Here is a 57356-nt window from a genome sequence, read left to right on the forward strand (position 1 = left end):
TGCAGCTGCTCCGTCAAGGAGAAGGGGATCACCTTCGCCTGCAGGCCGCCATGCTCAGCAAGCTGGCGGCAAGCCGAATCATCCCAGTTCAGGATAGCAATATCCTCTTCCGTCTGATTCGCGAACAGCTTCGCCTTGGAAGCGACGTAATCATCCATATCTCCATGATAATCAAGATGTGTCTCTGCTAGATTGAGCAGCAAGGCAATGCGCGGCCGGAAGGCCGTCGTCCCCTTCAGCTGGAAGGAGCTCAGCTCGGCGACAATCCAGTTGTCTGCCGAAGCCTCTGCAGCTGCTTCGCATAGTGGACGGCCGATGTTGCCTGCCACTATAGGGTTCATCCCTGCAGCCTCCAGCATCTCCCCGATCCAGGTCGTCGTCGTCGTCTTGCCGTTGGAACCGGTAATGCCAATCATCGGAGCAGGAGACAGCCAATAAGCGACTTCAACCTCCGTAATCACTTCAACGCTGAGCTCCAAGGCGCGCTGAATCGGGTCTATGGAATAAGGAATCCCGGGATTCTTCACCAGCAAGGCAGTATCCGATGTGATGAGGTCCTCCGGATGATACCCGCATATCACAGAAATGCCCAAAGCGGTCAATTCGTCCGCTTCGGGGCAGGATTCACGTTCTTTGCGATCATTAACGACGACGTCAGCGCCTAGCCCGTGGAACACACGGGCGACGCTGACTCCGCTCTTGGCAAGTCCTAGTACAACAACTCGGCGATCCTTGTAAGAGGCCGGATGATTCATAGCTGACAACTCCTTAGTGTAATTAGAACACGTCTCGACTTCCCTACATTCCAAGTAAGAGGCCGAGCGCGGCCAGCACAAGGCCCACCGACCAGAATACGGTGACGACCTTCCATTCCGACCAGCCGGACAATTCGAAGTGATGATGGATGGGACTCATCTTGAATATGCGCTTCCCGCGCAGCTTGAAGGAACCGACTTGGAGGATGACCGACAGCATCTCTAGGACGAATACGCCACCAATGACAACGAGCAGCAGCTCGGTCTTCGTCAAAATCGCAACCGCCGCCAGCCCCCCGCCGATTCCAAGCGAGCCGGTGTCTCCCATGAATACCTTGGCAGGATGCGCATTGAAGATCAGGAATCCGAGAACCGCACCAATCATCGCTGCGGAGAAGATCGCAGACTCATATTCCATCGCTTGCATCGCTAGAATCGTGAACGCTCCGAAGGCAATCGCGCTAGTGCCGGACAGCAATCCATCTAGTCCATCCGTGAAGTTCACCGAGTTGGAAGTACCGAATAGAATGATAACGACTAACGGGTAGTAGAACCAGCCCAGCTCGAAGCCCCATCCTGTTCCAGGAATGGTGAGCTCCGTACTATGGTTCATCTGATAGAGCAGCGCGCACACGATAACGGAGAACAGCAGCTGACCGAACAGCTTCTGCCTGGCGGTTAGACCGAGTGAGCGCTTGAATACAATCTTGATATAATCATCCAGGAAGCCCACGAGCCCGAAGCCAACTGAAGCCGTCAGCAGCACCCAGAATTCCGGCGTCTTGTCAGAGAACTTGAGGAAGGCTACGAGCAGGGCGAGCATAATAATAATGCCGCCCATCGTAGGTGTTCCCTGCTTCTTCAGATGGCTCTGCGGTCCCTCTTCCCGAATCTGCTGTCCGAACTTCATACGTCTGAGCAGCGGAATGAGGAGCGGCCCGAGTATAACCGAGAGCAGGAACGAAGCGCCTAGTGTAATGAAGATAACGATCATGTCCATATCCTATACCCCCTGCCCCTGCTCCATAGCTTGGACAACCTGTTCCATCCGCATCCCTCTGGAGCCCTTCACCAGGACGAGATCCTCTGGCGCAACCTCTGCGAGCAGCGCTTCTATTAGCTTGCTCTTATCCGTGAAGTACCGGACCCCTAGCGCGGATTCCGATACAACGCCGTCCCCCGAGTAATTCGCCTTCGCCCCTGCTGCGGTATGCTCGGAGAGCTGGCCATACAGCAATAGCGCATCCGCCTTCGACGGATCTACATATGCCCCAATCTCCCGGTGAAGCTCCGCTTCCTCCGGACCAAGCTCCAGCATATCAGCGAGTACAAGCCACTTGCGGCGGAAGCCGGACAGCTGCTCAAGCAGATCAATGGCAGCTCTGACTGCCGTCGGATTCGCATTATAGGCATCATTCAAGAGCATCGCACCGTTATAGGCGCGGCGCGGCTCAATACGCATACCTGTCAGCAGCAGCTCGGACAGACCTTGGCGAATGGCTGCATCCTCAACGCCGAATCGCCTGCCTATTGCAATGGCCGCTAAGGCATTGCTCACGTTATGGCGTCCTGGTACCGGCAGAGCGATTCCAGTAAGATTACCCTTCACTCCGTCCTCAGATACATCGAAGGAGGAGGAAGTGGCGTCAACCGCAATGCTCGAGGCCAGCCAGTAATTAGCGTCCTTCTCCTCTATTCCGAAGGACTGAAGCTGTGCTCCTGCCGGCAGCTGCAGCCCCTTCACTCCTTCAACAAGAAGCGGCTCATCTCCGTTGTATACGAACAGCCCGTCTTCTCTCAGTCCAGCTGCAATCTCCAGCTTCGCTCTGGCAATGCCGGCTCTGGAGCCAAGCTGCAGCAGATGGGCATCGCCTATATTCGTAATAATGGCTGCATCCGGCTGAGCGATTCGAGTGAGGAGCTCGATCTCGCCGAAGCCGCTCATCCCCATCTCCAGCACAGCGGCTTCCGTATCCTCAGCGAGCTGAAGTACGGTGAGCGGAAGGCCAATATGATTGTTCAAGTTGCCGAACGTCTTGTGAACCTTGAAGGTGGTACCCAGTATAGCAGCGACCATATCCTTCGTCGTCGTCTTGCCGTTGCTGCCGGTGATGCCGACAACGCGGACAGGAAGCTCCAGCCGATAGGCCGATGCAAGCTCCTGAAGGGCGGCCAGTGTATCCTCTACGAGCACGAGAGGCGCGTCCCTCAGTTCAGCTGGAACGGGATGGTCAGTCTGCCACATCGCTGCAGCTGCTCCACCCTCCAGCGCTCCCGCGACATAGTGATGTCCGTCGAAGTTATCGCCTTGCAGTGGAATGAACAGCTGTCCCCTCTCCACTTTTCTTGAATCCGTGCTTACCCCTGCAATAGTAACCGTTCCATTGCCGGAACCTTGAATGTGTCCGCCGCTCATCTTAGCGACCTGCTCTAGCTTGCGTATAATCAAGTCCGTAATCCCCTTATCGCTTCTTCGGCCACCAGCCGGTCATCGAAGTCATGTGTCACTTTACCGATGATTTGGTACGTCTCGTGACCTTTCCCCGCAATCAATACTACATCGCCGGAGCTTGCCATTTCAACCGCTTTTTGAATCGCTTGACGGCGATCCACTAGACATTCATAGGAAGAGGAAGGAATGCCGAGCTCGATCAGTCCCGCCTCCACATCCTTCAGGATGAGAGCAGGATCCTCCGTCCGCGGATTATCCGAAGTTACGAAGATATAGTCCGAGTACTTCGCAGCAATCTGCGCCATGATAGGACGCTTCGTCCGGTCACGGTCGCCGCCGCACCCGAAGACGCACAAGATTCGCTCAGGTGCGAATTCGGATACCGCAGCAAGCACGTTCTCGAGTCCATCGGGCGTATGCGCATAGTCAACGATGACGGCGAAGTCCTGCCCCGCATTGACCGACTCTACCCGGCCGGGAACTCCAGCGATGGCCTCCAAGGAAGCCTTCACCTGCTCGAGCGTCAATCCTTCAATGAGTGCCGCCGCCATCGCGCCGAGCGCATTATACACATTGAACTTGCCGACCATCTGCAGCGTAATATCTATATCCCCTAAGTACGTATGAACGTGAAAAGAAGTGCCCTTCGCGGTTATCCGGATATCCGATGCCCGGAGGTCCGCTTCATGATCAATGCCGTATGTGATCACTTCTGCAGCTGTCAGCTTCGCGAAGAGCGCCGAAGCCTCATCATCCGCATTCAGCACCGCATAGGAGCGTTCCTGCTCACTTGCCGCATAGCTGTTGCCGAGGCGGGAGAACAGCAGCCCCTTGGCAGCAGCATAGCTCTCCATCGTCTTATGGTAGTCGAGGTGGTCCTGCGTCAGGTTCGTGAACACCGCGGTCCGGAACCGGGTACCCTTCACCCTGCCTTGCTCCAGCGCATGCGAGGACACTTCCATGGCGCAGTAGGATACACCCGCTTCCTTCATATCGGCCAAGCTGCGCTGAAGCTCCAACGCTTCAGGCGTCGTTCCCGACATAGGGAAGGTTCTGCCTGCATAACGCATCTCGATCGTGCCGATGACCCCGGTGCTATGGCCGTGGTCGGATAACATCCGCTCAATAAGATAGGTCGTCGTCGTCTTCCCGTTCGTTCCCGTCACGCCAATCGTCTTCACGGATTGGCTCGGATGCCTGAAGAAGGCGTCCGCAAGGACAGCCATGGCATGACGGCTGTCCTTCACAATGATCTGAGGAGCATCACCCAAGCCCTCCAGCTCACGCTCCACGACAAAAGCAGCCGCTCCGCGAGAGGCTGCAGCTGCTGCATAGTCATGTCCGTCCACCGTATGGCCGGGCAGACAGATGAACAGATCGCCAGGCTTCACCTTGCGCGAATCGGTCTGTACATCTGTAATCTCCGTCTCGCCGTCGCCTATGAGGCGCGCGGTCCGCAGCAGCTCGGTTAGATTTATTATTTTCATCATTAATCGTCTCCCTTCACATCACGTCATACTGTTCTATCAACCATTATAGTCAATGGTTATGAGAACTATCATCCAGGTCGCTCTCGTCTCCCAAATATATTCGGATCGTAGAGCCCTTGTCTACACGGGTTCCCGCCGCAGGCGCCTGCTTGATAACAGTCTTGCCTGAGCCGGCCGAGCTGAGATTGAAGTTCTGATTCATATCCTCATAGATATCGGACACCGTCTTGCCTATGAGGTTAGGCACGGTCACGAGCGGAATCTCTCCGTACAGGTACTTGCGAGGAATCTGCTTGTCACGCGGGGGAACCCCGAGATATTGCAGCGTATCCTCCATAATGCGGCCGACGATCGGCGCTGCAACGACTCCTCCGAACTGAATGCCCTGCGGATTATCCACGGCTACATAGATGACCACCTTAGGATCATCAGCCGGTGCGAAGCCTACGAAGGAGACGATATGCTCATTCGGCGAATACCTTCCATTAATGACCTTCTGCGCCGTTCCTGTCTTCCCGCCTACGCGATACCCGTCAATGAACGCATTCTTCCCTGTCCCTTGGGCAACAACACTCTCCAGCGCTTCCCGCACCTGCCTGGAAGTATCTTCGGAGATGACCCTGCGAACCGCCTCCGGCTCCACAGACTCGACGGTATCGCCTGTCTCCGGATTCACCCAAGCCTTCACCACATGAGGCTTGTAGAGCGTTCCGCCGTTAATGGCTGCGGCAACCGCTGTAATCTGCTGTATCGGCGTGACGGACACGCCTTGGCCGAAGGCTGTCGTCGCCAGCTCTACAGGACCAACCTGGCTCATCTTGAACAGAATGCCGTTCTCTTCGCCTGCCAGATCGATGCCGGTCTTCGTACCGAACCCGAAGTTCTTAATATAACTGAACAGCTTCTCCTTGCCAAGTCTCTGGCCTAGCGTAACGAAGCCGGGGTTGCAGGAATTCTGCACCACTTCAAGGAAGGATTGGCTGCCATGGCCGCCCTTCTTCCAGCAGCGCAGCCTCGCACCGCCGACTTCAATAGCGCCAGGATCGAAGAATCGCTCGTTCTTCAGGTCAACCTTCTTCTCCTCCAGAGCAGCCGCCATGGTAATAATCTTGAAGGTAGAGCCTGGCTCATAGGTCATCCAGATCGGAAGATTGCGATTATATACTTCCGTAGCCACCTCCCGGTACTTATCCGGCTCATAGGTCGGCCTGCTGGACATGCCAAGAATCTCCCCATTATTCGGATCCATCGCGATTGCAATGATGTTGTCGGCCTTGTAGGCCGTCATTGCCTGGTCCAGCTCACGCTCGATGGAGGTCTGAATCCGCTTGTCGATGGTCAGCTTCATGTTGAGGCCATCCTTAGGATCCTTATAGGCATCCGATGACCCGGGAATCGTCCTGCCGCCAGCGTCCGCGAGGAAGGACACATTGCCCTCGAAGCCAGTCAGCAGCTCATCATACTTCGCTTCAACTCCGGTCAGCCCTTGGTTGTCGATTCCCGTGAAGCCTAGCACATGCGCAGCGAAGCTGCCGTAAGGATAATACCGCTTATTATCTTCCGCAATAACTATACCCGGAAGATTGAGGTCTCGAATCTCCTGCGCCCTCTCGAGCGTAATCTTCCTGCCGCCAGGCTGCAGCTTCACGATTAATGCCCGCTTCTTCACGAGCTGAAGCAGCTTCTCCTCGGTCATGCCGAGGATGGGAGCGAGGGCCGATGCGGTCCTCTGCTTATCCTTAACCTGCGCGGGAATCGCCATTACAGTAGGCGAAGAGACGTTATAGGCAATTCGCTCGCCGTTGCGGTCCCAGATCTCTCCGCGCTTAGCCGTATAAGGGATCTCGCGCCTCCAGGAATTCTCCGCGCGGGCGGCGAGCTCCTCCCCCTTCATGAGCTGGACATAGCCTAGCCGCAGGACGAGCGCAGAGAAGGCCACAATAGCTAGCACTAGGACGCCGAACAAGCGGCGCCGAACGGTTACATTGGATACTTGCATACACTTAATCCCCCCAAGCCGTATCATTCGGCAGAGCCTCATTGTCAGCCTATTCGGGACAAGGGGGGGATAGAACAAGCTATAGCGGCCGCGACTGGCAGGCGCGGCCGCTCATGACATTCGATCTGCAGCTAAGGCAGCTTGGCTTGCTGAGCAGGGGCTGCACCCGTCGGAGGCTGCAGCTTCACCTTCAAGATGCGCTCCTCGCTTGTCTTCTCTTCCTTCTGCGAGACGACATAGCCTTCGCCTTCCGAGACGAGGCGAATGCCTAGCAGGGAAGATACCTCCATAGCGTCTCTAAGGGATAGTCCCTTCATATTCGGCACAGTCAGCTTCTCCCGCTTCTCCGTGATGAGATAGATCTTCTGCGTCGGATGGACCGAAGTGCCAGCGGACGGAATCTGCTGCAGCACCTTGCTCCCCTTGCCGACAAGCTCGTAAGGTAAGGCTCTGGCCTTCATCTCCGACTTCGCTTGCGCTACGTCCCTCCCCGTCAGCTCAGGCACATTGATCGCAACTTCCTTCTGAGCTGCTTCGGCCTCTGTCCCCTTCCAGTTCGGAGCGACGCCCATATGGCGCAGGCTCTTGAGCACGATCTCCTTGAATACCGGGGCGGCAACAGCTCCGCCGCCGGCAGTTGGATCGTTAGGTTCGTCAACGACGATATAGACGACAATCTTCGGATTGTCTACCGGGGCGAAGCCAATAAAGGAAACAACATATTTTTCTTTAGAATAATCTTTGTTGCCGCTAACAACCTTCTGTGCCGTACCCGTCTTCCCAGCTACCCGGTAGCCTTCAATGTATGCATTCCGTCCTGTTCCGATCTCTCGGTCGGACACGACATGCTCCAGATACTCTCCAACCTTCGTCGCCGTATCCTTAGAGATGACGTTCCGAACGACCTTAGGCTCTATCTTCTGCACCTTCTGAGCGACTGGATCCTCAATGGACTTAATAAGCTGAGGCTGCAGCAGCTTGCCGCCGTTCGCAACCGCGGCCACAGCCGCTACTTGCTGGATTGGAGATACAAGTACTGGCCCTTGACCGAACGAGGCAGTAGCTACCTCGATTGGCTTGTCGAAGTCAAAGTTTATGAGCCCAGCTGTCTCGCTTCCCAGAGCTATTCCTGTTTTCACACCGAATCCGAAGTTCTTAATATACTTGTCCAGCTTCTCCGCTCCAAGCCGTTCATAACCGAGCTTAACGAATTCCACGTTGCTGGACAGCTTAAGTCCATCCAGGAAGGAGATTGTCCCCCAGCCTTGAACCCGATGGTCCCGAATGGGCTTCCCTCGGCCAACCTGAATGCTGCCTGACTTGTACATCTCATTCGGATTGAACATATTCTCCTGAACCGCAGCTGCGAGAGTTACGATCTTGAACGTCGAGCCCGGCTCGTAGAGCGACTTGATGGCATGGTTGAAAAAATTCGCCTGCGGGTACTTCCAATACTCGTTCGGATTATATTCCGGCATATTCGCAATGGCGAGTATCTCCATCGTATTCGGATCAGCCGCGATTGCAGTGACGCTCTTAGGCTGGTATTCCTTGACGACTTCCCTAATGGCCTGCTCCACATAATGCTGAATCTCATTGTCGATCGTCAGCGTAATGTTGCTTCCGTCGCGGGCAGGCTTGTAATCCACGTCTCTTCCAGCCAGCTGTACCTTCTTGCCGTCCTTCTCATACTTCAGGTAGCCGGCTTCTCCCTTCAGCTGCTCGTTATAGAAGGCTTCTATGCCTGTCTTCGCTTCGCCTTCCTTCGTAATATAGCCGATGAGATGGGACGCGAGTGAGCTGCGCGGATAATACCTTCCCTGCTCCTCTAGCAGGTAGATGCCGACATCCTTCTCGTCAACCTTCTTCTTCAATTCGTCCCGGAAGGCAGCCACCTTGTCAGCTAGAGGCTTATCAATCTTCCAGCCTTCCTTGTGAATCTCGCGCTGCACATAATAATCACCGTTATCCTTCTTCGCCGTCAGAATCTGACGGAGATCGCTCTCAGACTTCCCTAGCAGGCTATGTAGCTTCTGAGCGGTCTCATCCACGAGTCCGAGAGAGTTAATGAGCTTAGGATTAACCGCTACCGTATACGCGGTAACGTCCATCGCCAGCACATTGCCGTCCCGATCAGTTATCGTACCCCGCGTCGGAGGGAGCTTCTCCTGTGTCGCCCACTTCGACTTGGCCCGATCATACCACTCGTCACCCTTCACGACCTGTACCCAATAGACTCGGCTCATCAGAACGACAAAAAGGAGGGTCATAATCCCTCCAAATAATAGCGTACGCCATTTAATTCTCTTGCTCATCTCGATCACCTACTCGCTCATTGCAGACTGTGTCGATTGATCTCCAGTCCTCACGGTTATTCCCCGGCTGTCCGTGCTAGCCATTCCCTGCTTCTCAGCAAGCTTACGGATTCGCTCAGGATCGCTTAGCGCTTCAACCTGCTTCTTCATTTCCTTCATCTCTACGGCCATTGCCCGCTGCTCCGTCGTCATCTGCTTAATCTGCCAATCCATCTGATAGATCTGCGCATATCGGAATATGATAACCCCGGCCACAATGACACACAGCAGCACGGTGAAAATATAAAGCAGCTTCTCTTGAACCGGTATAGACTTCCGCTTCACGACGACTCTCTTCGTCTCGCGAATGACCGTCCGCTGCTCGGGACGGCGCTTCGGTTGAAGCGCCAGATTCCCGTTGGAATACGCCATCGACTTCCCCTCCATTGCTCTCTAATTAGACGCTCTGTTGACTAGAGCTTCTCAGCTACTCGAAGCTTAGCGGATCTCGACCGCTTATTGTTCTCGAGCTCCTCTTCACTTGGAACGATCGGCTTACGATTAATGAGCTTAATCGTTCCCTTGCCTCCGCACACACACATTGGAAAGTCCGTCGGACACGTACACTTCTCCAAGTAACTCGCGAAGATCTGCTTGCATATACGATCCTCGAGCGAGTGGAAGGTAATGACCGCTGCACGACCTCCTGGAGCCAAGCAGCGAATCGTCTGCTCGAGTGCTTCCTCTTCGGCGCCAAGCTCATCATTAACCGCAATACGCAGCGCTTGAAACGTCCTCTTCGCCGGATGCGGTCCGGTACGTCTAGCCGCAGCCGGAATACCTGCCTTAATTAGCTCCACGAGCTCTCCTGTCGTCTCAATCGGCCCCTTGCCTCTTGCTTCCACAATCTTGCGTGCGATGCTCCGTGCGAACTTCTCTTCGGCATAGTTATGAAGAATACGAGAGATGTCTCGCTCTTCCCACTCGTTCACAATCTCCTGAGCGGTCAATCCAGTATCACGATCCATACGCATATCAAGCGGCGCATCATGATTGTAGCTGAAGCCTCGGTCAGCTTCGTCGAGCTGCGGGCTCGATACGCCAAGGTCGAACAGAATGCCGTCAACCTGAGGCACGCCATCCTTCATAGGCACATCGCATTCACGCAGCCTGCTCTCTAGATATCGGAAGTTGCTCTTCACAAGTGTAACCTTATCCATATAAGGAGCGAGGCGTATACGAGCATTGTCCAGGGCCAGGTCATCTTGGTCGAAGGCGATCAAGCGGCCTCCCTCGCCTAAGCGGGAAGCGATGCGCTCGCTATGGCCGGCTCCTCCAAGCGTACAATCGACGTAGATTCCGTTAGGCTTAATGGCAAGCCCGTCGACTGCTTCCTCCATTAGCACTGTAATATGCTGGAACACGTAATATCCTCCCATTCTTGTTGTGTGCTCTTAGAAGTTAATATCGAAGTCTACAAGCTTCTCTGCGATCTCGTTGAAGGTCTGCTCGGATTGCTCATAGTAGCCTTCCCATGTCTGCTTGCTCCAGATCTCTACCCGGCTGGACACGCCAAGCACCATGCAGTCCTTGTCCAGCTTCGCGTATTCCCGAAGATGAGACGGTAAGTTTACCCTTCCCTGTTTGTCCAGCTCACATTCGGTGGCGCCGGAGAAGAAGAAGCGGGTGAACGCGCGGGCATCCGACTTCATGAGGGGCAATGACTTGAGCTTCTGCTCCAGCACGCTCCATTCACTCATCGGGTAGACGAACAGACAGTTATCTAATCCGCGTGTAGCGACGAAGGAGGAGCCTAAGGAATCACGGAACTTGGATGGAATAATAATTCGGCCTTTCTCATCGATGCTGTGTTGATATTCACCCATAAACATCCGGCCGCTCCACCCCTTCCCCCGTATCCCCCACTTTACTCCACTTTTCCCCACTAAGGTAGACTAATTCGCCACCTAAAATAAAAATCCTGCTCCATGAGCAGGATTTTATATTTTTAATTTATGGGATTAATGATTAAGCATCTGGAGGACTTGGCGTTGAGGGCGGAGTAGGTGACGGCGTTGAAGGCGGTGTAGACCGCTTGCTCCGCTCCGCTTGCCATCTTCGGTAGAGCCATATCGCTGGAAGGCCCAGGATGGCTAGGAAGATCAGCACCGGGAGGGCTCCAGAGACGAACACCAGCAGCGCCTGCAGCACTTGAAGCAGCACATGCGTACTGTCCTTCAGCGCTTCGCCCATCCGAGCCAGCATGCCTTGCTCACTCTTGCTTGATGACAGGAAGGCATCGGACGGCTGATAGAGCCTCAGCTCAATGGTGGAGAACGCCACATTCTGATCCAGATAGCGAATCCTTCCCTTAAGCTGCTCAATCTCCTCTTGAATCGTGCCCAGCTGATTGGAGAACTTCAGCAGATCATCAGCCTTCTGAGCCTTGTCCATGAACGCCAGCAGCCTTCCTTCCACCACCTGCTTAGCCTTCAGCCTGGACTCCAGATCGACGTACTCCTCTGATACATCCGTTCCCTGCAGGCTCTGCTCGAACCTCGTGTGCTTAATCTTGGCTAACCGGTCCAGGAATGGCATGAAGCCATCCGCCGGCACCTTGATCGTATAGGTAGAGCCTCTCTCTTCCCCGCTGCGGCTGTCTTGGAACTGGAGAATATAGCCGCCCCCCTGATGAATGGCATTGCGAAGCTCCGTTGAAGCGGTATCGAAGCTCTCAACCTCCATGGTCAGATTCGCCTTGTAGATAAGCTTCCGATCGAATGCACCGACATCTTGGGCCATTCCCGCTCCATTACCCGCAGGAGTTGAGCCGCCTTCGGCCCCTTCCACACTGGGCATGGTCTTCATTGCATCTGCTTGGGTGTCCAGTGACTCAAGGGATTCACCCTTCTGATTGGACATCTCAGCCATCTCGCCGCCGGCCGCTCCAGCGGACTCATTGCTGCTTGCCATGCTGCTTGACCGATTCGAGTCCGCGCTAGAGCAAGCCGCCAGCAGACTGAATACAAGCACGAGCATCGCAGCCGCCGCAAGCCACCTCACCTTGCTGCTCTTGTTCATTGCCACCACAATTCCCCCTATATAATCATGTCTTAACCTAATAACGTCGCATCTCTGCAAAAGGTTACCAACTCTACCCACATTCCTTAAGCTGCGGCTGGAGAACAAAAAAGAGGGCTGCCCCTCAGGTCTGAGCGACCCGTGGAACAACCCCCTATATCCGCATTCTCTTATGGTTAATGCTCCGTCCAGCTGTCCAGATAAGCCTTCTGCTCTTCGGTCAACGAATCGATGCCGATGCCGAGCGACTCCAGCTTCGTCCTGGCGACGAGCTCATCAAGCTCGTAAGGGACGTTAACGACCTTGCTGCCGATGGACTTGTATTCATCATTGACGTACTTCAGCGCAATTGCCTGCAGCGCGAACGTCATGTCCATAATCTCAGCTGGATGCCCGTCGCCTGCTGCCAGGTTAACGAGGCGGCCTTCGGCCAGCACGTAGATGCTGCGTCCGTCCTTCAGCTTGTACTCCTCGATATTGCGGCGAACCGTGCGGATGCCGCTTGACAACGCAGCAAGCTCAGGCTTGTTGAACTCGACATCGAAGTGGCCGGCATTGGACAGGATAGCACCATTCTTCATCACTTCATAATGCTCGCCGCGAATAACGTCCTTGTTCCCCGTCACAGTGATGAACAGCTCGCCCAGCTTCGCTGCTTCACTCATCGGCATGACCGTGAACCCGTCCATGTAGGCTTCAACTGCCTTGATCGCGTCGATCTCGGTCACGATTACGTTCGCCCCGAGCCCCTTGGCCCGCATCGCCACACCCTTGCCGCACCAGCCGTAGCCGACGACGACAACAGTCTTGCCCGCCACGACTAGATTCGTCGTACGATTAATGCCGTCGAATACCGATTGCCCTGTTCCATAACGATTGTCGAACAGATACTTACAGTATGCATCATTCACCGCAACCATCGGGAACTTCAGTGAACCGTCCTTCTCCATAGCCTTGAGGCGAAGGATACCGGTCGTCGTCTCTTCCGCACCGCCGCGAATGCCTTCCTGCAAGTCAGGCCGCTCAGCATGAAGAATGCTGACCAAGTCTCCTCCATCATCAATGATGAGATCCGGCTTCGTCTCCAGCGCCTTCACCAGCAGAGCCTTGTACTCAGCTGGCTCTGGATTGTACTTCGCGAATACGGTAATGCCGTCTTCCACGAGCGCTGCGCAGACATCATCCTGTGTGGATAGAGGGTTGGATCCCGTAATCGTCACGTCTGCTCCGCCGGCCTGGACGACCTTCGCCAGATAAGCCGTCTTCGCCTCCAAGTGAAGGGAGATGGTTACCTTCAGCCCCTTGAACGGCTGCTCCTGCTCGAACTGGGCACGAATCTGATTCAGTACCGGCATATGGGCGCTTGCCCAATCAATCTTCAGATGGCCTTCGGGTGCTAATGCGATATCGGTAATGATACTGTTATTCACTGAGCTTGTTGTCATGTTGGTGTTGCCTCCTAATTATAGATAGATTAGTCGATGTCCCCCGGCTGGATCATACGGCGCTTCCAGCAGCCGGTCTAACCAGCCGTATGGACCATAACGGTTCCAGTAAGCCGTCATGTTGGCCACCCTCTCCTGCGGCTTCCCTAGCGGCCGCAGGGACGAACCGATCCGGTCCAGCTGCCGAATGGACGCGTCGAACTGCTTCGTATAGGCATCCTTCGTCCTTGCTTCCAGGAATTCAATCTGCTCCACGATCTTCTGCCTGTTCGTCTCTCCCAGCTTGACGAGCCCGGCCTGAACCTTCCCTGCCAGCTCTACTATTGGCGTATACAGCTGCAGGAAGCTGCTCTTCACCTCGGAGAATCTAGCATCCAGTGACAGCTGATCCTGCTCCTCCAGCCAGGCGCGCTTCCGGTCCTCGAACCGCTCCGCAACGTCCTCGAAGGAGAGCTCATACTTCGTCATATGCTTGGCTACGGTACCTTCAATTAGCGTGAATGACATCCGCGGGATGACGATTGGCATCTGCATGCCAAGTGTCCGGAACGCCTCCCCAGTAATGGACCAATAGGCAATCTCTCCGGGGCCAAGCACCGTGCCCAGCACTGGCAGCAGGTAATCCTGCATGAGCGGTCTGGTTAATACATTGTTGCTTAGCTGCTCCGGAGCCTCTGCAGCAATGTGGAGCAGCTGCTCTTGGGTTAGAGAGAGAGTGCCTCGGCGGTCAACATAGTGCCCCTCCCGCTTGTGAAGCAGCGTACGCTCATCCCCCTGCTCCGAGTTGAAGTAGAACAGATTAGAGCTGCCCTCCGTGACGTCAGCCTGCAGCTGGTAGCCGTAGCTCGTCACTGTACGCGCACGATTCGTATAAGCCTGCTCCAGCTCGTCGTTCTGCTCGATCAGCCGATTGAACATCGGCGACTCGAGCTTGCGCAGCCTCGTATCATCCGCATCCAGCAGGATAAGCCCTGACCGGCCGAACAGCTCCATCATGACACCTGCGAACAGATCAGATAGAGATACCGAACGCCTCACCGCCATGCCGAGCCTCTCCAGCAAGTCCGCCTTGAACTCGGAATGAGGCAGGGTCTGCTCCAGCTCAGACAGCAGTTCGTCCCATTGCTCTTGTGACAGCGAAGTCCGGCTCACAGACGTTCGCGGCCCCTCTGGCCTGGCAGCGGACAGCTTGCGCTGCTCCTGCTCTGCTGACATTACGTACGTGTGATTCGCTTCCTCCCAGTCATGATCCTCGCCAGCAATCCAGAATACAGGAACGACAGGAGCGCCTAATGCAGCACTCGCATGCTTAGCAGCTCCGATAATGGTAACAGCCTTATGTATAACTAAGAGCGGTCCTGTCCACAGACCGGCTTGCTGCCCTCCGACAACAACCGGGGCTCCGCCGGCTAGAGCCTCAATCGAAGCCAGCACCTCGCTGCTCGCGCCGAACCGCTCATTGTAGCTCTTCAGCACACTGGCTACTTGGCGTGCATCCGCTCTTAGGTGCCCGTTCTCCTTCAACACCTTCAGCCGCTTCCCCCAAGCCGAAGCATCGGTCGGATGATAGCCGAACAGCTCGTCCATACGCTGATCTGTGCGGTGAATATAGGCTTCCGCCAGTGGACTTGCGCTGCGCAATTCATAAGATTCTATCGTCATGGCTAAGCCTATTGCCTCCTGTCCAACTTACCTGTCCAACTTATCCTCCTGATTGTACACAATGGACAAGCGGCTAGCAAGGTGAAGAGGCTCTCCCCGACTATGCATCCTATGAACTCTGATTAGTAACCTGTCTGCCGTGTCCCTATCATGCAGATGGCCCCCCATCGCGGGAGGCCACAGCGTCTTATTAAGCTACGTCATGAATAAGGATTGTCCAATGCCGATGCACATCAGGAGCAGGTACAGCACACTCATGGCAAAAAAACCAAGCCGCCACACCGCCCGTAATATCCGCTTCACATCGACGCTGCCCTTCCTCCGAAACTGTGCGTTACCGAGCAATCCTCCGCCAATCAGCATGACTAGCAGAATGCCGTACAGGCCGAAGCCGCTGCCCGACATCTTGTCGAACAACACCGCCACGCAGCCAATCAGCAGCGCTGTCGTCACATCCATCGCCATGCGGAAGGCTCTCTTGCGATCCTTCACATAGGCACCGTAACCGAAGTAGATGAGTGCGAACGGAATGAGCGGCACTACAGCAAGGTATGCATACAGATGCTTCACACTCTCCAATAGATAATTCACGAAGGCTGTTCCCCCTCTTCCGCAGGTAGCAAGGACTTAATCATATATATAGCCGCTTCATTCAGGGGTGTCTCTTGGCCAACTTCGGCTCCAAGCGCAGCCACTCCCCCATTAATCCAATCAATCTCGGTGAGACGGCCGGCGCGCACATCGCCCAGCATGGAGGACGTGTTGGCTGACGTATTCTCACAGACTTGCAGAATTCGGCTCCAGCTCTCTCCAGAGTCCTTCCAGCCGGCAGCGGCCAGCACTCCAGCAGACTCCAGGTATAACGCATGCATGAGTCTGAGCCGAGTGCTGCTCTTAGGCAGCTCCCCGTTCGTTACATCGAACAAGGCGGTTAATGGATTAATGACAGCGTTGATCAACAACTTCTGATACAGCTTGTCCTTGATTTCTTTCGACAGATTGCTGGTAATTCCTGCTTGATTCAGCAGCTCAGCCAATCGAATGGGATGAGCATCGCGTCCGCCGCCCGGTACCTGAGGATAGTAAGAGCCATACGTCAGCTCCCCACTCCCCGTATAGGCAACAGTGCAGGAGTCGATGCGCCGGGCCCCTTCCGTCGTCACCGAAGCATAGAGCTGTTCCGAGGGCACATATGCACTCAGCTTCTCCATATGGCCGATCCCATTCTGCAGACAGAGAACTCCGTTCGTTCCGATAGACAGCTGCCCGACTTGCTCTAGCAGACTGCCGTCAATCTGCGGCTGCTTGACCGTCAGCCAGATCCAGCTCTCTTCCTCAGCACGGCCGAGCTCCTGCTCATGAATAGAGCAAGTCCCCACCTGCAGCCATCGGGCCGTCACGGCCGCTTGCCGTCTGCGGCCATCCAGATCAATTAAGGTTATACCATGCCTAGCCAGCTCCTCTGCCTGCTCCTCTGTGCGAGTCCATACCGTAACCGGATAGCCTGCTAATGCTAATCTTGAGGCATAGAGAAGCCCGATGGATCCTCCTCCGATGAATTCGAACCTCATACTTGCTGCCGCACCGCCTGTTAGTTGGAATTTTTTGCAACCGAATACTATAACCATATAGCATCCTTAGGCAAAAGAAAAGAAGCTTCTGCACGGTAACCGTACGAAGCTTCTCACTTGACTATCTTATTCAATTCTCTCCAGGTTGCCGTTCGCATCCATCTTGAACCGCGGCTTCGCTTCCTCTTCGCTCGTAAGCACAGTCAGTCGGCGGGCCCGATCCATAATCTGGATCAATGTCTTGTAATCATCGTTCACCGTGCGGTAATCCGTCTGTACATTGTTCACTTCCTTGGACAATCTCTCATTGTCCCCGCGAAGAGAGTACAGCTCCTCTTCCTTCTCCTTCAGGTCCTTCTCCAGCACCTTGATCTGTCTGGTCAAGTCCTGATAGGTTGACTTCCAGCCTCGCAAAAATCGAATAACTGCATCGATCGACATGCCTTCTTCGGTTACGGAGTCGTTCTTGTAAGCTCTCTCTTCCGTGTCATATACGGATAAGGATGAGACATGCGGAGCAGCAACGAGCGTCTGCTTCTTCAAGTAATTACGCTTCTGGCGTTGTTGCTTGGCAATTCCAATTGCATCTTCGTACCTCTTGCGAACGCAGCTGTTCCAGCGGAATCCGCATGCTGCGGAAGTCCGGCCGATTCTCTCTCCTACTTCCTCGAACGCCGCAAGCTGTGTGCTGCCGTCTCTAATGTGTCGCAGCGTGACTTCGGCCAATATGAGATCATCATCTGGACTCCACGCATCTTGTCTAACTGCTGTCATGCAACGAAAACCTCCTAACGTAAAGGCGCTTACTTTATCTCTATGCCCTTGGTAGAGTTCATAGAATCTATCGGATACTAAATTGTATATCCAATTTTCATCACACTCATACATGAACTTGTTCAGCCCGGTGCAAACTAATGTCAGAGGGTTATCGAATAGGCTTACAAAAGTTTGCGATTTCGTCACGACTTCAGGTTTACTCTTTTTTGCCAAAACGTTATAATGGTCAGTAGAAATTGGGTCGAAACGAAGGGGGGCTGGCTTCATGGCACGTATGTATCGGGTACTTGGATTATGGGCTCTTGTCATCGGATTGATGGCATTCGCAGGTGATATGACTGAGTTTGCACTATTGTTCTTCGCTCAAACCGTGGCCTTCGTCCTGTTGGGATATCTGAAATTCTCCGAGAGAACTTACATAATTATGTTCTGGGGATATATGATCCTGTCGTTCGTAGGATTCACGTATTGGACCGTCTTCGAGATGGGCAATCCATTCTAACGATTGGGACGAGCGTAGCAGATCGCGCAACACGAAGAGACCGGAGGCAGATGCCTCCGGTTTTTTTTGCTCATCTATAATCTAGAACCATCACCTTGAACGCTTCACTCATTCCGTCGCTGAGGAGCACCTGTCGAATCGCTCGATTCCGTCTGGCTGACGGACTGAAGGGATCAACACCATCGGTAGGCTGAAGCAGCTCCAGCAAGCCGTGCTGCGTCAGGAACTGCTGCTGAGTGCCATAGTAGGCAGTTGTCCACCCCATCGCCTCGGCCTCTCTACGCAGTGCTGTATAGGGAACGTGAGCCGTCAGATCCTGCTCGCCAAGGCGGACATAAGGATTCGTATGCGCCGTATGCTTGCTGTAGCACATGAGAGTACCCAGCATCCGGTGCTCCGCTGTATATTCCTCCGCTTCATGCCCATAATCCAGTATAATTAGCCTTGCGGGGCCGTGCAGCTTCCGTGTAATCTGCTGCAGCCAGCGGCCGGCTTCAAGGTTCACTTCCGTCTGCTGGCCTTCTCGCAGCCGAATGTAATCAGCGCTTAGTGAGCTCGCAATCGCGGGTGAGGATAGCGGCATACAGACTTCATGAAGCTGGCCATTCGTACATGCTACACCCAGCTCCCATAGCTGGCCATTGTCCATGACGACCCGATGAACCGGCATGGCGTCAAGCAGCTCATTCGCCAAGATTAGAACTGGAGAGGGGGACCACTCTTCCGTCAGCGCCTCCTCGGCAGACATCACCTGCATCTTGACTCTACCCGGCTTGTTCAGAGGCGCTTCCTCAGCTGCCAGACGATGGGCAGGATGAACGTCAACGATACGGAGGCTCGAGATCACGCCGCCTCCCTCCGCATCCTTGCTCCAAGCGTCCATGAGCTGCAAGGACAGTCTGCCCGTCCCTCCTCCCCATTCCATGACGTTCATCTCACCGCCGAGCTCAGAGGAATGATGTGTCATGTAACGTGCCAGAACATCCGCTACTACATGGCCGACATATGGACTCGTATAGAAGTCTCCTTCACGTCCCACTCGAACGTCCCCTGAACGATAGTAGCCTTCCTGCTCATCGTAGAGGCATAGTCTCATATAGTCATGGAAGGTGAGGCAGCGAATATTCGATAGGGTTGCCCCCTTATGGCGAAGCCAGCCTAGCGGCTCTTGCTCCTGAATCATTCGTACGACACGTTCGGTCAGCGTTCGCTTCAACATAGCTCGTTCTTCCTTCACTCCATTCAGATATAATAGACTCCATCAGCGCATACAATGAATGCAATGACGACTGTCCGGACAACCTTCCAGCCTGGCTGGACCAGAGAAGGGGTGCATATCACCATGATTCCGATTGTACTTGTACGGCATAGCAGAGTATGGGCCTCGCGAGTGTGGGCGGCGGCGATCGTCCTTATGCTCCTGATGATACAGCCAGCAGTCCTCGCTGAGTCGTCTGAACCAGGGTCCACCGCCGATACGAGCGAGATACAGTCTCTGCTGGAGCAGAGCTTGTCCATCGTGGAGCTGGATAAGGAGATTGCACGGACACAGGCTCGCCAGACCGAGGTCCAGGCAGAGATGACGCAATCTGAAGCGAAGCTGGCACAGCAGCAGGTTCAGATCAAGGATAAGAAGAGGAAGGCCGGAAGCGTACTCCGCGCTTACTATATGGGCGAGCGAGATGTCATTCTCTATGCCCTGCTGTCGATGCGCTCCATCTCCGATGTCATGACATCGCTAGATTATCTCGACCTCATCATGGAGCAGGATCGCCAGACATTGGACGCCTATACGAACGAATATGCGCATATCCGCCGAGGGCTGCAGAAGCTCACCGATGAACAGAAGGAGCTGAGCCGATTGGAGGTGCGTCTGCAGACTGCGCGCACTCGTGTGACCTCGCTTGAGGAGCAGCTGGAGGGCAAGCTTAACGGACGATCCGACGAAGAGCGGATTCGACTCCTCATCCAAGAGCTGCAAGCCTCCTGGGAGACGGATGGCATAGCCGAGGTGAAGCAGTACTTCCGAGCGATGTCACGAGCGATGCAGAAGCTGCCTGGCTGGGTGCAGGAGAACAAGGAATACATGGAGATTAACGGTCTAAGATATACCCTTCATGTTCCCGAGGAGGAATTGAACCAGTTCCTGCGAGACCAAGACCCTCTCTTCGATAACTTCGCCTTCGTATTCGGCGATGGAATCATTACGGCTGAAGGCGAGCGTGACGGCATGGCTGTATCCGTGTCCGGCCGTTATACGGTGGAGGATAAGCCGAAGAATGGCATCTACTTCCACATCGACAAGCTTCTATTCAACGGCTTCGCCCTGCCAGATACGACAAGACTGGCTCTGCAAGAGGAATTCGACCTAGGCTTCTATCCGAGCAAGATTCTCTCATTCGTGAAGGCTGAGAAGGTGACGATTGCAGACGGTGAATTGATTGTCGAGCTCAGCTTGAAGCTCTAGTCCGCGTCTTCCGCCTTCTCATCTAGCAAGGCATTCGTGAATGCTGTGAAGTCCCAGCTCTCCACGCTGTAGGCTCTATACTGTACTTCTCGCTTCATCCAAGCATCCGCCCAGCCGGGACCAGGAACTTCCGGCTTCGCAGCTCTCCCCTTAAGCACATTGACCCACCAGGTCGGCGGCAGCTGTGCCTCTTCAATGCCCGAGCCAGCTACGGGCTGATAGGCTGACAGTCGGGCGGGCAACATGCGGTTCACTTGATAAGCTTGCTGCTGCTTCAGCGTATCTGTCATCTCCTGAACCCAGAGCAGAGCCTCCTCCACCGCAACGGACCGGCTAGATATGGCATAGCTTCTTCCACTGTGCCGATAGGGCTCGATTCGGCTCAGGTCGAGCTGCACAAGTTCATCGAGCTGGGTTGTCCAACTACTGTAATTCGACCACGGAACGAAGGCCGAGAGCAGCTCCCCCTCCTGCAGTGCACTAAGCAGCTGCATAGGTGCATCTAATCGGCTAATTCGCTGACTAATGCTTGCGAGGTATAGAAGCTTGTCCTGCGTCTCTGAGTGCAGCAAGCCGAGGCCATCAGCTGGCCCATACGAACGTGTGGTCTTCGTCTCCGCCTCGTATTGTCTCAGCCACAGCATAAGCTCCTCTAATCGCCCAGGAGTCAGTTGTAGCAGGTTAATCGTCTTGTGGCGCGCAGCCGTCTCCTCTAGAAGCTGGGTATATTGCTCCCAGCTACCAGGCAATTGCCCTCCGGACTCTAGCGCTAGCAGCTTCTTGTTCCATATCGGAACATAGGGATCAAGGTCCATCGGCATCGCCCACAAGTATCCGTTCCAGCGCAGTACATCCAAGAGCGATTCAGATAGGTCTCCTGGCACATCGCCAGTCGTCAAGCTGTCAACAGGAGATAGATACCCCAGAGCAGCGAACTCCCTCACCCAGCTGTTGTCCATTAGCATAATATCCTGGCTTATCCCGAGCTCTGCTTCCCGCTTCCATAGGGAATAGACTTCTGGACTATTCGACTGTTCGGCCTCATTCGATAGATGTACCTGTACAGCCGGATACTTCATCATGAACAGCCGGTTCGCTTCTTCCAGCGAACGGTATTCCGCTTCCTTCATGTGAACGGTTACACGAAGCTGCTTCGATTCGGAGGAAGACCGCTGACCATCTGCCGGATATACGGTTGCTCTGCCATCTGGCTCGCCAGGAGCAGGCATTCTCGGCATGCGGACCAGCTCTGCAAGCAAGAGAGCCGACATGACAAGGATACCGAGCACAAGCATCATATAAGCTCTGCGAGTCAAGCTGCACCTCCTCTCCCCGAAGCATCCAGCCTCTACCAGTCATTACGTTCATCATAGCAAGGAACCTGAAGCTTGTCCAAGCATACTCCTGCTCTTAACCTAACATACGGCCAATGCACAATGCATTGGCCGTATACTCTCCCTTGCCTGCTACAGTAAGTCCGCCGCGAGCTGGGCAAGCTTGGAGCGCTCACCCTTCTCCAGCGTCATATGTCCGCTCAGCCCTTCCTCCTTGAATCGCTCCACGATGTGGGTGAGCCCGTTGCTGATTGAATCCAGATAAGGATGATCAATCTGCTCGGGATCGCCCATGAGGACGATCTTACTGCCTTCGCCAACCCGCGACACGATCGTCTTCACTTCATGCTTCGTCAAGTTCTGGGCCTCATCAATAATGATGAACTGTCCGGGTATAGAGCGGCCCCTTATATACGTTAAGGCCTCGACCTGGATGCTTCCCAGACCCATTAGAATCTTGTCGATGTCCCCTGACTTCTTCGTATCGAACAAGTACTCCAGATTATCATAGATGGGCTGCATCCACGGTCGGAGCTTCTCTTCCTTCTCCCCCGGCAGATAGCCGATATCCTTGCCCATCGGAACGACAGGCCTTGCGATCAGCAGCTTCTTATACTTATGCTCATCTTCGACCTTCAGCAGCCCAGCGGCTAACGCGAGCAAGGTTTTTCCCGTACCTGCCTTGCCTGTCAGAGTGACCAGGGGAACCTCGTCATTAAGCAGCAGCTCCAGCGCCATTCTCTGCTGAGCGTTGCGCGCCGTAATGCCCCATACCGGGTCATTGCTGAGGAACAGCGGCTCCAGCTTCGCACCGTCCTGGCTTACCTTAAGCAGAGCTGACTTGGAGGTGCCCATCTCATCGCGGAGGATGACGAATTCGTTCGGATGAAGCCTTGCGCCAAGCTGCAAGTTCTTAAGCGTCAAAAACCGGTACGTGTAGAATTCATCAATGACAGCGGGATGGACATAGAGCGTCACATAGCCTGCATAGAAGTCCGAAGGGGCTTCAATGTTCCGGTCTGACAAGTAATCCTGCGCCATTAACCCGAGCACATCGGCCTTGATACGGACTAGCACATCCTTACTGACGAGCACCACGCTGCTCTGCTGCATATTTTCCAGCTGCTCCAGATGATAATTCAAGGCAACAGCAAGTATTCGATTGTCATTCGACATATCTCCGAACATCTCTTGAACTCGCACGAAGCTGCGATGATTAAGCTCTACCTTAAGCAGCCCGCCGCTTCTAAGCGGAATACCTTCATGGAGATGTCCTGTCGCTCTCATATTGTCGAGGAGGCGGGATACTTGACGAGCGTTCCTGCCCAGCTCATCCGCTAGTCTCTTCTTGGAATCAATCTCTTCAAGCACCACCGCTGGTATGATGACCTCATTGTCATCGAAGGCGAATATCGCTTGCGGATCATGCAGCAACACATTCGTATCCAATACGAAGATCTTCTTCATCTTATGAGCCCTCCTGCCGTCTTGAATATCAGTTCGATCAAGGGATACATAGCCATAGTCCGTTAAGGGTAAGCTAGTCGGGGTAGACCCACGTCAGTTAAGTCCAAGATAAGATAAGGTTAGGTGATCGCGTGAAAAAGTGGCTCGCATTGGCTATGATTATGGTCACTATGACGACAGGCTGCAGCACCGTCGCAAGGAATGAAACATCACCCTCTCCTCAGAATAATAACGGGGTTCGAGCTCAGCAATCTGCCCCACAGCCGATGGAGATTAGCTCCTCTAGAGATGTGGAGGTTCATCTAGAAAAGCTGGCAACGGGAATTGCAGGTGTAAAAAGCGCACATTGTGTTCTCATCGGCAATACTGCGGTAGTCGGTATTAATGTGGATAGCAAGCTGGACCGGTCCCGAGTGGGAACCATCAAATATTCAGTAGCAGAAGCCTTCCGCAAGGACCCGTATGGTGTCGATGCGCTTGTGACCGCAGACATGGACCTTAATCAGCGAGTGAATGAGATCGGCGAAGACATTCGTGCCGGCCGGCCAATAAGAGGCATTGCGGAAGAGCTGTCCGATCTCATTGGCCGGATTGTACCTCAGCTGCCGCGGGACATTACGCCTGCTGATCCAGAGGAACAAGAGGCGCCACAGACGGATAAGAATCTGTAGACGGCCGCTCAGAGAACACAAAAAGCCTAGTGGCGTTCCACTAGGCTTCTTGTATGTTCTCTATAGTCACGACTTCCATGGACAAGCTTGCCCCGCAAGACACATGAACGCGCTCCGACAACAGCACCTTGACAGCTATCCCGGCTGGAACGTATTCCAGCTCATGGACAAGCCTCTGAGCTGTTGCTTCAGTGGCATCAGCCGCTATCAGATTCACTGCATATCCAGCTGGAGAGAGTGCTGTGACGGGTTCGGTCATCTGCATGAGCTCCTTCTTGACTCTTGGAATCATATTCAGGTGCAGGTCCCATAGTTTCATTATATCGGCTAATCTAAGAAGCGTCTATGGTTATTGAGCCATTTGTGCTTGCAGTGAAGCTCTCGCTTCCTCCAGCTTGCCGGTGTCCAGGTAGACGTAGGGACTGTTCCATTCCCCAGCAAGCGGGATGAACGTAATGTTCGCCCGATCGATGCCGAAGTACTTCGTTATCATATGCTGAATCTCGGATGAAGGCATGTTAATCTTCATATTGTCCCCTACAGCTCCGATAACGGCCCCTGCCTTAGCCACACCGGACAAGGACTTCATCTTGTCAGTAATAGCTCCAAGAACTTCGCTCTGCCTCTGGTTGCGTTCGAAGTCGTTCGACATGTTGGATCCGTCATTCGACTTCCGGTAACGGACGAAGTCCAGCGCCTGGTCGCCATCCAGCACCTGTTCACCCTTCTCTAAGTCTATGACGGTATCGTCCGCACTATCCTCATAATGCATATCCATGTCAACATTAACTTTCACTCCGCCAAGCGCATTCACCACTGCTGAGAATCCAGTGAAGTCGATAATGCCCGTGTAGGACACGGGAATGCCGAAGTACTTCGTCATCATCCGCTGCATCGCTTCCTTCGCTTCAGCCTCGGCCGCAGCTTGCTCCATATCCTGACGAGCCTGTCTGTAGAACGCGCTGTAATAGCTGTTGGCCTTCCGCTGCTTGTACCCGTCCAACATCATTAGGGAGTCTCTCGGGATAGTAACGACGGTAGCCGTCTGGCGGTCTGGGTTGAACGCAGCGACCATCATCACATCCGTATTCATCGTGCCGCCCTTCACCGGACGTGTATCCATTCCCATCATGAGCATGGCCACCGGCTTATTCTTGACGGAATCCTCTGCCGGTACGACCTCATCCGTGCCTATCTGCTTCAGAGCATCATTACCCTGCTTCACGAGGTATCCAAGGTATACAGCTGCGAGCAGCAACAGTCCAAGGGTGAGAAATAAAAAAACCCTCAGCGCCGAGCGTGTCCGCTTCGGAGGCTTGGGTTGCCCAGCCTGTCTTGGCTGTTGCTGCTTCGCAGCTCTTGCTCTTGGAGGTTGAGATGTATAGTCATCACGCATCATTATCACCTTCAAGTCAATTGTATTTGGGATTGGCCTTAATATCAGAGAGCAGCTGCTCCCCGGCTTCCCGGGGAACGAGCTGCAGCCTGGTACGTCCTTCATGTTCGTATCGAATATGAATCATCGTGTCGTCCAGCTTCTCAATGGAGATGCTGGTAACCCCGTGATCCTCCGTTAAGATCTCCAGGAAGAAGTCCCGCGTCTCCGACGCTGCCCCATCATCGGGACGAGCGTCGGCTACAATCTGAATCTGAAGCCAATTGAACAGCGCATCTTCGAATCGCATTGTCGGCACTTCCTCCCAGCATTGAATGAATCTTAAGGATTGCCTGCATCGGCTCCTGTACGAGTATCCCCTGCAGCTCTTCCAGCCTTCCACTTATCGTAGAGCTGCCGTCCTCTAAGCATCATCATCATCCCTACCGCAATGGCCATACATTGGATGATTGGAAGCTTATCAATCTGCAGAATCATGAGTACGAAGGCGCCGACTACCATGACGACATGTACCATAATATTCTTCAGTAGAGGCAGCTTCTGCTGGACGCGGAATACCTTGTTGAAGATATACAACGTGAAGCCAAGAATCAGGAGATAGGATACAAGCGGATGTTCACTTAGCCATTGCTGCATGGTGACAGCCTCCTATATGACGTGACTATACTTGTTGAGCGGACTTGCGCTGCTTCTCTGCGCGCTCACGTTCGCTCTTCACAAGAATCTTCTTCCGGAGACGAATCGTCTTCGGTGTGATCTCACAATATTCATCATCATTCAAGTATTCCAGAGCTTGCTCCAAGGAATAGAGACGAGGAGTCTTCAGCTTCACCGTATCGTCCTTACCAGCGGAACGAACGTTGGACAGCTGCTTCTCCTTACAGATGTTCACGATGATGTCATTGTCACGAGTATGCTCGCCGACGATCATTCCTTCATAAACTTCGATACCCGGCTCCAAGAACATAATGCCGCGGTCCTCAACACCCAGCATGCCGTAGAACGTTGATGTGCCGTTCTCACTTGCCACGAGGACGCCTTGATGACGGCCGCCAACATTGGAAGCCACATACGGGCCGTAGCTGTCGAACGCATGGTTCATGACACCATATCCGCGTGTAAGGGTAAGGAATTGTGTACGGTAACCAATCAATCCACGTGCAGGGATAATGAATTCCAGACGCACTTGGCCGTTGCCGTTGTTAATCATATTAACCATCTCGGCCTTACGAGTTCCGAGACTCTCCATGACAGCTCCTGTGCTCTCTTCAGGAACATCGATAATTAGGCGCTCATACGGCTCAGAACGAACACCGTCAATATCCTTGACGATAACTTCCGGCTTGGATACTTGCAGCTCGAAGCCTTCACGACGCATATTCTCAATCAGGATGCCCAAGTGAAGCTCGCCGCGTCCAGATACGATGAAGGCATCCGGGCTGTCGGTCTCTTCCACGCGAAGGGCTACGTCCGTCTCCAACTCCTTGAATAGACGATCGCGAAGCTTACGGGATGTGACCCACTTGCCTTCACGGCCTGCGAATGGCGAGTTGTTCACGAGGAACGTCATCTGCAGCGTAGGCTCGTCAATCTTAAGAACGGGAAGAGCTTCAGGACGAGCAGGATCAGCAATCGTCTCGCCAATGTTGATCTCACGAATACCAGCAATCGCTACGATATCGCCGGCAGCCGCTTCTTCAATCTCGATACGCTTGAGCCCTTGGAAGCCGAATAGCTTCTCAATACGTGCTTGCTTCGTTGCGCCTTCACGAGTCATGACCGCTACCGCTTGACCTTGACGAATCACTCCGCGGTTAACGCGGCCGATTGCGATACGTCCAAGATACTCATTGTAATCCAGCAGGGTAACGAGGAATTGAAGCGGATCCTCTACATTCTCAGTTGGAGATGGAATATGCTCAACGATGGTCTCATATAGAGCTTGCATGTTCTCATCCTGCTTCTCTACGTTCATGCTTGATGTTCCCATTAGTGCGGAAGCATAGACGACAGGGAAGTCCAGCTGCTCATCGTTCGCACCCAGCTCGATGAACAGATCAAGCACTTCGTCGACGACTTCTTGAGGGCTTGCATTAGGACGGTCAATCTTATTCAATACGACAATCGGTGTCAGCTGGCTCTCAAGCGCCTTGCGCAGTACGAACTTCGTCTGCGGCATGCAGCCTTCGAAGGCATCAACGACAAGCAGAACGCCGTCTACCATCTTCATAATACGTTCAACCTCGCCGCCGAAGTCCGCATGGCCCGGTGTGTCGACGATGTTGATCAAGTAATCCTTGTACGTAATTGCAGTGTTCTTAGCGAGGATTGTAATCCCGCGCTCGCGTTCCAGATCATTCGAATCCATCGCGCGTTCCTGAACTGCTTCATGGTCTCTGTACGTTCCGGATTGTTGAAGAAGCTTGTCAACCAGTGTAGTCTTGCCATGGTCAACGTGGGCAATAATCGCAATATTGCGAAGGTTCTCTCTTGCTTGCATAACGAATAATCCACTCCAATTTCTCTAATATAATTCTTCTTACCAACGTGCCCGTCTTCCGAACGTCATCAGCGTGCCGGCTGCAATGAGCAGAACCGCAATAAGGTAGATTCCCCAGCTCCACAAGAGGCTGAGGAGCAATAGTACCGCGGACGAAGCAGCAAGCGCGATGGACACCGTTAACAGCATACGGGTTCGGGAGGAACCGAACACATAATATTCGTACAAGCCGGTTGCGATCCCGAATAGGAACAACGGCCACAAATACTTGATCGTATCCCAGCCCAGAATGTTGCAAAACACGAACAGCAGTGCATAAACAATAAGCATACCGCCGGGTACGAGGACGACAGCCGGCAGCAATCTGCCAAAATACAGCACATGCAGCAGAATGCCGGGAATGAGGACCAGCAGCGGCCAGAACAGCGCGCCGAGAATACCGAACACTCCTAGCTTACCCAGTAAAATTACGACCCCAGCCAGCAGCATAATGATTCCAGCGGAATATTTATTATTAGGCATTGGCGTTCCGCTCCTTACAAAGACAACAGTTTTTATCTTTACTAGTTTATAGGAATCCCGTACAAAAAACCAGTGGAAACCGTTGAACACGACAAAAAAACCGATCATCTGCGAAGAATGAGCGGTTTTTGACGCATTTTTTGCTACAATACACCTATCAGTTCCTTCGCTTCAGCAATCCGGCAATGATGACAAAAGGAATGCCCAGCAGAGGAATGGCATCGAACCAAGGCTCCCAGCCGTGAAGAATGAGTCTGTGAAGACCTGGGTCGCTGACCAGCATCTCTCCAGCCGCATAGCCGAGCAATCCAGCTCCTATATAGATGAAGAAAGGAAATCGGCCAAGCAATACCCCAAGCATCTGGCTCCCCCAAATAATCATCGGTATGCTGAGTCCGATTCCGAGCAGAATAAGAACGGGTTCCCCCTCCGCAACCGCCGCAATAGCCAAAACATTGTCAAGGCTCATAATAAAATCAGCAGCAATAATCGTGCGTACAGCATGCGACAGCGATCTTGGCTTCCCCACAATATGACTGCTGTCCCCCACTCCCGCATCAGCCAGCAGCTTGACGGCAATGTAGAGCAGCAAGACCGCACCTACTGCCTGCAGGTAGGGGACCTGGAGCAACGAGATGGCAGCGAGTGTAAGCAGACACCGAAGTCCGACAGCTGCTGCTGCCCCCCACCATACTGCACGCTTGCGCTGCTCTGGCGGAAGCTGCTGACTGGCCATTGCGATGACGATGGCATTATCACCGCTTAGCAGTACGTTGATTAGAAGGATCTGAAGAAACAATAATAAGTTGTCCAATAGGTTATCCCCCTCCCTCTTAACAGCTGTATGCTTGTACGGCCAGCAATATGTCCAGAGGTTGTCCAGAGCAGACAAGTTTACAAAGTAATTGAATCCTTCTATAATGGCAAACGTAAGCAAAGGACGATAGGGTTCTCACGAGCCCTTGAATGGGGAGGACACACAACATCATGGAATTATTCTCAATGGACTGGCTAATTGCCCTCTCAACGATCGTATTCATAGACTTAATCCTTGCTGGTGACAACGCCATCGTCATTGGTCTAGCCGCACGCCGGCTGCCTGCTGACCAGCAGAAGAAAGCCATACTATACGGATCAATGGGTGCAGTCGGTATCCGAATCATCGCAACCTTAGGTGTAGTCTACCTGCTTAATCTTCCTGGTCTTCAGCTGATTGGAGGAGTATTGCTGCTATGGATTGCGTACAAGCTGCTCGTTCAGGAGAATGAGCATGACAACATAACCGCCGGCAACACACTAGGACAATCCGTGCGCACCATCATTATTGCGGATGCAGCAATGGGTATCGATAATGTCATTGCAGTTGCAGGGGCAGCGAATCATAACCTGCTGCTCGTTGTATTAGGACTTCTTATCTCCGTACCTATCATCGTGTGGGGCAGTACGCTATTCATCAAGCTGATCAACCGGTTCCCATGGATCGTATATGTTGGGTCTGCCGTACTTGCTTATACCGCAGCGAAGATGATCACTCATGATCATTGGTTGGAGCCATTATTCAAGGAGAGCTCGCTATTCTCTTGGTCCTTCATGATCTTAATGATTATCGTCATTATCTCGGCAGGTCTGCTCACGAACAAGAAGAAGCAAGCGAACGTAACAAGAAGAAGCAGCGAATCCCACTAAGGGGATTCCTGCTTCTTCTTGTTATGCAACGATATGTGGTCTCATTAGTATGTCTTACTCAGAACCAGCTGTCCTCTTGTTCAGTGGCCCGCTTCCCTTCACCTGGGTCTGGAGAGAGAACTAGCTGCTCTGTACCTGCTATCGCCTCTGCGATCATCCGATCATATTCAGGAATGAACTCCTCAACCTTCTGGACGACCCTCAGATTAGGATTCGTGCTCGGCGACTTAGGCAGGAACAAGGAACAACAGTCTTCATAGGGAAGAATAGAAGTCGTGTAGGTACCAATATCCTTAGCAAGCTGTATAATCTGTTCCTTGTCCATGGTAATGAGTGGTCGCAAGAGCGGCAAGTCCGTTGCCCTGCCGATTACGTTCATGGAAGACAAGGTCTGACTGGCTACCTGCCCCAAGCTGTCTCCGGTTACGATGCCAAGCGCTCCCTGCGCTTCGGCTAGACTCTCCGTAATACGCAGCATCGATCTGCGCATTAGCGTAATAATAAGCGGATCCTGCTTCATCTGAGTGAGAGCAGTCTGAATGTCCGTGAAGGGCACCAGATGCAGCTTCAGAGGAACCCCGCTATAATAGGCCAGCTTCTTCGCCAGCTCAATGACCTTGTCCTTCGCCTTGTCACTCGTGAACGGATAACTGTGGAAGTGCACAGCCTCAAGCTCCAGACCACGACGCAATGCCATCCAGCCCGCTGCCGGGCTGTCAATCCCTCCAGACAAGAGCAGCATCGCCTTGCCGTTGGATCCATAGGGGTATCCTCCTGCGCCTTGGACGACCTCACAGTATATATAGGTTCCCTCTGCCTGGATGTCTACCCTCAGCTCCAATTCCGGCTGACGAACGTCTACCTTAAGCTCTGGCGTAGCCCGAAGAATATGTGAGCCAACCAAGTGATTCATCTCTTGAGAAGGATAAGGGAATTCCTTCCACCCCCGCTTCACTGACACCTTGAAGGTACTGGCACTATCCCTGCGAGCGTGTACTAGCTCCAAGGCAGCCTTGCGGATGACCTCAAGCTCAGAATCAACCCTCATGACCGGACTGAAGCTTACAATGCCGAACACTTGGCTGAGACGTTCCGCAACGGGCTGGTAAGCTTCGCCATTCAGCTTCACGAATATCCGACCGAACGTACGGAGATAAGTCAGTCGCTCATAGGGCTTCATAGCCCCCTTCACTTGAGCCATCATCGACTTCTCGAACTTGCTTCTGTTCCTGCCCTTCACATAGATCTCTCCGAATCTGAGCAGTATCATATCGTAATTCATTCGTACTTAACTTCTCCTCTCAAGCGGCCGCAGCTTCTCCACGACCAGCTGCAGCGCCTTGCTCAGCTTATCCATATCCACCGCATCATGCTCATCGCCCAAGCTTACACGAATTCCACCTGAAGCGCGAGCTCGATCTGCCCCCATCGCGAGCAGGACCCGGCTAGGCTTGTCCTCCTTGGAGGAGCAAGCCGACTTCGTAGAGGCAAGGATATCGTTCTCTTCCAACATATGAACCATAACCTCGGGCTTCATACCTGGGTAGGAGAAGTTGATAATATGAGGGGCCATGACCGGCCAGCCTGATCTAGATCCGTTCACTCGAAGTTCAGGTATCGCATCCAGCCCTGCAAGGAGCTGCTCGCGCAGCTCATACATCTTATTCCTGCGCTGATCTGCGGATTGAACAGCCAGCCGCACAGCCTTCGCCGCTGCAACGATGCCAGGAACATTAGCCGTGCCCGGCTTCGGACCGCTGCCTCCTCCTGACAATAGGGGATACAGCTGCACTCCTTCTCTGACGTACAGGAAGCCTACCCCCTTCGGTCCTCTCAGCTTGTGAGCGGAAGCCGTCAGAGCATCTACCCCCCACTTGTCGAGCTCAATCGGCAGCTTCCCGATACTCTGAACTGCATCAACATGCAGATAGGTTCTCTTCCTGAGTGCAAGCAGTCTGCCAATCTCTTCAAGAGGCTGAACAGCCCCCATCTCATTGTTCACATGCATAATGCTGACGAGAGTAGTCTCATCTGTGAGTGCTTGACGAAGGTCCTCCAGCCTGACTTGCCCATTGCCGTCCACCGGCAGATAGGTGACGTGGAAGCCTTCCCTCTCTAGCTGTCTGAAGGACTCGTATACGGAAGCATGCTCAATCTGTGTAGTAATGAGATGCTTGCCTCTCGTCTCATACTGCCTGGCAATTCCCTTAATGGCAAGATTATTGCTCTCGGTCCCTCCCGAGGTCATCGTCCATTCTTCTGTCCTTCCTCCTAGCATCGCAGCCAGCACCGACTTGGCACGCTGGATTAACTTCTCAGCATCTGCGCCTGCCTGGTGAATAGAAGCTGGATTGGCATAATGAGTCCGGGTCACTTCCAGCAGAGTCTGAATGACTTCCTCATGCGGCGGAGTAGATGCGCAATGGTCGAAGTACAACATGAACAACACCTCGCTCTCTTATAAAAAATAAAAGACCAACGACGGAAGCTGCCTCGCGGCCATTCTTCCATCGTGATCTGCATCGTAATTCTGCCTCGTTACTCTTACCCCTTAGCTTGCAGTACCTTGCTTACATAGTTCTGTGTCTCTTGTGGCAGAGAATCCAGCTTCGCTAACAAGTCTTCAGTGGTTGCAATGCCAAGTCGATCAACCCGTCCAGGCCCAGCATTGTAAGCAGCAAGCGCTACTCCTTCATGCCCGTTGTACTTCCTCAGGAGATAGCCTAGATACTTCGTGCCGCCTTCTACATTCTGACGAGGGTCGAATGAATCCTGCACGCCCAGTCCGCGAGCCGTTCCGTCCATTAGCTGCATGAGGCCCTTAGCTCCAGCCGAGGATACCGCATTCGGCTCGAAGCCTGATTCCGTATGTATAACCGCGCGGATTAGGGAAGGATCCACTCCGTACTTCGCAGCCGCTTCCTGTATGATCCCATCATAGCTGGAATCAGTATGGTCAGGTGATGAAGCAGGCGCACTTGCATCTATGAGAGACATAGGAATAATTCCATCAGATGTATATGGCTTATAGATCGGCTCTCCTGCTGATGTCGCGGAAGCTCCCATGACCTGCGATAGCAGCTCATCGAACAGCCGGCTGTCGCCATTATTGGCGTTCAGTGGTGAAGATTGGAATTGATTATTCAAGCTTGGCGTTAGTTGAAGCTGAAGAAGTGCCTTGATTGTGCGGGGATCTATGCTCATAAGTCCTCCTGTTGATGAGAATACCTTCAACTACACTATCGGTATCTATTGTACAGGTTATTAGAGGTTAGTTCCAGTACTCGATGATGCGGCACTTCATAATGCTGCCCCTAAAAAAAACCGAGAAAGCTGAATGGCTTCCTCGGCTCCAAATAAGTCAGGTGATTGCATAATAAAAGGGAAGCAGCACAAGGTAAACGGTCGCCGCGATAAGGCCGATCGTTATTGACCACACTCCCAGCCCCTTAGCCCCCTGCCGATAGGCAACGAAGCCTAATACAGCTGCTGCCAGCCCCATCAAGATCGGCCATATGAACCAGGAGGCTCCAGCGAACAAGAGCGCTACCCAGCCTAAGGCGAATCCGTCAGAGCGCTCCTCTGGCACCTCTGCTGGCTGAGCAGAAGTGGTGCGAGCTCGGGCGGGATGGACGGTGAAGCGGTCAACCGCGTAATCGGTTCCCATCTCCTCATTCACATTGAGAAGATCCCATGGTCCAGTGAGCGGACCAGAATCCGTATGATTCTGATGCTTCAGCGGCTTGCGGTCATTAATCGGTTCTTCTTCGGACAAGTTCATTCTTTATCGCCCCTTAAGGTGAGAATGGTCGTCCATGAATTACTTTCCTATTGGCTTGAACGTGTGGCAGCAGGTAACGGAAGAGCTCTCCGCCGTATCCTGATGCTTCAGACCGAAGCCCTCATCTGCGAATTCTGTATCCAGATCCACTGCTGCATGCTTGTCAATATCGATCATAATCTCATCGGCATGACATTGATTGCCCTGCTTCCAGAAGCTGCAATTGGATACACTGCACATTACGCCGTTTGGCATAAGTAAAATCACCTCCGTTATCAAGTTTCCCTGAACGAAGGTGATGTATTCTGCCTTATTTTTGCCCTTGCATCCGGCGCTGAGTCATGTAATCTGTCTCATAATAAGACAGCTCATCACGAAGCTCTTCATAGATCTTAGATACGCTGAGGACGATATCTCTGGCTTCGCGAAGCGGCTTGAAGCGGAAGCGGATCGCATCTTGTCCCGTATAAGCATAACGGCCATCCTCGGAATAGCCTTCATTTTTCGGATAGAAGAAGGCGTTCACACTTTGATGATAGACGTCATACAGAGCGCGTTCAGCGTATTCAATATCGAAATTAGGCCTTCTTAGGAGAATTCCCAGCTTCTCAACGGACACTTCGGAGAATACCAGTAAGTGGCGCAAGTCGGACAGCAAGCCTTTATAGAACGTCCCAGCTTCGTCTCCGCTGTCGGACTCAGTCAATTGACTAAGCGTATAGTGGTTCAGGAATAATTCTAGCTGTTGTACTGCGTCTTTCAGTTTTGTGCGAGTCGTTTCGCTGAGTGATTTAACGTTAGTAGCCGGCATAGGTAGATCCCCTTTCATAATCCAGACAAAGCGTAAACGGCTGTCGCCGTTCTCTGGCGGCATAAGCTCGTCTCGCGATGAGATATCGAAAAAAAACTTAAGCATCAACATAGTACCACAAATTTCATAGAAGTGGTACTGGCGTTTCGCATCAGCCGCCGCATATTTTACCCTCGTACTCCTTAATCTAAGGTGAACTTAAGCACAAGCTACTGCGTGTCTGAAGCTAATGGAGGTCAAGGAACATGAGAACGAGATGGGTTGGACTACTGAGTGTGCTTGCTGCCGCGGTGCTGTTACTGCCGCAGACTAGACTGTTAGATACGAAGCCTGACGGCAATAGCCGCGAACAACAGGTGCGTTCCGAACAGCAGGAGCAATCTGCCAAGCTTGCTGCTGTCGACCAGGATAAGGAAGCAACGGCAATGCTCTGCATGACGGAATGCACGAAGGACTTCAGGCGAATGATGGCACAGACCACTAGCGGAAGCAGCCGAGCTAAGATGGTTGATCATATGATGAGCAGCCATCAGCATATGCACTATGTGTCATGGATTGCAGGCTCACGTTCGGTGCACAAGGGCAAGCTTCCTCCTACCAAGAGCGGTACAGCATCCAGCTATGTTACAGCAGCAGCTGCGCGGGTGAAGCAAGGGGGCAAGTATGAATCTCCTGTTTTCCAAGGCGATGACGGCAGTTCTTATATGGTGCTTGGTGTACCTGATCAGAGGAGCAAGGGCATGGGTATTGTCAGTGTGGTCATGCAGGACATTGTCAAGCAGGTGGAAGCCCATCAGAGACGTAATCTCCGGCTTGTCCCCTATCCCCATGAGGGCAATTATCGGATTGAATCCGTTGACCCTAACACGAATCAGGATATTCATGTACAGAGCGGTGAAGACAACGGCAATGCCAGTCATTATCATGTGAAGGATGTCGTGGTGAAGTTCACACAGCCTCTGTCCAAGCAGGATCTGAATAAGATTCAGTATGAGATTCGAGCGATATCGACGAGGCAGCTGCGTGATCACTATATCTTCCGGTCGCAAGATATGGATGCCCGGCAATTGGTTGATTACTTCAACGAGGTGTGGAAGCCGGCTTATGTGGAGCCTCATTATCTGTATATGACGAATGAGACTGCACAAGAACAACAAGCTATCGTCCCGAATGACCTGCTGTACTCGGAGTACCAATGGAACCTTCCTTCCATTGAGACTGAGAAGGGCTGGTCAAGATCCAAGGGCAATGAGCAAGTTATCGTCGCTGTGTTAGACACCGGTGTTCAGCAGAACCATCCGGACTTGCAAGGCAAGCTTGTCAAGGGCCTTAATATCGTAGACAGCAATGCTGAGCCTGAGGATGACGTCGGTCATGGTACACATGTTGCTGGCATTATAGGAGCAACTGTTAACAACGGAGAAGGCGTAGCTGGTGTGTCCTGGTATAACAAGATTATGCCTATCAAGGTGCTGGACAGCAGCGGAGCAGGCTCTACTTATTCGGTAGCCCAAGGTATTATATGGGCTGTAGATAATGGGGCGAAGGTCATTAATATGAGCTTAGGCAATTATGCCCAAGCTGAATTCCTTCATGATGCCATTAAGTATGCATACGAGAGAGATGTCGTCCTCATCGCAGCTTCTGGCAATGACAATACGGAGCGGCCAGGTTACCCGGCGGCTTATCCAGAAGTGTTCGCTGTAGGGGCTACAGACGCCAAGTCCAAGCGTGCCTCCTTCTCCAATTACGGAGATTATATCGACGTTGCAGCACCTGGTGCAAGCATCGCTAGCACTTACCCAGGGGGGCAATATGCAGCGCTGTCTGGCACATCAATGGCTAGTCCGCACGTCGCTGCGCTGGCGGCATTAATTCGATCCGCCAATCCTAAGCTTACGAATGCAGAGGTTATGGATATTATGCGGAATTCGGCTGTAGATCTCGGCACACCTGGCAAGGATAATGACTTCGGTTACGGACTGATTGATGTTGACCGTGCCTTGTCAGCCGCTACACAGAGCAGCACCTCACTTCAGAATTATCCGGAGCAGGTGAAGGCTAGACTGAATGAGATCTCACGACGTTACATGAATTGATTCCTTAAGGAACAGCTTGTATTCATCATCTGAGCCATAGGCAACAGCAAATAAGCCCACCCTATCCATTGAAGGATCGGGTGGGCTTGCTTGTTCATTCAGAATACATACGTTGCGGAAAGTTTGCCTTAAGCCGGGTTCTGTACTTCTGGTGGTCATAACGGGAACGACCCTCCCACTAGTGAAGCGACAATCATCTATCTAGGCCGCTCATTGCTAAGCGGCTCAAGCGACCAACCCGGACGCGCTTCAGGCAAAAGCTGCAGCGCGAAGCTGCTGCGTCCTCTTCGGTCTTGCTCCAGATGGGGTTTACCAGGAGCATTGTCACCAATGCTCCTCGTGGTCTCTTACACCACGGTTCCACCCTTACCTGTGCCGGCACAAGGCCGGCCATCGGCGGTCCATTTCTGTGGCACTATCCTTCAGCTCGCGCTGACTGGACGTTATCCAGCATCCTGCCTTACGGAGCCCGGACTTTCCTCTCGCAGCTGTTAGCTGCCAGCGATTGTCTGTCAAACTTTCCGGTGCACGAATAAGTATACAAGTTATTGCGGCAAAGCTCAACCCAATACGTATTCCAATTGTGGAAATAGGTCTATACGAACTGGAATGGCTCTGTCGAGAGAGCTGAAGCAGTGACAACCGTGTTCACCTTGCGGCTCGCAAGCTCTCTATTGAGATAATCGGTAACACCTTGCTTCATAATCTTCTCCACGTTATGCCCAGGGTCGATAATCGCTACTCCGGCAGCGAGTGCGTCATGGGCGGTATGATAATCGACGTCACCGGTGATGAGTACATCTGCGCCTGCATAGATGGCATGTCGAACATATCTGGAGCCTGAACCGCCGAGAACTGCAGCCTTGCGGATGATACGGTCAGGGTCGCCGACAAGTCGCAGCTGCGGGACATTGAAGGCGATTTTCACCCGATTCACGAGCTCCCTTAATGAGATTGGCTCTATCAGCTTGCCGACACGGCCGAGACCGAAGGATCTGCCCTTAAGGTCGTTCGGATATAGATCGTATGCGACTTCCTCGTAAGGGTGAGCCTTCAGCATCGCGCTGACCACCTTGCGGTGCGCGGAGTGCGGAACGACGACTTCAATGCGCATCTCTGCCGTACGCTCGAGGACGCCCGGCTTCCCTATGTAAGGAGCTGTATCCGCGCCTGGTAGGAAGGTGCCCGTCCCTTCTATGTTGAACGAACACTTGCTGTAGTTCCCGATCTCCCCGGCTCCCGCATGCCAGATGGCCTCCAGCACCTGCTCATGATGGCTCTTCGGTACGAATACGACCAGCTTCAGCAGCTTGTCTGTATGCACCTCTTCCAGACTGGACCTTCCTCCTGCCGCTATTCCGACGAGATCCGCCATCCAGTCGTTGATTCCCCCGTCTGCGACATCCAGATTCGTATGAGAGATATAGACAGCGATATCATGCTTGATTAACTTCTCATACAGCCTCCCTGCCGGTGTTGCCGTATCGATCTTCGCAAGAGGACGGAAGATAATGGCATGATGAGCGATAATCAAGTCTGCGCCGCACGCAATGGCCTCATCAACGACTTCATCCGTTACATCCAGAGCAACCAGCACTCTTCTCACTTCTTTGTGAAGCGTACCGAGCTGCAGACCAATCTTGTCGCCTTCGACTGCATAATGCTTGGGAGCTAACTGCTCCATGATCTGAATTAGTGCCTGTCCGTGGATATACATTGCAGCACCTCCTCCAACTGTTCCAGCTCGCTGCGGAATTGCTCAGCCCGCTGCCGCGCTTCCTCCAGCTCCGACTCGCCCAGCTGTCTAACTACCCGTTCAAGCTTGCTTCGCTCTGAGGCCCACTTGCGAATGAGCACGGGATCTGGCTGCTGCAGCAGATATGGCCCCATCTTCAGATACAGCTGCTTCCTTGACTCTTCATCCAGCTCTAGAGGCAGAATACTCTGCGAATAGAGAGCTTCATTGTGCTCTGCAGCCTCCGGATGTCTAACTGCATGAAGAACCTCATAGATCTTGCTGTCCTCTTCCAGAATGTACTCGGCTTGGAGCCACCAATGCTCCTTCAGCAGCCAGGCTCGCACTCTGTCTTCTCCTACATTAGGCTGCAGCACCAGCTCCTTGACACCATCCAGCTTGCCAGAGAGCAGGCCGCTCTCCAATATATCTGACATTAAGCTTCCGCCCATGCCGGCAATGGTTACCGTATCTGCTTCGCCTGGGAGGAGGACAGCAAGTCCGTCTCCTTGCCTGACCTGAAGCCGCTGCGTCAGCCCTGCATCAGCCGCCTGCTTCTTGGCTGCTTCATACGGACCACGATTAAGTTCACCCGCTATAGCTGTCGGACATTTCCCCGATTGCAGCAGGTACACAGGAAGCATGGCATGATCCGAGCCGATATCGGCTGCTCTTGAGCCTGTTGTTACACAGTCTGCAATCCGCTGCAGACGTTTTGATAATTTCATCATTAAGCTACCCACACCATCCATTGTTTTCGCATTGAGAATAATAACGTTCCGCCAACGATGAACTTAACCAGCAGTTGAACCTGAAGAGGCGCCGCAGCTGTGTCAAGATAGATCAGCGAATAGAGCTCCGGCATGAACCATAACAAGCCTGCAGCGCAGAACAGCACGGCAGATACAGGCTTCGAATAGCGGTGGACGAACCATGCGCTCCAGCCGAACAGGGCTGCAACCGGCAGCCAGTAGAGCTGCACCTCATACCACTTAGGTTGTGCCGTGTACGCAGACAACAGTCCGGCATACACAAGTGCAGCAGTCATCCAGCCGCACAGCTGGAGGGGATAGATTCGAGCAAGCAGGCCATATATGATCCACAAGAGAGCATTCAGAGACAATACGATTTCTCTTCCATACCATTCGTCCCAGCCGTGCAGGCTAACCACATATAACCCGCATGCGATGCAAGTCAACAATCCGATACCAATGATGACGAGTCCCGCCGCTTCATTACGCCTACGAACACGCTCGCCGTACCACAATAATGCTGCAGTAGAACCACTAACAACCGCTATTTGCAATAGAGGATGAAAAGCGTTAAAATAAAGCACAACAAAGGAAATTAAGGTAAAAAAAGCAAAAGTAAGGAGCCATTGCCTGCCGGTTGCTTGCTGCAAAACGGCAAATGCTTGGCTCATAGAACGTCCCTTGGGCGATGCATAATTCCTTTGATCCGGATCCTGATACAGATTCAACAAAAAATCGCAATATTGATCAGGCAGCAGCTTGCTGCGACGCCAATGCTCGATTTCCTTCACGATCACTTGTCGGCGTTCATCATTCATTCGAGCGAGTTCCTCTCCAGCCAATTTGGAAAAAAAGACCTTGCTGCACATGCAGTAAGGTCACTAATAGGCAATTCTAATACCGAGCTCTTATTCGAGGAAATCCTTCAGTCGCTTGCTGCGGCTCGGATGACGAAGCTTGCGCAGCGCCTTCGCTTCAATCTGACGAATACGCTCACGAGTTACACCGAATACCTTGCCAACTTCCTCAAGCGTTCTGGTTCTGCCGTCGTCCAGCCCGAAGCGCAAGCGAAGAACGTTCTCTTCACGTTCGGTCAGCGTATCGAGGACATCCTCCAACTGCTCCTTAAGCAGCTCGTAAGCTGCTGCATCTGCAGGGGCAAGTGCTTCCTGATCCTCAATGAAATCGCCAAGATGCGAGTCATCTTCTTCACCAATCGGTGTCTCCAAGGATACAGGCTCTTGCGCAATCTTCATAATCTCTCTGACCTTGTCTGTGCTCAGTTCCATCTCTGCGGCAATCTCTTCCGGTGTCGGTTCGCGCCCCAGCTCTTGAAGCAGCTGACGAGACACTCTGATGAGCTTGTTAATCGTCTCTACCATATGAACCGGAATACGTATCGTTCGTGCTTGGTCAGCAATCGCACGGGTAATCGCTTGACGAATCCACCAAGTGGCATACGTACTGAACTTGAAGCCCTTCGTGAAGTCGAACTTCTCGACAGCCTTAATCAGTCCCATATTGCCTTCTTGAATAAGATCGAGGAACAGCATGCCGCGGCCTACATAACGCTTCGCAATACTAACGACGAGTCTTAGGTTCGCTTCAGCCAGTCTTCTCTTCGCCTCTTCATCCCCATTCTCAATACGCTTAGCCAATTCCACCTCATCATCAGCGGATAGCAGCGGTACACGGCCAATTTCCTTCAAGTACATCCGAACAGGATCATTAATCTTAATCCCTGGGGGCAGAGCCAGATCATCGTCGAAGTTGAAGTCATCGCTCTCACGCTCGGCATCATCACCGCTGGCGCGTAGTGGATTTTCCTCTTCTCTCTCATTTAGCACTTCAATACCAAGGTCATCCAGCTGTTCGAAAAACTCATCAATCTGTTCCGGATCTTGATCAAATGGAGATAATTTTTCTATAATCTCTTTGTAAGTCAAGGAGGATTTCTTTTTACCTTGTTCAATTAATTGGTCTTTGACGTGGTCGAGCTTTTGTTCGCTCTCTAATTCAGTATGTTGATCATTCGCCATGTTCCGACTCCCTCCTCCCTAGAAAACCTATCATCAAGTTAACCTTTTAGCTGTCTCTCTAGGGCTATAATCTCACTTGCCATTTGCGCCGCCAGCATATAATCCTTTGCTCGTTCCGCGCGCATCATCTCTTCCTTCTTGCGGTCGATCTCGCGCTGCAGAGGCACCTTGGACATCTCCTTCAAGTAATCCTCTAACAGCCCATCATCGAATGGTACATCTCCGTCCATCATGAGAATGGAAGCTGCGGTCCGTTCCAGTCTGTCATCTTGCAGCGATGCCATAAACCGGCCAGCATCCGGATCGTAGCCCTGTGCATAGAATGCATATAAGTAAGCAGCTAGAGCTGCATGATCCTCTACGTTAAATGCTTCGCCAACTCGGTCCAATACCGCCTGTGCCGCTTCCCTGTCACGCATCATAACATGAAGCAAGCGCCTTTCCGCTTGAGCGTATGCTGGCAATAATGCAGGAGTTCCAGACGCACGGCGTTTTTCATTCCTACCATTATTCCACGAAATATCGTTATTATCCCCGTGCGGTTTCTTTTTTTGCAATTCCTGACGTTTCTCGTGACATTGCTGCTTAAGGGATTCCAGTGAGATTTCGAACTCTCGGGACAGCTCCTTCAAGTGAATCTCACGCTCGATTGCCGAATCAAGTTCAGCAACCATGCTTACCGCTTCAATTAAGTAGTCCTTTCGGCCTTCTTCCTTTAGCAGTATATGGTTTTTCCTTAAATATATAAGCTTAAATTTCGACGCGGACACAGGATCCTCAATGGTCTCTCGAACGAATTGTTCGGGTCCGTATTCGGATATGAACTCATCGGGGTCCTTGCCATTCGGAAGCATAGCAACGGAAACTCTGAGTCCAGCCTTCTCAAGAATCGGGATTGACTTAATCGCTGCAGCTTGTCCTGCGTTGTCCCCGTCATAGCAGAGTACGACCTCATCCACCTGCCTCTTCAGCAGAGCCCCATGCTCCTCGGTAAAAGCCGTCCCGAGCGTAGCAATTCCGTTCTTCACGCCAGCACTCCAAGCCCGGATTACATCCATATAGCCTTCGAACAATACGGCACGCTTCACCTTGCGGAAGAGAGGTCTTGCTTGATGAAGGTTATATAATGTTCTTCCTTTTGTGAAGAGCTGTGTCTCGGGTGAATTCAAGTATTTGGGCTGACCATCATCGATGACCCGTCCGCCGAATGCAATCGTCTTCCCGTCCCGGTCCCAGATTGGGAACATGATTCTGCCGCGGAATCGATCAACGAATCCGCTTCCGTCGTTTTTGGCTGACAACAGACCGCCCTTCTCCATGAGCGCTAGATCGAATCCACGTGCGGTGAGGAATCTAGCGAGCGTGTCCCATTGATCTGGAGCGAACCCGATAGAGAACTGATCAATCAGCTTGTCATTCATTCCTCGCGAACGCAGATATTCCTTGGCAGCTTGTCCATGCTTCGTATTGTTAAGCAAGTAGTGATACAGCTTAGCTGTCAGCTCATGTGCTTCGACGAGCTTAGCGCGTTCTAGTTCAGCAGGCGAGTTCTTGTCGCTGGACTGATTGTTCCAGGTGACAGGAATATTCGCTTCCTCAGCCAGTACACGGACAGCTTCAGGGAAGGAATAACCTTCGATCTCTTCTAAGAACCGAATAACATTGCCGCTCTTGCCGCAGCCGTAGCAATGGAAGATTTGAAGCTCTGGCGTGACGGTGAAGGAGGCGGACTTCTCAGAATGGAACGGGCACAGCCCCTTCATATACTTGCCTTGCTTCGTGAGATGAACATACTTGCCGACTGTCTCTACGATGTCATGATGTCGTCGGACCGCATCAATCACTTCGTCCGGTATTTTATTCCCGTATGTCACAGGTCCATCACCTTCATCCTGCCGATAGAGCTCATATACATTCTGATATTTAGAATAATATTCGCTACGTGCAATCTTTCTCCTGCTCGCTTTGTAAAACTTTTGTCAGCTTTTGTTGAAATCGCTCCCGATCCTCATTCGTCATCGGCTTAGGTCCGCGGGTACGACCGCCGCTCCTGCGCTTCTTGGCCGCTTCATGTCTTCGCTCCATCAGGAAATCAATGTTGCCCTCATCATACTGCTCTCCTCTGGGAGACAGGACAAGCGCTCCCTTGGCCATTGCAATACACGCTAGTCCGAAGTCTTGAGTAACGACGATATCACCCTTCGCAACATGATTGACGATATACAGGTCAACAGACTGGCTGCTCCGATCTACCTGTATAACCTTCACTCCATCGCTAGGCTGAAGCTTGTGATCATAGGATGAGACCATTAATACAGGAATGGAGAAGGCGCGGGCCGTCTCAGCAATCTCTGTCTTAACTGGGCAAGCATCCCCATCTACGACTATGGTTCTAGCGCTGCGCTGCATGTGGCGTATCACCGCTCATTTCTATACAATTACCGTACTATTATATACGGCAAATAATGAAAAAATCCTGCAAAAGAACTAGATCGTTCTAACATATTCCATAATTAAGCTTGCCGTCTCTTCTACCGCACGGTGGGAGACATCAATAATGACACAGCCTAAGCGCTTCGTAATGTCATCTGCATATTGAAGCTCTTGTTCAATACGATTGGTCGTGGCGTACGATGCGCTATTCGGCAGGCCGAGCGCCTTCAGCCTCTCCTTGCGAATAATATTCAAGTAAGGAACGCCTATCGTGAGTCCAATAATCTTCTCCTTCGGCAGCTTGAACAGCTCTTCCGGCGGCTTCAATTCAGGAACTAACGGGATATTAGCTACCTTGTAACCCTTGTGCGCCAGATACATAGACAGTGGTGTCTTGGACGTACGCGATACACCTACAAGCACGATATCCGCCTTCAATATTCCCATCGTGTCTCTGGCATCATCATACTTGACGGCGAATTCGACCGCATCCACCTTGCGGAAGTAATCCGCGTCCAGCACATGGTTCAGCCCCGGCTCCTGCCGAGACTTGCGACCGACCTTATCCTCCAGGCTGCTAATCAGCGGTCCGAGCAGATCAATCGCTACAATTCCCTCGCTCTGTGCAAGCTTGCCGATCACCTCTCTAAGATGAGGGAGCACAAGCGTATAGAGGACAATGGCATCATTCTGCTTCGCTAACGCAATTAAGCGCTGAACGGCAGCTTCATCGGTAATGAATGGCGCACGTCGTATATCGGCATGTGCCGGGTGGAACTGTGCGACTGCCGCCCGAACGACTAGCTCTCCCGTGTCTCCTGCGGCATCGGACACAACATAGATAATGACATCAGGCAATCCCTTGGTCACCATACGATTGCTCCCTTCTTCCTAGAGATGAATGGTCATTCCGGTTCGATTACCAGACCAGCTTAGAGAAGTCTGCTGCTGCAGCGACATCGTCAGCAATGGCTGCAAGCAATGCTAGCCTATTCGCTCGAATGTCTTCCTCCTGTGCCATGACCATTACCGCTTCGAAGTAGTCGGTAATCGGCTGCTGCAGGGAAGACAACTCTGCAATTGCTCTAGAGGCATCTCTGCGCTCCAACGCTTCGCAGTAAGCTTCGTGGACCTTCTTCCACTGCTCATACAGTGCAGTCTCTGCAGGTTCAGCGAACAATTCAGGCTGAATCATCTTGCTTGTAGACTTGGCTGCCAGGTTGCTTACACGATTGAAGGCATCCACCGTGAGCTTGAACTCATCACGATTATCCCCTGAAGTCAACGTGTAGATGACGGTTGCCCGTTCAATGGCGAAGCGCAGGTCATCGAAGCCTGCCGCCATGACGGCATCCACAACATCATATCGGCTGCCTTGTTCGGAGAGTACGTTCTTGACCCGAAGAGCGAAGAAGTCATACATGTCTCTACGCACTTCGGCTTCGCTTCGTTTCATCGTTCCCTTCGCATGAACCCCTAGTCCAATATCGAACAGATCAGCTAACGTCAGCTTCAAGCCATGGGCCATAATGATCTGCACGATACCAGCAGCTTGCCTCCGCAGTGCGTATGGATCTTGGGATCCGGTAGGAATAATACCGATTGAGAAGCAGCCAGCAATCGTATCCAGCTTGTCAGCCAGACTGACTATGGCCCCAATCAAGGACGCAGGTGCACGGTCACCCGCATAACGAGGCTGATAATGCTCATTAATTGCTGCCGCTACCGCTTCCTTCTCACCAGCCTTGCGGGCGTAATCTTCACCCATAATGCCCTGAAGCTCTGGGAATTCATAGACCATCTGAGTGACAAGGTCGAACTTGCAGATTGCAGCTGCACGATTCACATCCCCTGCTTCCTGAGCGCTAATCTGCAGCTTCGCTGCAAGCAGATCAGCTGCAGCTGTAATTCTGCGCACCTTGTCAGCAACAGTACCGAGCTCTTCGTGATACACAATATTCTCAAGCTTATGCAGAGCATTCGTAATACTAAGCTTATGATCCTCTTCGTAGAAGAACTTCGCATCGGACAGGCGTGCTCTTAACACCTTCTCATTCCCCTTAGCTACTTGCTCAATGGACGTGCGATCGCCATTGCGAACCGTAACGAAGTAAGGCTGCAGCTGTCCCGACTTGTTCAGCACCGGGAAGTAACGCTGATGCTCTCTCATGGAAGTGATCAGTACCTCTTGAGGAATGCTCAAGAAGGCAGGATCGAAGGTACCGTACAGTACGTTCGGGTATTCAACGAGGAACAGCACTTCTTCCAGAAGGTCCTGCTTGATCGTAATCTCCCAAGCTTGCTCATCGGCCAATCCCTTGATCTGCTTCGTAATGAGATGCTCGCGCTCGGTGATATCAACGATAACCTGCTGCTCACGCAGGCGGGTTACATAGGCTGAAGGCTCATGGATAACCGTATCCTCGCCGAGGAAGCGATGTCCCCTCGATACGTTCCCACTCTTCACACCTGCGAGCTCAAGTGGAATGATATCTTGCCCATATAGAGCAATCAGCCATCGAATGGGGCGGATGAACTTCAGTTCATAGCTTCCCCATCTCATGTTCTTAGGGAAGGACATGGACGTTATGAGGGCGGTTAGTCCTTCGGACAGGACCGAAGCCGTCTCTGCTCCAATGCTGTTCTTCTTCGCGTATACATACTCCACGCCAGCTAGCTCCTGGAAGAACAAGCCTTCCGGCTCCACTCCTTGACTGCGTGCGAAGCCTAGTGCAGCCTTGCTCCAATTGCCGGACTCATCAAGTGCGATCTTGCGAGACGGACCCTTCACTTCCTCATTCACATCGGACTGCTTGCCTTCAACCGCTTCAATAAGTACCGCAATCCTCCGAGGTGTAGCATATATATTCGTCTGGCCATGCGCGATCCTAGCCTCCGCCAGCCACTTGACCAGCTTGTCATGAAGCTGATTCACCGCTCCTCGAACGAATCTAGCCGGTACTTCCTCAAGTCCAATCTCTAGTAGAAAATCTCTAGCCAAGCTCCTCCACTCCTCTCTTCAGCAATGGGAATCCGAGTCGCTCGCGCTCTTCCAGATAGGTTGCTGCGCAAGCGCGCGCGAGATTGCGGACCCGCATAATATAGCCTGTTCTCTCTGTGACGCTGATAGCTCCCCGAGCATCAAGCAGGTTGAACGTGTGCGAGCACTTCAATACATAATCATAGGCCGGGAAGACAAGCTTATGCTCCATCGTCTTCTTCGCTTCCTCTTCATACATATTGAACAAGCTGAAGAGCATGGCTGTATCCGAAGTCTCGAATGTATACTTCGAATGCTCGTATTCCGGCTGCAAGAACACGTCACCATAGGTAACTCCGTTAACCCACTCGAGGTCGAAGACGTTCTCCTTCTGCTGAATGTAAGACGCAAGACGCTCCATCCCGTAAGTAATCTCGACGGCTACCGGACTTGCATCAATGCCGCCTACCTGCTGGAAGTAAGTGAACTGGGTAATCTCCATGCCATCAAGCCATACTTCCCAGCCTAAGCCCCATGCTCCGAGCGTCGGGGATTCCCAGTTATCTTCAACGAAGCGGATATCATGGTGAGCGGCATCAATGCCGAGGCGCTTCAAGCTCTCCAGGTACAGCTCTTGAATATTATCCGGAGAAGGCTTCAGGATGACTTGGAATTGATGATGCTGGTAGAGACGGTTAGGGTTCTCTCCGTATCGGCCGTCTGCCGGCCGTCTAGACGGCTCAACATAAGCCACATTCCAAGGCTCTGGACCTATGGAACGCAGGAATGTCATCGGGTTCATCGTACCCGCGCCCTTCTCCGTGTCATAAGGCTGAACAAGAATACAATTCTGTTCTGCCCAGAACTGCTGCAGCGTAAGGATCATACCTTGAAAATTCATATTCGCTCGCTCCTTTTCTACTCCAATCAAAGTTCTAACGATTCAACGCGCTTCAGGCAGACAAAAAACTCTCGTCTCTACGCCTGTTGCCAGACGTAGGGACGAGAGTATCATTCCCGCGGTTCCACCCTACTTGGTCAGCTGCCAGCCAACCCTCTTTTGCCGTTCGATGACTCCGGAGTGCCATTCATCGCAAGGTCTGGCCAGGCTCACACGATCCCCGGCTCGCTTAACAACAACCTGCAGCGACTACTATCTCCATCATTGCCCTATTCATATTTTTCTATATTAGACGCTTTTACCTCTGATGTCAAATAGGTTCGCTTGGCCTATAAGGTGTACTTGTCCAGCTGGTCAAGGAATTGCCGTGACTTGAGCTGCAGCCCCAGATGCATATCCATGAGCCTGCGAATGAGCAGCTTGAGCTCAGCCTTCGTCTCCGTCTTCACTTGAATGGACCCGAGCCTCCTGAGATCCATCCTGCTGAACAGTCTAAGCAGCTTGAAGGCCCCATCACTCATTGCAAGAGCGGCAGGATCCCTATGATAACAGCGCGTACACAATATTCCTCCGGCTGCAGGACTTAGCTTGAAGGGACCTTGTGCGCTGCCGCAGCTAACGCATTCATCTAACTGAACACCATATCCTGCTGTCTCAAGAATTCTCATCTCATAGACGTGAACGACAATCTGTGCATCCTTGCCCTCAGCTAATCCAGCGAGACAAGCCTTAAGCTGCTCGAAGACGAAGCTGCCAGCTTCATCCTCCTGAAGAGCCCGATCGGTCAGCTCTGCCGCATAGGAAGCATAAGCAGCGAGGTCCAGTCCCTCACGCAGCTTATGGTGAGATTCCAAGATCTCCCCATGATTAAGAGTGCCCAGGCCACTGTTGCGAAAAAAAACAAACTCACCGTATGTAAAGGGCTGAGCCAGCGAGGAATGCCGGCTCTTCAGCTTCTTGGCCCCGCGTATAAGTACACCGACCTTGCCGTTCCCCTTCGTAAGAAGGGTTACAATCTTGTTGCCTTCCCCATAGTCCATGCTGCGAATGACGATTCCTTCGACACGATACAGCATATTGCATTGTCTCCCCCATGATAAGAGAGAATCAGCCCCAGCAATCCTTGAAGGATTACGAATCAGGAGCCGGACGCCCCCTCATATTCCACTGCGGACTCTTCATCCAGCACAATGTCTGGATGTTCCTCCGCTCCAACCTGGTCCATTTCTTTGTAGAGCATATAGGATTCCACATCCCCGGTCATCGTAAAATACTTCCACGAAAAATTCCGCATTCGTATCATCCTTTCGCCCTCGGAAATGATGCTCGAGACGTTATTAGGATGCGATAATTCATGGATGCCTATCCTTAGTAAAAAACGTCAGTTACGAATTATTCGCTGCGGAAACCAAGATCCTTCAGGACACGGTCCTGGTTGCGCCAGTCCTTCTTCACCTTCACCCACAGCTCAAGGAACGTTCTGGAACCGAGCAGCATCTCGATATCTCGCCGAGCTTGCTTGCCAACTTCCTTCAGCACAGCGCCTTGCTTGCCGATGACAATACCCTTCTGAGAATCCCGTTCAACGAATATGACAGCGCCGATATAGACGACTCCATTCTCCTTCACCTTCATATCCTCAATCTGCACCGCAATGGAATGCGGAATCTCCTCACGAGTCATGTGGAGAATCTTCTCCCTTATCAGCTCTGCACAGACGAATTGCTCTGGATGGTCGGTAATCTGATCGGCTGGATAGTATTGCGGACCTTCAGGCAAGTACTTAATGATCTGATTCAGCAAGGTATCTACGTTATTGCCCTGAAGAGCAGAGATTGGAATAATCTCAGCGAAGTCGTACAGATCCTTGTACTGTGTAATAATGGGCAGCAGCGCCTCCGGGTGGACCTTGTCAATCTTGTTCATCACAAGGAAGACCGGTGTCTTGACCTTCTTGAGCTGCTCGATAATGAATCGGTCTCCGCCGCCAATTCCCTCGGATACGTCAACTAAGAATAGTGCAGCCTCGACTTCCTGCAGAGCGGAATTAGCCGTCTGCATCATATAATCACCGAGCTTCGATGAGGGCTTATGAATACCCGGTGTATCCAAGAATACGATCTGCGCATTATCCTTCGTGTAGACACCATGAATCTTGTTGCGTGTCGTCTGAGGCTTGTCTGACATGATCGCAATCTTCTGCCCGATGAGATGGTTCATTAAGGTAGACTTACCTACGTTCGGTCTGCCGACTATGGCAACGAATCCGGAACGGAACTTATTGGTTGGTTGATTCATTGGTGTGATCTTGTTCCCCTCTCAACTGTGCGGGTGTGAACGCGCCCGGCAGCAATGCAGCCGCTGTCGTAACCGTCCACTTCCCTGTTAGATTACCCATAATGACCGGCATATCCGGCCGGCATAGCTCAATTATAACTTGGCGGCATACGCCGCATGGGGTTATTGGACCATCTGTGTCTCCAATGACTGCTATCGCTTGGAATGCTCCTGGCTGAACGCCGTCAGCAATCGCTCGATGCAGCGCTGTACGCTCCGCACAATTCGTCGGACTGTATGCAGCGTTCTCTACATTACACCCTTGGTGTACATTCCCGTGCTCATCCAGCAGGGCGGCACCCACTTGGAACTGTGAATAAGGCACATAGGCCCGCTTCCTTGCCTCACCTGCCGCATGGAGTAATTCCGCATAAGCTGGTGACAAGCCTTCATATTCGAACATTACAAGCCTCCCGCTGCACTAAGCATATCATAGTCTAACTATATATAAGAACCGGTTAGGAAGGCAATCCGCATAACCGCCATAAGGGCGGCCCAAGAATGAGCAGCCCGATGATGACAGCGAATAGAGCGGCGATCAAGACCGCTCCAGCCGCCACATCCTTAGCCGCCTTGGCTAGAGGATGGTATTCAGACGTAACCAGGTCAACCGTCTTCTCTACTGCGGTATTCATCATCTCAGAGGCAATGACACCTGCCATTGTCAGCAGAAGTATTGCCCATTCCATTCGCTTAAGGTTAAGCAGCAGTCCGAGTATGATAACGATTAGTGAGGCAGCTAGATGAATACGCATGTGACGCTGGCTGCTAATTGCATAATAGACGCCGGAGGCAGCATAACGGAAGCTATTGGTGAAGCGCCTCATTACCTTGTCAATCCAACCTGCTCAAGCACAGCCTCCTGCTTCCGTGTCATGACGGCTTCGGATTCATCATCCCCATGGTCATATCCGATGAGATGCAGGAACCCGTGAACGAATAGGAAGGCAATCTCTCGCTCGAGTGAATGTCCATACTCCTCACTCTGTGCTGCGGCTCGCTCTACGGAGATAATAATATCACCCAGCACGCCTGAGAGAGGATCCTCTTCGTCTTCATTCTCTACTTCGAACACGATATCAAGCTCTTCGGTTCCATCCTCTTGCATCGCGAAGGACAGGACATCTGTCGGACGGTCGATTCCTCTGTAATCCAGATTAAGCTGATGAATCTCTTCGTCATCTGTGAAGGTAAGCGCCACTTCTCCGCTCTCGATTCCTTCGGCTTCTCCAGCCAGCTTAAGCAGCTGCTCAAGCTTATCCAGCCAAGCCTCCGGGATGTCGACTTTCTCTTGATCATTGTTCCATTCTAACCGTAAGCTCATGCCAGCCTCTCCTTTGACTTCACATCTTCCGGATATTCAATACGTGAGTGGAATATACCTAACACACTCTCCTTCAAGGAATGAGCGATCTTATCAAGCTCTCTTAGCGTAAGGTCGCATTCATTGAATTGATTGTCGTCAAGCCGGCTCTTAATAATCTTGTGAATCATCGCATCAATCTGCTCTACCGTCGGGCCCCGCAAGCTGCGGACAGCGGCTTCGACACAGTCGGCTATCCCGACAACGGCTGCTTCCTTAGACTGCGCCTTCGGCCCGGGATAACGGAAGTCATCTTCCGTGAAGTCAGGCTGAATGCCTTGCTCCTCCGCTTGCTTAATCGCCTTGTGATAGAAGTACTTAAGCGAAGTCGTGCCGTGATGCTGCTCAGCGATATCTCTAATCGGTCTAGGTATATTATACCCTCTTAACATGTCTACACCATCTCTGGCGTGAGCAACGATAATGGACTTGCTCAGCTTCGGTTCAATCGTATCATGAGGATTCTCAATATTCGTCTGATTCTCAATGAAGTAATTCGGCCGCTTCGTCTTCCCAATATCATGGTAGAAGGATCCAACCCGGCAGAGCAAGCCATCTGCGCCAATCGATTCTGCCGCCGCTTCGGACAGATTGCCTACCATTACGCTGTGATGATACGTTCCAGGCGTCTCCGTGAGCAGCTTGCGCAGCAGCGGATGATTCGGATTCGATAATTCCACCAGCTTAAGCGCCGACAGGATACCGAAGGTGACCTCGAAGAACGGCATCAGCCCAATGACCAGCACAGCGGTCAGTAGTCCGCTCGCGAAGGCGAAGGCAACGGAATAGATCATAACTCCTCGATCAAGCTGTTCATTGAGGAGCAGTATGGCGAGTACTGACAAGGATCCGAACAGCGAGACCATGATGCCAGCCTTGAGAATAGTAGATCGCTGGCTGGCGCGATGAATGGTGAAGATTGCGGTGAAGGATACGACTATAATGACGAATCCGAACTGGAAGTCGAATATCTGTCCCTGCTCCGTATTCAGTATGATGCTCCCTTGAATGGCGAATAGAAAGGCGCTCACAACGGCCAGATGCATATCAAGAAGCAGGGTGATAAGCATCGTTCCGAGTGCAGCCGGGACAAGATAACCAGCATAAGGCGCCGAGTCCGTCTGCGTCAAGGCAGCAATCTGCATAATCATCATGTTAATCAGGAAGATTAGCCAGAGCATGAACAGCTGGGAATTATTATAACTGAGCTTGGACCCGCTAACCCCGCCCGCTTGATGCAGGTAGCTGTAGATAACTAGTACGAACAGCAAGGAAAATAAGAGAAGGCCAACCTGAGGCCAGTAGTTCTTCTTATCCTGCAGCAGCGAGGATTCCTGCAGCAGCTCATACATCTCGGGGGTAATCGATTCCCCTCTCTTGACGATGACATCCCCTTCATTAATGACAACTGGAGGGGTATTCTTCTTCGCCTGCACCTTCGCTTCATCCGTCGCTTCCTTGTCTAGGAACTTATTCGGCATAATAGCGAACCGGGCAAGCTCCTGAACGATCTCTCTGGATGTACGATCGGACAAGGAGCTGGCATTCACGAGCTCAGCTACGCGAGTCCTCGCTGTCTCCGCTTCGCGAAGCTGTTCGACCATTAGCTTGCGCACCACTTCTATGCCAACCTGCCTCATCTCAACCAGCTGCTCGCTCGTCAGCTTGGGCAGCTTATAGAACGTCTCCTCAGGTATCGTATACTGCTGGTCCTTCACAATGCCCGCCATCTCTTCTAACAACGGATCATTATAGGTTCCGCTTCCCTTATTCACCTTAATGAAGTTGTCTGTGAACTCGGAATATTTGTTCGGAATCTCGTTCCGATAGATATCAATCTTATTCTGAACGGTAACCTCGTTGTCAGCATTGAGCTGCTCAATCCGAAGGAAGATCTGATCGATGAGATTCTCATTCCGCAGAGCCACTATGGAATAGATAGAATCTATCCGGTTAGCGGCTTCTTCCTGGGCCTTAAGAGTAGCCTTCTGGTCTTCCATCTGATGTGGAGCTATAATATCGCGGTCGCTGACCGCGCCCTTCTGAATATCATAAGTCTCAGGGACGAGATGGGGAGACAGGCTGAAGTAGAACAACAGCACAAAAAGAAACATGAGCCCCCATTGAACAGCAGAGCTCTGTTTCCATCCTGCCGTCCTCGACGGCTGAGTCGTTCCCCGCTTAACGGCCTGATTAGGATTCATGCAGCGTACATTCCCCTCTATGCTTTGTTTTCAGCGTCCTGGTTGTAAGCTACTATGATGCGTTGCACCAGAGAATGACGAACAACATCTTGTTCGGAGAAGAAGATCATGCCTATCTCATCAATATCACGCAGAATACGCTGCGCCTCTATAAGTCCGGAGTTCTTGCCTCTTGGAAGATCGATCTGCGTTACATCGCCCGTGATGACCATCTTGGAGCCGAAGCCAAGCCTCGTCAAGAACATCTTCATCTGCTCAGGAGTCGTATTCTGCGCCTCGTCTAGAATGATGAAGGCATCATCGAGCGTGCGGCCCCTCATATAAGCGAGCGGCGCTATCTCAATCATCCCCCGCTCCAACGCCTTAACCGTCTGATCAGGACCAAGCACATCATGGAGTGCATCATAGAGAGGCCGCAGATAGGGATCTACCTTCTCTTGCAGATCACCTGGCAGGAAGCCTAGATTCTCGCCAGCCTCTACAGCAGGACGGGTTAATATAATTCGCTTCACTGAGCCTTCCTTGAGGGCTGCCACTGCAAGCACGACAGCCAGGTAAGTCTTGCCTGTGCCCGCCGGACCGATACCGAATACGATGTCCCGCTTCTTAATCGACTTGACATAGTGACGCTGTCCGATCGTCTTCACTCGAATCGGCTTGCCTCTGAATGTGGTTGTAATCTCTGCCTTGAAGAGATCCAGCAATTCCTCAGCCTGCATCGTACGAGCCAGGTCGAGCGCATACCCTATATCACGCTCTGATGGGGTATAGCCTCCACGGAAGAGCTGCAGCAGTACCGTATACAATTGCTCTAATGATTCAACTTCGGAGGCTGAGCCTGTAATGACGATCTCTGCCTCACGCGAGGTGATGGATGCTTCTACTTGCCCCTGAACTAGACGCAAGTACTTGTCTTGCGGTCCGAATACAGCTAATCCCTCCGCTGCGCTGTCAAGCGGAATTTTTACTACCTTAGTCTCCGTTAGCGACAATATCTCATTCTCCCTGCATTTGGACTAGTGGCATTTCATGTACAATGGACTGCTCCACTTCGAATAGAACTTTCATATAAACTTTACCATTGTCCGACTTTTCATGCAAAATTTTTTCATCCCGGATGACAGCATCTTCTCCAGCCTTCACCATAATGTTCGCCTTCGCCTGCAGAATACCTGTCGACCTGGCCTCTTCCTTCGACAGCGTTCGAACATCGGTCCGCACTTCGAGAATTGTCTCCTTCATCTTGCCGAGCGGGAGCGTCCACGAGCGCCACTTCCCTTGCTTCAGCTCCTGAATCGTCTCTGCCTGAGCATACGGCTCCTTGCCATAACCGCTCACTTGAACGGCGCGGCTGCCGATAACCGCATACCACTTCGTTATTGATTCACCTGTGTACACCTTAACCTTCTGCGTCAGTGGAGACGCTATCTGATACTCATACCAGACAAGCCCCCTTACCGTGCCCTTGGCTACGACAGTTCGCGTATTCGCATCCGCACCAATCGTGCCGGATATAAGGATCTGTCCCCGCTTCACACGATGGTTCTTCTTCACGACCGGTCTGCCAGCCTCGGCAAGAATCTGAGTGACAACCGCATCCTCGGACGCAACGAGATGACGAGGACTGTAGAGGGTCTGGGGCTGCGGCAGCGTCGTCTCCACCACTTGAATGATGACACGGGTACCCTTCTTCTCAACTCCAATCCACGAAGCATCCGGGAGCCTCGATACGAGACGCTTCGACAGCACATCAGCATCTGTTAAGCGGAACGACCATTGGAACGGGTATAACCCCTCCTGCTTGGCCACTTGCAGAATGTGCTCCTCAGGAATTCGGGTATTCCCCTTCACTTCGACGTCCCACACCAGCGAGGAGAGCAGATAGATGCCTGTTAGGAAAATAACAAGACCCACAGCGAAAAACTTACGCTTCTCCGCCTTCGCAAGCCAAAAGGGCATTCCTTGCCGCCTTAACACATGCATGCGACAGCCTGTCTCTCTTAAATACGCACGAAGCTTGAAAAAGTCGCTAACCGAGACTTCGAATTGTAAGTGGTCCGGGCTTGTCCATCGTATCGACCACAGCTGCAGCCCTCCCTTAAGCGCACCATTGACAAGCGCCTCTGGGTGCTCTCCTCTTATTCGTACGGTCACAACACCCCTAAGCCACTGCATCCATGTCATCTTCTCCACAAGGGTAAGCCTCCTCTAATCCAGCATCTCAATATGCTTAATGAACCCTTCGATGAACACTTCCTCTGTCCAGATCGTGCGTATGACAAGCTCTCTGCCGGACACCTCCAGCTCGCCCTTGCTAAGAGCCAGCCTTAACCGGTCGCTTGAGAAGTGAATGACCCCTCGATGATTCTCTATATACAGCTGTCGATTGCCGATCAACGTAATTCGGGGGAGATCATAGACGACATCCTGCGGCAGATCGAGCACATCCGCAGTCAGCTTCCTTAGCTTGCGATTCAAGCGGCGCATATGGATTCAACGTCCCCCTTACATTCAGGTTAGCAAGCGCTTCATGAGAGATCAGTTAGTCTAATTAGCAAGGCGAACAGGCGAAGCCCGCACGAAGGAATGGCTACTGTAACAAACTATGCGGGAAGAGAACGGATTATGAGGAGATTCATGACGGAGGCTGCTAGAGCTAACTGGGTAACCAAAAAAAGAAAAGCTGTCCTTCATCGCATAAAGCGATTCAGAACAGCTGGATACTGCCATGTATTCACTTGCCATACGGTCGCTTCGCTCTAGGCTGGCTTAATACCTCGGCCCAGATGACCGCTCGACGCAGCTCGCTACCCTCCAGAGTGACGCGAGCCGATTCATCTTGATTATGGCCTTGTTCATCCTCCTCGCTGCTTCGCGCAGGGGCTGCGAACCCTGAGGGGGCTGCTGCAGCTGTGAAGCTGCGAGGTGTGGTAGTACCCTGAGGCGGCTGAGCCTTGACCTTGAACGATGTGGGGGCCGTCATCTCAGATGTGGAGGGACTAGGCCGACCTGGTTCATGATGAGAGGGCTCATCCAAGCGTCTCATCGGATTAGGCATCCCTCCGCCACCGAAGTCTGGCATCCGGGGATTACTCCCCTTACGCTTAGCTCCCGCCTTGCTGATGAGGGTAAGCAGGATGCCTCCCAGTACGAATACGAGATACAGATTGTTAACGATTAAGGCAATGAGATCCTCCATCGCTTAACGTCCATCTTTGTCAGTAGGAGATGTGCCGTCCTTGCCAATGGAATTGCGCATCTGCGTATCTGCTTCAATGTTCTTCAAGTTCATGTAATCCATGACACCGATCTTGCCGCTCTTCAGCGCTTCCGCCATCGCAAGCGGAACTTGAGATTCGGACTCTACGACCCGTGCTCTCATCTCGACTACCTTCGCCTTCATCTCTTGCTCTGTTGCGACGGCCATAGCTCGTCGTTCCTCAGCCTTCGCTTGGGCAATCTTCTTGTCTGCCTCCGCTTGCTCCGTCTGCAGATGAGCGCCAATGTTACGGCCAACATTCACGTCCGCGATATCAATGGACAGAATCTCGAAGGCCGTACCGGCGTCAAGCCCCTTGCCCAGCACCGTCTTGGAGATGACATCCGGGTTCTCCAGCACGTCCTTGTGAGAGTTAGCCGCACCGTTCGTACTGACAATCCCCTCGCCTACCCGTGCGAGAATCGTCTCTTCCCCAGCACCCCCGACTAATCGATCAATATTCGCTCTTACGGTCACTCTTGCGATAACCTTAACTTCAATGCCGTCCTTCGCAACGGCTGCCACAATAGGAGTCTCGATGACACGAGGATTAACGCTCATCTGTACCGCCTGAAGCACGTCACGGCCAGC

The 57356-nt window shown here is 52.5% G+C and carries 57 protein-coding genes and 1 other RNA gene (2 of these 58 running past the window's edge); 5 read left to right on the forward strand and 53 right to left on the reverse strand.

All coding sequences use genetic code 11. The features are described 5' to 3' along the window. The 15 genes from murD to ACFO9Q_RS16915 form a co-directional block, all read right to left on the reverse strand. Positions 1–755: the 5' portion of a UDP-N-acetylmuramoyl-L-alanine--D-glutamate ligase gene (gene murD / locus ACFO9Q_RS16845; protein ID WP_379184148.1), read on the reverse strand. Its footprint begins 697 nt before the window's first position; 755 of the gene's 1452 nt are visible here — the first part of the coding sequence; it begins with the start codon at positions 753–755; its stop codon lies off the left edge, out of view. A 43-nt stretch (positions 756–798) separates the two neighbouring features. Then, a complete protein-coding gene (gene mraY, locus ACFO9Q_RS16850) occupies positions 799–1755 on the reverse strand; it encodes a phospho-N-acetylmuramoyl-pentapeptide-transferase (protein WP_379184150.1) in 957 nt (318 codons plus the stop codon). 3 nt (positions 1756–1758) lie between these two features. Further along, a complete protein-coding gene (locus tag ACFO9Q_RS16855; protein ID WP_379184153.1) occupies positions 1759–3204 on the reverse strand; it encodes a UDP-N-acetylmuramoyl-tripeptide--D-alanyl-D-alanine ligase in 1446 nt (481 codons plus the stop codon). Further along, positions 3201–4694, reverse strand: coding sequence for a UDP-N-acetylmuramoyl-L-alanyl-D-glutamate--2,6-diaminopimelate ligase (locus ACFO9Q_RS16860; protein ID WP_379184589.1), 1494 nt, complete (start codon positions 4692–4694; stop codon positions 3201–3203). Before ACFO9Q_RS16860 ends, ACFO9Q_RS16855 begins: the two co-directional genes overlap by 4 nt. Before the next feature lie 52 nt (positions 4695–4746). Further along, on the reverse strand, positions 4747–6696 hold the full coding sequence (locus tag ACFO9Q_RS16865) for a stage V sporulation protein D (protein WP_379184155.1): 1950 nt from the start codon (positions 6694–6696) through the stop codon (positions 4747–4749). Positions 6697–6827: 131 nt separating this feature from the next. Next, entirely contained in the window at positions 6828–9011 is a 2184-nt protein-coding gene (locus ACFO9Q_RS16870) for a penicillin-binding protein (RefSeq protein WP_379184157.1), read from the reverse strand. Positions 9012–9020: 9 nt separating this feature from the next. Further along, positions 9021–9422, reverse strand: a complete 402-nt coding sequence (ftsL, locus tag ACFO9Q_RS16875) for a cell division protein FtsL (RefSeq protein ID WP_379184159.1) — start codon at positions 9420–9422, stop codon at positions 9021–9023. Between the two features lie 41 nt (positions 9423–9463). Next, positions 9464–10414 carry a 16S rRNA (cytosine(1402)-N(4))-methyltransferase RsmH gene (rsmH, locus tag ACFO9Q_RS16880; protein ID WP_379184161.1) on the reverse strand — a complete coding sequence of 317 codons (951 nt, stop codon included), beginning with the start codon at positions 10412–10414 and terminating at the stop codon, positions 9464–9466. A gap of 30 nt (positions 10415–10444) precedes the next feature. Beyond that, positions 10445–10882, reverse strand: coding sequence for a division/cell wall cluster transcriptional repressor MraZ (mraZ, locus tag ACFO9Q_RS16885; RefSeq protein WP_379184163.1), 438 nt, complete (start codon positions 10880–10882; stop codon positions 10445–10447). Between the two features lie 136 nt (positions 10883–11018). Then, on the reverse strand, positions 11019–12071 hold the full coding sequence (locus tag ACFO9Q_RS16890; RefSeq protein ID WP_379184591.1) for a DUF4349 domain-containing protein: 1053 nt from the start codon (positions 12069–12071) through the stop codon (positions 11019–11021). 176 nt (positions 12072–12247) lie between these two features. Next, a complete protein-coding gene (locus ACFO9Q_RS16895) occupies positions 12248–13516 on the reverse strand; it encodes an adenosylhomocysteinase (protein ID WP_379184165.1) in 1269 nt (422 codons plus the stop codon). A gap of 18 nt (positions 13517–13534) precedes the next feature. Beyond that, positions 13535–15178 (reverse strand): bacillithiol biosynthesis cysteine-adding enzyme BshC, encoded by a 1644-nt coding sequence (gene bshC / locus ACFO9Q_RS16900; protein ID WP_379184167.1) that lies wholly within the window; start codon positions 15176–15178, stop codon positions 13535–13537. A gap of 195 nt (positions 15179–15373) precedes the next feature. Further along, positions 15374–15769 (reverse strand): DUF3397 domain-containing protein, encoded by a 396-nt coding sequence (locus ACFO9Q_RS16905; protein WP_379184169.1) that lies wholly within the window; start codon positions 15767–15769, stop codon positions 15374–15376. Next, on the reverse strand, positions 15766–16806 hold the full coding sequence (locus ACFO9Q_RS16910) for a ketopantoate reductase family protein (RefSeq protein WP_379184171.1): 1041 nt from the start codon (positions 16804–16806) through the stop codon (positions 15766–15768). The genes ACFO9Q_RS16905 and ACFO9Q_RS16910 overlap by 4 nt, the downstream gene beginning before the upstream one ends. Before the next feature lie 69 nt (positions 16807–16875). Then, positions 16876–17523 carry an RsfA family transcriptional regulator gene (locus ACFO9Q_RS16915; protein WP_379184173.1) on the reverse strand — a complete coding sequence of 216 codons (648 nt, stop codon included), beginning with the start codon at positions 17521–17523 and terminating at the stop codon, positions 16876–16878. A gap of 268 nt (positions 17524–17791) precedes the next feature. On the opposite strand from ACFO9Q_RS16915, the gene ACFO9Q_RS16920 reads away from it, so the two are divergent. Further along, a complete protein-coding gene (locus ACFO9Q_RS16920; protein ID WP_379184175.1) occupies positions 17792–18028 on the forward strand; it encodes a DUF2626 domain-containing protein in 237 nt (78 codons plus the stop codon). 70 nt (positions 18029–18098) lie between these two features. Here ACFO9Q_RS16920 and ACFO9Q_RS16925 read toward each other — a convergent pair whose 3' ends face one another. After that, positions 18099–19247, reverse strand: coding sequence for a class I SAM-dependent methyltransferase (locus tag ACFO9Q_RS16925; protein WP_379184178.1), 1149 nt, complete (start codon positions 19245–19247; stop codon positions 18099–18101). 54 nt (positions 19248–19301) lie between these two features. On the opposite strand from ACFO9Q_RS16925, the gene ACFO9Q_RS16930 reads away from it, so the two are divergent. Next, on the forward strand, positions 19302–20495 hold the full coding sequence (locus tag ACFO9Q_RS16930; protein WP_379184180.1) for a coiled-coil domain-containing protein: 1194 nt from the start codon (positions 19302–19304) through the stop codon (positions 20493–20495). Here the strand turns inward: ACFO9Q_RS16930 and ACFO9Q_RS16935 are convergent. Both ACFO9Q_RS16935 and ACFO9Q_RS16940 read right to left on the reverse strand, forming a co-directional pair. After that, positions 20492–21811: an extracellular solute-binding protein gene (locus ACFO9Q_RS16935; RefSeq protein WP_379184182.1), complete on the reverse strand. Its 1320-nt coding sequence runs from the start codon at positions 21809–21811 to the stop codon at positions 20492–20494. The genes ACFO9Q_RS16930 and ACFO9Q_RS16935 overlap by 4 nt on opposite strands. Positions 21812–21961: 150 nt before the next feature. Continuing rightward, on the reverse strand, positions 21962–23296 hold the full coding sequence (locus ACFO9Q_RS16940; protein WP_379184184.1) for a PhoH family protein: 1335 nt from the start codon (positions 23294–23296) through the stop codon (positions 21962–21964). A gap of 155 nt (positions 23297–23451) precedes the next feature. Between ACFO9Q_RS16940 and ACFO9Q_RS16945 the strand changes: the two genes are divergently transcribed. After that, entirely contained in the window at positions 23452–23967 is a 516-nt protein-coding gene (locus ACFO9Q_RS16945; protein WP_379184186.1) for a YhcN/YlaJ family sporulation lipoprotein, read from the forward strand. 40 nt (positions 23968–24007) lie between these two features. On the opposite strand, the gene ACFO9Q_RS16950 is transcribed toward ACFO9Q_RS16945, so the two are convergent. The 7 genes from ACFO9Q_RS16950 to ACFO9Q_RS16980 form a co-directional block, all read right to left on the reverse strand. Continuing rightward, positions 24008–24226: a hypothetical protein gene (locus ACFO9Q_RS16950; RefSeq protein ID WP_379184188.1), complete on the reverse strand. Its 219-nt coding sequence runs from the start codon at positions 24224–24226 to the stop codon at positions 24008–24010. A 90-nt stretch (positions 24227–24316) separates the two neighbouring features. Next, complete coding sequence (locus tag ACFO9Q_RS16955) at positions 24317–25366, reverse strand: LCP family protein (RefSeq protein WP_379184190.1); 1050 nt, start codon at positions 25364–25366, stop codon at positions 24317–24319. A 13-nt stretch (positions 25367–25379) separates the two neighbouring features. Then, the gene (locus ACFO9Q_RS16960) at positions 25380–25652 is read right to left on the reverse strand and encodes a hypothetical protein (RefSeq protein WP_379184192.1); all 273 of its coding nucleotides are present in this window, start codon (positions 25650–25652) and stop codon (positions 25380–25382) included. Between the two features lie 32 nt (positions 25653–25684). Then, positions 25685–25999 carry a YlaH-like family protein gene (locus ACFO9Q_RS16965; RefSeq protein WP_379184194.1) on the reverse strand — a complete coding sequence of 105 codons (315 nt, stop codon included), beginning with the start codon at positions 25997–25999 and terminating at the stop codon, positions 25685–25687. Between the two features lie 25 nt (positions 26000–26024). Beyond that, on the reverse strand, positions 26025–27863 hold the full coding sequence (gene typA, locus ACFO9Q_RS16970; protein ID WP_379184196.1) for a translational GTPase TypA: 1839 nt from the start codon (positions 27861–27863) through the stop codon (positions 26025–26027). 39 nt (positions 27864–27902) lie between these two features. Beyond that, positions 27903–28385, reverse strand: a complete 483-nt coding sequence (locus ACFO9Q_RS16975; RefSeq protein ID WP_379184198.1) for a hypothetical protein — start codon at positions 28383–28385, stop codon at positions 27903–27905. Between the two features lie 157 nt (positions 28386–28542). Continuing rightward, positions 28543–29199: a TerC family protein gene (locus ACFO9Q_RS16980; RefSeq protein WP_379184200.1), complete on the reverse strand. Its 657-nt coding sequence runs from the start codon at positions 29197–29199 to the stop codon at positions 28543–28545. Between the two features lie 173 nt (positions 29200–29372). On the opposite strand from ACFO9Q_RS16980, the gene ACFO9Q_RS16985 reads away from it, so the two are divergent. Next, positions 29373–30071 carry a TerC family protein gene (locus ACFO9Q_RS16985; RefSeq protein ID WP_379184202.1) on the forward strand — a complete coding sequence of 233 codons (699 nt, stop codon included), beginning with the start codon at positions 29373–29375 and terminating at the stop codon, positions 30069–30071. Between the two features lie 58 nt (positions 30072–30129). On the opposite strand, the gene thiI is transcribed toward ACFO9Q_RS16985, so the two are convergent. The 6 genes from thiI to ACFO9Q_RS17015 all read right to left on the reverse strand — a co-directional run bounded on the left by thiI (position 30130) and on the right by ACFO9Q_RS17015 (position 34663). After that, entirely contained in the window at positions 30130–31353 is a 1224-nt protein-coding gene (gene thiI, locus ACFO9Q_RS16990; protein WP_379184204.1) for a tRNA uracil 4-sulfurtransferase ThiI, read from the reverse strand. Positions 31354–31359: 6 nt separating this feature from the next. Continuing rightward, positions 31360–32511, reverse strand: a complete 1152-nt coding sequence (locus ACFO9Q_RS16995; protein WP_379184593.1) for a cysteine desulfurase family protein — start codon at positions 32509–32511, stop codon at positions 31360–31362. A gap of 104 nt (positions 32512–32615) precedes the next feature. Next, entirely contained in the window at positions 32616–33275 is a 660-nt protein-coding gene (locus ACFO9Q_RS17000; RefSeq protein WP_379184206.1) for a lytic transglycosylase domain-containing protein, read from the reverse strand. Positions 33276–33432: 157 nt separating this feature from the next. Next, positions 33433–33852: a hypothetical protein gene (locus tag ACFO9Q_RS17005; protein ID WP_379184208.1), complete on the reverse strand. Its 420-nt coding sequence runs from the start codon at positions 33850–33852 to the stop codon at positions 33433–33435. Positions 33853–33891: 39 nt separating this feature from the next. Continuing rightward, positions 33892–34107, reverse strand: a complete 216-nt coding sequence (locus tag ACFO9Q_RS17010; protein WP_379184210.1) for a DUF1540 domain-containing protein — start codon at positions 34105–34107, stop codon at positions 33892–33894. 55 nt (positions 34108–34162) lie between these two features. Beyond that, on the reverse strand, positions 34163–34663 hold the full coding sequence (locus tag ACFO9Q_RS17015; RefSeq protein WP_379184212.1) for a YpuI family protein: 501 nt from the start codon (positions 34661–34663) through the stop codon (positions 34163–34165). Positions 34664–34908: 245 nt separating this feature from the next. On the opposite strand from ACFO9Q_RS17015, the gene ACFO9Q_RS17020 reads away from it, so the two are divergent. Then, a complete protein-coding gene (locus ACFO9Q_RS17020) occupies positions 34909–36762 on the forward strand; it encodes a S8 family peptidase (RefSeq protein ID WP_379184214.1) in 1854 nt (617 codons plus the stop codon). 114 nt (positions 36763–36876) lie between these two features. Here ACFO9Q_RS17020 and rnpB read toward each other — a convergent pair. The 22 genes from rnpB to floA form a co-directional block, all read right to left on the reverse strand. Further along, positions 36877–37283: RNase P RNA component class A (rnpB, locus tag ACFO9Q_RS17025), an RNA gene on the reverse strand. Between the two features lie 74 nt (positions 37284–37357). Beyond that, positions 37358–38479: a Nif3-like dinuclear metal center hexameric protein gene (locus ACFO9Q_RS17030; RefSeq protein WP_379184216.1), complete on the reverse strand. Its 1122-nt coding sequence runs from the start codon at positions 38477–38479 to the stop codon at positions 37358–37360. Then, entirely contained in the window at positions 38455–39228 is a 774-nt protein-coding gene (locus ACFO9Q_RS17035) for a tRNA (adenine(22)-N(1))-methyltransferase (RefSeq protein ID WP_379184218.1), read from the reverse strand. Before ACFO9Q_RS17035 ends, ACFO9Q_RS17030 begins: the two co-directional genes overlap by 25 nt. Then, positions 39228–40067 (reverse strand): hypothetical protein, encoded by an 840-nt coding sequence (locus tag ACFO9Q_RS17040; RefSeq protein WP_379184220.1) that lies wholly within the window; start codon positions 40065–40067, stop codon positions 39228–39230. Before ACFO9Q_RS17040 ends, ACFO9Q_RS17035 begins: the two co-directional genes overlap by 1 nt. Positions 40068–40157: 90 nt before the next feature. Further along, entirely contained in the window at positions 40158–41288 is a 1131-nt protein-coding gene (rpoD, locus tag ACFO9Q_RS17045; protein ID WP_379184222.1) for an RNA polymerase sigma factor RpoD, read from the reverse strand. Between the two features lie 38 nt (positions 41289–41326). Beyond that, positions 41327–43162 (reverse strand): DNA primase, encoded by a 1836-nt coding sequence (dnaG, locus tag ACFO9Q_RS17050; protein WP_379184224.1) that lies wholly within the window; start codon positions 43160–43162, stop codon positions 41327–41329. Between the two features lie 64 nt (positions 43163–43226). Continuing rightward, positions 43227–43697, reverse strand: a complete 471-nt coding sequence (locus ACFO9Q_RS17055) for a YaiI/YqxD family protein (protein WP_379184226.1) — start codon at positions 43695–43697, stop codon at positions 43227–43229. Between the two features lie 78 nt (positions 43698–43775). After that, positions 43776–44594: a pyruvate, water dikinase regulatory protein gene (locus ACFO9Q_RS17060; protein ID WP_379184228.1), complete on the reverse strand. Its 819-nt coding sequence runs from the start codon at positions 44592–44594 to the stop codon at positions 43776–43778. Between the two features lie 46 nt (positions 44595–44640). Next, entirely contained in the window at positions 44641–46722 is a 2082-nt protein-coding gene (gene glyS / locus ACFO9Q_RS17065; RefSeq protein ID WP_379184230.1) for a glycine--tRNA ligase subunit beta, read from the reverse strand. After that, complete coding sequence (glyQ, locus tag ACFO9Q_RS17070; RefSeq protein WP_379184233.1) at positions 46715–47602, reverse strand: glycine--tRNA ligase subunit alpha; 888 nt, start codon at positions 47600–47602, stop codon at positions 46715–46717. The genes glyS and glyQ overlap by 8 nt, the downstream gene beginning before the upstream one ends. Positions 47603–47931: 329 nt before the next feature. Further along, positions 47932–48678, reverse strand: coding sequence for a DNA repair protein RecO (gene recO / locus ACFO9Q_RS17075; RefSeq protein ID WP_379184235.1), 747 nt, complete (start codon positions 48676–48678; stop codon positions 47932–47934). A 62-nt stretch (positions 48679–48740) separates the two neighbouring features. Then, positions 48741–48896 carry a YqzL family protein gene (locus ACFO9Q_RS17080; protein ID WP_379184237.1) on the reverse strand — a complete coding sequence of 52 codons (156 nt, stop codon included), beginning with the start codon at positions 48894–48896 and terminating at the stop codon, positions 48741–48743. Positions 48897–48994: 98 nt separating this feature from the next. Then, positions 48995–49900: a GTPase Era gene (era, locus tag ACFO9Q_RS17085; RefSeq protein ID WP_379184239.1), complete on the reverse strand. Its 906-nt coding sequence runs from the start codon at positions 49898–49900 to the stop codon at positions 48995–48997. Next, positions 49881–50342 carry a cytidine deaminase gene (cdd, locus tag ACFO9Q_RS17090; RefSeq protein ID WP_379184241.1) on the reverse strand — a complete coding sequence of 154 codons (462 nt, stop codon included), beginning with the start codon at positions 50340–50342 and terminating at the stop codon, positions 49881–49883. The genes era and cdd overlap by 20 nt, the downstream gene beginning before the upstream one ends. Before the next feature lie 55 nt (positions 50343–50397). Further along, positions 50398–50766 (reverse strand): diacylglycerol kinase family protein, encoded by a 369-nt coding sequence (locus ACFO9Q_RS17095; RefSeq protein WP_379184243.1) that lies wholly within the window; start codon positions 50764–50766, stop codon positions 50398–50400. Next, positions 50766–51263, reverse strand: coding sequence for an rRNA maturation RNase YbeY (ybeY, locus tag ACFO9Q_RS17100; RefSeq protein ID WP_379184245.1), 498 nt, complete (start codon positions 51261–51263; stop codon positions 50766–50768). The genes ACFO9Q_RS17095 and ybeY overlap by 1 nt, the downstream gene beginning before the upstream one ends. Next, positions 51260–53506, reverse strand: coding sequence for an HD family phosphohydrolase (locus tag ACFO9Q_RS17105; protein ID WP_379184247.1), 2247 nt, complete (start codon positions 53504–53506; stop codon positions 51260–51262). The genes ybeY and ACFO9Q_RS17105 overlap by 4 nt, the downstream gene beginning before the upstream one ends. Before the next feature lie 17 nt (positions 53507–53523). Next, positions 53524–54498: a PhoH family protein gene (locus tag ACFO9Q_RS17110; RefSeq protein ID WP_379184250.1), complete on the reverse strand. Its 975-nt coding sequence runs from the start codon at positions 54496–54498 to the stop codon at positions 53524–53526. 4 nt (positions 54499–54502) lie between these two features. Further along, positions 54503–55690 (reverse strand): sporulation protein YqfD, encoded by a 1188-nt coding sequence (gene yqfD / locus ACFO9Q_RS17115; protein ID WP_379184595.1) that lies wholly within the window; start codon positions 55688–55690, stop codon positions 54503–54505. Positions 55691–55714: 24 nt separating this feature from the next. Then, a complete protein-coding gene (yqfC, locus tag ACFO9Q_RS17120; protein ID WP_379184252.1) occupies positions 55715–55993 on the reverse strand; it encodes a sporulation protein YqfC in 279 nt (92 codons plus the stop codon). A 247-nt stretch (positions 55994–56240) separates the two neighbouring features. Then, entirely contained in the window at positions 56241–56705 is a 465-nt protein-coding gene (locus ACFO9Q_RS17125; RefSeq protein WP_379184254.1) for a hypothetical protein, read from the reverse strand. Between the two features lie 3 nt (positions 56706–56708). After that, on the reverse strand, positions 56709–57356 hold the 3' portion of the coding sequence (floA, locus tag ACFO9Q_RS17130; RefSeq protein WP_379184256.1) for a flotillin-like protein FloA. Its footprint extends 351 nt past the window's final position; only the last 648 of its 999 coding nucleotides appear in the window; its start codon lies off the right edge, out of view — the gene reads right to left on this strand; its stop codon occupies positions 56709–56711.

The sequence above is a fragment of the Paenibacillus sp. GCM10023252 genome (genome assembly GCF_042653305.1).
Lineage (GTDB): Bacteria > Bacillota > Bacilli > Paenibacillales > Paenibacillaceae > Pristimantibacillus.

Excerpts from the sequence above, each read along its gene's own strand:
- ACFO9Q_RS17060 (WP_379184228.1), bottom strand. The coding sequence starts at position 44,594 with ATGGTGACCAAGGGATTGCCTGATGTCATTATCTATGTTGTGTCCGAT.
- ACFO9Q_RS16865 (WP_379184155.1), bottom strand. The coding sequence starts at position 6,696 with ATGCAAGTATCCAATGTAACCGTTCGGCGCCGCTTGTTCGGCGTCCTA.
- ACFO9Q_RS16930 (WP_379184180.1), top strand. The coding sequence starts at position 19,302 with ATGAATGCAATGACGACTGTCCGGACAACCTTCCAGCCTGGCTGGACC.
- cdd (WP_379184241.1), bottom strand. The coding sequence starts at position 50,342 with ATGTTCGAATATGAAGGCTTGTCACCAGCTTATGCGGAATTACTCCAT.
- rpoD (WP_379184222.1), bottom strand. The coding sequence starts at position 41,288 with ATGGCGAATGATCAACATACTGAATTAGAGAGCGAACAAAAGCTCGAC.
- ybeY (WP_379184245.1), bottom strand. The coding sequence starts at position 51,263 with ATGAGCTTACGGTTAGAATGGAACAATGATCAAGAGAAAGTCGACATC.
- era (WP_379184239.1), bottom strand. The coding sequence starts at position 49,900 with ATGAATCAACCAACCAATAAGTTCCGTTCCGGATTCGTTGCCATAGTC.
- ACFO9Q_RS16960 (WP_379184192.1), bottom strand. The coding sequence starts at position 25,652 with ATGCGATTCGAAGATGCGCTGTTCAATTGGCTTCAGATTCAGATTGTA.
- ACFO9Q_RS16920 (WP_379184175.1), top strand. The coding sequence starts at position 17,792 with ATGGCACGTATGTATCGGGTACTTGGATTATGGGCTCTTGTCATCGGA.
- ACFO9Q_RS17035 (WP_379184218.1), bottom strand. The coding sequence starts at position 39,228 with ATGATGAAATTATCAAAACGTCTGCAGCGGATTGCAGACTGTGTAACA.
- ACFO9Q_RS16945 (WP_379184186.1), top strand. The coding sequence starts at position 23,452 with ATGATTATGGTCACTATGACGACAGGCTGCAGCACCGTCGCAAGGAAT.
- ACFO9Q_RS16925 (WP_379184178.1), bottom strand. The coding sequence starts at position 19,247 with ATGTTGAAGCGAACGCTGACCGAACGTGTCGTACGAATGATTCAGGAG.
- typA (WP_379184196.1), bottom strand. The coding sequence starts at position 27,863 with ATGCAAGCAAGAGAGAACCTTCGCAATATTGCGATTATTGCCCACGTT.
- ACFO9Q_RS16890 (WP_379184591.1), bottom strand. The coding sequence starts at position 12,071 with ATGAACAAGAGCAGCAAGGTGAGGTGGCTTGCGGCGGCTGCGATGCTC.
- ACFO9Q_RS17055 (WP_379184226.1), bottom strand. The coding sequence starts at position 43,697 with ATGCAGCGCAGCGCTAGAACCATAGTCGTAGATGGGGATGCTTGCCCA.
- ACFO9Q_RS17010 (WP_379184210.1), bottom strand. The coding sequence starts at position 34,107 with ATGCCAAACGGCGTAATGTGCAGTGTATCCAATTGCAGCTTCTGGAAG.
- ACFO9Q_RS17015 (WP_379184212.1), bottom strand. The coding sequence starts at position 34,663 with ATGCCGGCTACTAACGTTAAATCACTCAGCGAAACGACTCGCACAAAA.
- ACFO9Q_RS16915 (WP_379184173.1), bottom strand. The coding sequence starts at position 17,523 with ATGACAGCAGTTAGACAAGATGCGTGGAGTCCAGATGATGATCTCATA.
- ACFO9Q_RS16965 (WP_379184194.1), bottom strand. The coding sequence starts at position 25,999 with ATGCAGCAATGGCTAAGTGAACATCCGCTTGTATCCTATCTCCTGATT.
- ACFO9Q_RS17000 (WP_379184206.1), bottom strand. The coding sequence starts at position 33,275 with ATGAGCATAGATCCCCGCACAATCAAGGCACTTCTTCAGCTTCAACTA.
- thiI (WP_379184204.1), bottom strand. The coding sequence starts at position 31,353 with ATGAATTACGATATGATACTGCTCAGATTCGGAGAGATCTATGTGAAG.
- mraZ (WP_379184163.1), bottom strand. The coding sequence starts at position 10,882 with ATGTTTATGGGTGAATATCAACACAGCATCGATGAGAAAGGCCGAATT.
- ACFO9Q_RS16870 (WP_379184157.1), bottom strand. The coding sequence starts at position 9,011 with ATGAGCAAGAGAATTAAATGGCGTACGCTATTATTTGGAGGGATTATG.
- ftsL (WP_379184159.1), bottom strand. The coding sequence starts at position 9,422 with ATGGCGTATTCCAACGGGAATCTGGCGCTTCAACCGAAGCGCCGTCCC.
- ACFO9Q_RS16860 (WP_379184589.1), bottom strand. The coding sequence starts at position 4,694 with ATGAAAATAATAAATCTAACCGAGCTGCTGCGGACCGCGCGCCTCATA.
- ACFO9Q_RS16950 (WP_379184188.1), bottom strand. The coding sequence starts at position 24,226 with ATGACCGAACCCGTCACAGCACTCTCTCCAGCTGGATATGCAGTGAAT.
- mraY (WP_379184150.1), bottom strand. The coding sequence starts at position 1,755 with ATGGACATGATCGTTATCTTCATTACACTAGGCGCTTCGTTCCTGCTC.
- ACFO9Q_RS17095 (WP_379184243.1), bottom strand. The coding sequence starts at position 50,766 with ATGAGGCGCTTCACCAATAGCTTCCGTTATGCTGCCTCCGGCGTCTAT.
- yqfD (WP_379184595.1), bottom strand. The coding sequence starts at position 55,690 with ATGACATGGATGCAGTGGCTTAGGGGTGTTGTGACCGTACGAATAAGA.
- ACFO9Q_RS16940 (WP_379184184.1), bottom strand. The coding sequence starts at position 23,296 with ATGAAGAAGATCTTCGTATTGGATACGAATGTGTTGCTGCATGATCCG.
- ACFO9Q_RS17105 (WP_379184247.1), bottom strand. The coding sequence starts at position 53,506 with ATGAATCCTAATCAGGCCGTTAAGCGGGGAACGACTCAGCCGTCGAGG.
- ACFO9Q_RS17125 (WP_379184254.1), bottom strand. The coding sequence starts at position 56,705 with ATGGAGGATCTCATTGCCTTAATCGTTAACAATCTGTATCTCGTATTC.
- ACFO9Q_RS17080 (WP_379184237.1), bottom strand. The coding sequence starts at position 48,896 with ATGCGGAATTTTTCGTGGAAGTATTTTACGATGACCGGGGATGTGGAA.
- ACFO9Q_RS16995 (WP_379184593.1), bottom strand. The coding sequence starts at position 32,511 with ATGTTGTACTTCGACCATTGCGCATCTACTCCGCCGCATGAGGAAGTC.
- recO (WP_379184235.1), bottom strand. The coding sequence starts at position 48,678 with ATGCTGTATCGTGTCGAAGGAATCGTCATTCGCAGCATGGACTATGGG.
- ACFO9Q_RS16895 (WP_379184165.1), bottom strand. The coding sequence starts at position 13,516 with ATGACAACAAGCTCAGTGAATAACAGTATCATTACCGATATCGCATTA.
- ACFO9Q_RS16985 (WP_379184202.1), top strand. The coding sequence starts at position 29,373 with ATGGAATTATTCTCAATGGACTGGCTAATTGCCCTCTCAACGATCGTA.
- yqfC (WP_379184252.1), bottom strand. The coding sequence starts at position 55,993 with ATGCGCCGCTTGAATCGCAAGCTAAGGAAGCTGACTGCGGATGTGCTC.
- ACFO9Q_RS16975 (WP_379184198.1), bottom strand. The coding sequence starts at position 28,385 with ATGCCTAATAATAAATATTCCGCTGGAATCATTATGCTGCTGGCTGGG.
- glyQ (WP_379184233.1), bottom strand. The coding sequence starts at position 47,602 with ATGAATTTTCAAGGTATGATCCTTACGCTGCAGCAGTTCTGGGCAGAA.
- ACFO9Q_RS16955 (WP_379184190.1), bottom strand. The coding sequence starts at position 25,366 with ATGATGCGTGATGACTATACATCTCAACCTCCAAGAGCAAGAGCTGCG.
- ACFO9Q_RS17030 (WP_379184216.1), bottom strand. The coding sequence starts at position 38,479 with ATGTATATCCACGGACAGGCACTAATTCAGATCATGGAGCAGTTAGCT.
- ACFO9Q_RS17005 (WP_379184208.1), bottom strand. The coding sequence starts at position 33,852 with ATGAACTTGTCCGAAGAAGAACCGATTAATGACCGCAAGCCGCTGAAG.
- ACFO9Q_RS17040 (WP_379184220.1), bottom strand. The coding sequence starts at position 40,067 with ATGAATGATGAACGCCGACAAGTGATCGTGAAGGAAATCGAGCATTGG.
- ACFO9Q_RS16910 (WP_379184171.1), bottom strand. The coding sequence starts at position 16,806 with ATGGTTATAGTATTCGGTTGCAAAAAATTCCAACTAACAGGCGGTGCG.
- bshC (WP_379184167.1), bottom strand. The coding sequence starts at position 15,178 with ATGACGATAGAATCTTATGAATTGCGCAGCGCAAGTCCACTGGCGGAA.
- ACFO9Q_RS17020 (WP_379184214.1), top strand. The coding sequence starts at position 34,909 with ATGAGAACGAGATGGGTTGGACTACTGAGTGTGCTTGCTGCCGCGGTG.